Annotated in this window: 54 protein-coding genes, 1 pseudogene and 1 riboswitch (2 of these 56 running past the window's edge); of the genes and pseudogenes, 24 read left to right on the top strand and 31 right to left on the bottom strand. The window is 65.2% G+C overall.

Annotation, left to right across the window (positions count from 1 at the left end; genetic code table 11):
* The 12 genes from ACCQ08_RS02010 to ACCQ08_RS02065 form a co-directional block, all read right to left on the bottom strand.
* Positions 1 to 149 carry the 5' end (the start) of a DUF3037 domain-containing protein gene (locus ACCQ08_RS02010; protein ID WP_312410136.1) on the bottom strand. The gene continues 256 nt to the left of window position 1, outside the view, so the window shows 149 of its 405 coding nt (coding positions 1-149); the start codon lies at positions 147 to 149; the stop codon falls past the left edge of the window.
* A complete protein-coding gene (locus ACCQ08_RS02015; protein WP_373448833.1) occupies positions 136 to 921 on the bottom strand; it encodes a HipA family kinase in 786 nt (261 codons plus the stop codon). The genes ACCQ08_RS02010 and ACCQ08_RS02015 overlap by 14 nt, the downstream gene beginning before the upstream one ends.
* Before the next feature lie 58 nt (positions 922 to 979).
* Entirely contained in the window at positions 980 to 1,981 is a 1,002-nt protein-coding gene (locus tag ACCQ08_RS02020; RefSeq protein WP_373448704.1) for an aminotransferase class I/II-fold pyridoxal phosphate-dependent enzyme, read from the bottom strand.
* Positions 1,974 to 3,068, bottom strand: a complete 1,095-nt coding sequence (gene cbiB / locus ACCQ08_RS02025) for an adenosylcobinamide-phosphate synthase CbiB (protein WP_373448705.1) — start codon at positions 3,066 to 3,068, stop codon at positions 1,974 to 1,976. Before cbiB ends, ACCQ08_RS02020 begins: the two co-directional genes overlap by 8 nt.
* Entirely contained in the window at positions 3,065 to 3,757 is a 693-nt protein-coding gene (bluB, locus tag ACCQ08_RS02030) for a 5,6-dimethylbenzimidazole synthase (protein ID WP_373448706.1), read from the bottom strand. The genes cbiB and bluB overlap by 4 nt, the downstream gene beginning before the upstream one ends.
* A 22-nt stretch (positions 3,758 to 3,779) precedes the next feature.
* Complete coding sequence (cobO, locus tag ACCQ08_RS02035) at positions 3,780 to 4,349, bottom strand: cob(I)yrinic acid a,c-diamide adenosyltransferase (RefSeq protein WP_239811196.1); 570 nt, start codon at positions 4,347 to 4,349, stop codon at positions 3,780 to 3,782.
* A 62-nt stretch (positions 4,350 to 4,411) separates the two neighbouring features.
* Positions 4,412 to 5,233, bottom strand: coding sequence for an ABC transporter ATP-binding protein (locus ACCQ08_RS02040; RefSeq protein WP_373448707.1), 822 nt, complete (start codon positions 5,231 to 5,233; stop codon positions 4,412 to 4,414).
* A complete protein-coding gene (locus tag ACCQ08_RS02045; protein ID WP_373448834.1) occupies positions 5,233 to 6,210 on the bottom strand; it encodes a FecCD family ABC transporter permease in 978 nt (325 codons plus the stop codon). The genes ACCQ08_RS02040 and ACCQ08_RS02045 overlap by 1 nt, the downstream gene beginning before the upstream one ends.
* A gap of 71 nt (positions 6,211 to 6,281) precedes the next feature.
* Positions 6,282 to 7,304 carry an ABC transporter substrate-binding protein gene (locus ACCQ08_RS02050; RefSeq protein WP_373448708.1) on the bottom strand — a complete coding sequence of 341 codons (1,023 nt, stop codon included), beginning with the start codon at positions 7,302 to 7,304 and terminating at the stop codon, positions 6,282 to 6,284.
* Positions 7,304 to 7,909, bottom strand: a complete 606-nt coding sequence (locus ACCQ08_RS02055; RefSeq protein WP_239811193.1) for a bifunctional adenosylcobinamide kinase/adenosylcobinamide-phosphate guanylyltransferase — start codon at positions 7,907 to 7,909, stop codon at positions 7,304 to 7,306. Before ACCQ08_RS02055 ends, ACCQ08_RS02050 begins: the two co-directional genes overlap by 1 nt.
* A gap of 10 nt (positions 7,910 to 7,919) precedes the next feature.
* Positions 7,920 to 9,341, bottom strand: a complete 1,422-nt coding sequence (locus ACCQ08_RS02060) for a cobyrinate a,c-diamide synthase (RefSeq protein ID WP_239811192.1) — start codon at positions 9,339 to 9,341, stop codon at positions 7,920 to 7,922.
* Positions 9,342 to 9,363: 22 nt separating this feature from the next.
* Positions 9,364 to 11,265 (bottom strand): TonB-dependent receptor domain-containing protein, encoded by a 1,902-nt coding sequence (locus ACCQ08_RS02065; RefSeq protein ID WP_373448709.1) that lies wholly within the window; start codon positions 11,263 to 11,265, stop codon positions 9,364 to 9,366.
* 82 nt (positions 11,266 to 11,347) lie between these two features.
* Positions 11,348 to 11,595: riboswitch (cobalamin riboswitch) on the bottom strand.
* A 37-nt stretch (positions 11,596 to 11,632) separates the two neighbouring features.
* Here ACCQ08_RS02065 and ACCQ08_RS02070 point away from each other — a divergent pair.
* The 3 genes from ACCQ08_RS02070 to ACCQ08_RS02080 all read left to right on the top strand — a co-directional run bounded on the left by ACCQ08_RS02070 (position 11,633) and on the right by ACCQ08_RS02080 (position 13,536).
* Positions 11,633 to 11,848, top strand: coding sequence for a hypothetical protein (locus ACCQ08_RS02070; RefSeq protein ID WP_021027064.1), 216 nt, complete (start codon positions 11,633 to 11,635; stop codon positions 11,846 to 11,848).
* Positions 11,848 to 12,267, top strand: coding sequence for a cell division protein ZapA (locus ACCQ08_RS02075; protein WP_373448710.1), 420 nt, complete (start codon positions 11,848 to 11,850; stop codon positions 12,265 to 12,267). The genes ACCQ08_RS02070 and ACCQ08_RS02075 overlap by 1 nt, the downstream gene beginning before the upstream one ends.
* 447 nt (positions 12,268 to 12,714) lie before the next feature.
* The gene (locus ACCQ08_RS02080; RefSeq protein WP_239811190.1) at positions 12,715 to 13,536 is read left to right on the top strand and encodes a sulfite exporter TauE/SafE family protein; all 822 of its coding nucleotides are present in this window, start codon (positions 12,715 to 12,717) and stop codon (positions 13,534 to 13,536) included.
* Positions 13,537 to 13,552: 16 nt separating this feature from the next.
* Here ACCQ08_RS02080 and hemN read toward each other — a convergent pair whose 3' ends face one another.
* Positions 13,553 to 14,935 carry an oxygen-independent coproporphyrinogen III oxidase gene (hemN, locus tag ACCQ08_RS02085; RefSeq protein WP_312410175.1) on the bottom strand — a complete coding sequence of 461 codons (1,383 nt, stop codon included), beginning with the start codon at positions 14,933 to 14,935 and terminating at the stop codon, positions 13,553 to 13,555.
* 149 nt (positions 14,936 to 15,084) lie between these two features.
* Here hemN and fnr point away from each other — a divergent pair, with 149 nt between their 5' ends.
* Positions 15,085 to 15,807 carry a fumarate/nitrate reduction transcriptional regulator Fnr gene (gene fnr, locus ACCQ08_RS02090; protein WP_239811188.1) on the top strand — a complete coding sequence of 241 codons (723 nt, stop codon included), beginning with the start codon at positions 15,085 to 15,087 and terminating at the stop codon, positions 15,805 to 15,807.
* Between the two features lie 136 nt (positions 15,808 to 15,943).
* Positions 15,944 to 16,387, top strand: a complete 444-nt coding sequence (locus ACCQ08_RS02095; RefSeq protein ID WP_239811187.1) for a universal stress protein — start codon at positions 15,944 to 15,946, stop codon at positions 16,385 to 16,387.
* A 107-nt stretch (positions 16,388 to 16,494) separates the two neighbouring features.
* Here ACCQ08_RS02095 and ACCQ08_RS02100 read toward each other — a convergent pair whose 3' ends face one another.
* From ACCQ08_RS02100 to lgt, 7 genes are all read right to left on the bottom strand, one after another.
* Positions 16,495 to 18,051, bottom strand: a complete 1,557-nt coding sequence (locus ACCQ08_RS02100; RefSeq protein WP_239811186.1) for a malonyl-CoA synthase — start codon at positions 18,049 to 18,051, stop codon at positions 16,495 to 16,497.
* A gap of 66 nt (positions 18,052 to 18,117) precedes the next feature.
* Complete coding sequence (locus tag ACCQ08_RS02105; protein ID WP_373448711.1) at positions 18,118 to 18,909, bottom strand: enoyl-CoA hydratase/isomerase family protein; 792 nt, start codon at positions 18,907 to 18,909, stop codon at positions 18,118 to 18,120.
* Between the two features lie 16 nt (positions 18,910 to 18,925).
* Entirely contained in the window at positions 18,926 to 19,942 is a 1,017-nt protein-coding gene (locus tag ACCQ08_RS02110; RefSeq protein WP_373448712.1) for a Bug family tripartite tricarboxylate transporter substrate binding protein, read from the bottom strand.
* A 195-nt stretch (positions 19,943 to 20,137) separates the two neighbouring features.
* Positions 20,138 to 21,616, bottom strand: a complete 1,479-nt coding sequence (locus ACCQ08_RS02115; RefSeq protein ID WP_239811184.1) for a malonyl-CoA decarboxylase — start codon at positions 21,614 to 21,616, stop codon at positions 20,138 to 20,140.
* Positions 21,613 to 22,281: a GntR family transcriptional regulator gene (locus tag ACCQ08_RS02120; RefSeq protein ID WP_239811183.1), complete on the bottom strand. Its 669-nt coding sequence runs from the start codon at positions 22,279 to 22,281 to the stop codon at positions 21,613 to 21,615. The genes ACCQ08_RS02115 and ACCQ08_RS02120 overlap by 4 nt, the downstream gene beginning before the upstream one ends.
* A 251-nt stretch (positions 22,282 to 22,532) precedes the next feature.
* Positions 22,533 to 23,321 (bottom strand): transporter substrate-binding domain-containing protein, encoded by a 789-nt coding sequence (locus tag ACCQ08_RS02125; RefSeq protein WP_239811182.1) that lies wholly within the window; start codon positions 23,319 to 23,321, stop codon positions 22,533 to 22,535.
* 103 nt (positions 23,322 to 23,424) lie between these two features.
* Positions 23,425 to 24,255 (bottom strand): prolipoprotein diacylglyceryl transferase, encoded by an 831-nt coding sequence (gene lgt / locus ACCQ08_RS02130; protein ID WP_239811181.1) that lies wholly within the window; start codon positions 24,253 to 24,255, stop codon positions 23,425 to 23,427.
* Positions 24,256 to 24,529: 274 nt separating this feature from the next.
* On the opposite strand from lgt, the gene dapA reads away from it, so the two are divergent.
* On the top strand, positions 24,530 to 25,426 hold the full coding sequence (dapA, locus tag ACCQ08_RS02135; RefSeq protein ID WP_239811180.1) for a 4-hydroxy-tetrahydrodipicolinate synthase: 897 nt from the start codon (positions 24,530 to 24,532) through the stop codon (positions 25,424 to 25,426).
* Positions 25,427 to 25,465: 39 nt separating this feature from the next.
* Positions 25,466 to 26,572, top strand: coding sequence for an outer membrane protein assembly factor BamC (gene bamC, locus ACCQ08_RS02140; RefSeq protein ID WP_239811179.1), 1,107 nt, complete (start codon positions 25,466 to 25,468; stop codon positions 26,570 to 26,572).
* A 343-nt stretch (positions 26,573 to 26,915) separates the two neighbouring features.
* Here the strand turns inward: bamC and ACCQ08_RS02145 are convergent.
* The 3 genes and pseudogenes from ACCQ08_RS02145 to ACCQ08_RS02155 all read right to left on the bottom strand — a co-directional run.
* Positions 26,916 to 27,179, bottom strand: a pseudogene (locus ACCQ08_RS02145) (hypothetical protein); the annotation flags it as partial.
* A gap of 199 nt (positions 27,180 to 27,378) precedes the next feature.
* A complete protein-coding gene (locus ACCQ08_RS02150; RefSeq protein WP_373448713.1) occupies positions 27,379 to 27,942 on the bottom strand; it encodes a hypothetical protein in 564 nt (187 codons plus the stop codon).
* Positions 27,903 to 29,054, bottom strand: a complete 1,152-nt coding sequence (locus ACCQ08_RS02155) for a JmjC domain-containing protein (RefSeq protein ID WP_373448714.1) — start codon at positions 29,052 to 29,054, stop codon at positions 27,903 to 27,905. The genes ACCQ08_RS02150 and ACCQ08_RS02155 overlap by 40 nt, the downstream gene beginning before the upstream one ends.
* 53 nt (positions 29,055 to 29,107) lie before the next feature.
* Between ACCQ08_RS02155 and ACCQ08_RS02160 the strand changes: the two genes are divergently transcribed.
* The 6 genes from ACCQ08_RS02160 (at position 29,108) to ACCQ08_RS02185 (ending at position 32,759) form a co-directional block, all read left to right on the top strand.
* Positions 29,108 to 29,632, top strand: a complete 525-nt coding sequence (locus ACCQ08_RS02160) for an FKBP-type peptidyl-prolyl cis-trans isomerase (protein WP_312410203.1) — start codon at positions 29,108 to 29,110, stop codon at positions 29,630 to 29,632.
* Positions 29,633 to 29,768: 136 nt separating this feature from the next.
* Complete coding sequence (locus ACCQ08_RS02165; RefSeq protein ID WP_239811176.1) at positions 29,769 to 30,329, top strand: GbsR/MarR family transcriptional regulator; 561 nt, start codon at positions 29,769 to 29,771, stop codon at positions 30,327 to 30,329.
* Between the two features lie 86 nt (positions 30,330 to 30,415).
* Positions 30,416 to 30,907 (top strand): DUF393 domain-containing protein, encoded by a 492-nt coding sequence (locus ACCQ08_RS02170; RefSeq protein ID WP_312410207.1) that lies wholly within the window; start codon positions 30,416 to 30,418, stop codon positions 30,905 to 30,907.
* A gap of 42 nt (positions 30,908 to 30,949) precedes the next feature.
* Positions 30,950 to 31,879 carry an NAD-dependent epimerase/dehydratase family protein gene (locus ACCQ08_RS02175; protein WP_373448715.1) on the top strand — a complete coding sequence of 310 codons (930 nt, stop codon included), beginning with the start codon at positions 30,950 to 30,952 and terminating at the stop codon, positions 31,877 to 31,879.
* A complete protein-coding gene (locus ACCQ08_RS02180; protein WP_373448716.1) occupies positions 31,876 to 32,271 on the top strand; it encodes a DoxX-like family protein in 396 nt (131 codons plus the stop codon). The genes ACCQ08_RS02175 and ACCQ08_RS02180 overlap by 4 nt, the downstream gene beginning before the upstream one ends.
* An 11-nt stretch (positions 32,272 to 32,282) precedes the next feature.
* Positions 32,283 to 32,759 carry a DUF2269 family protein gene (locus ACCQ08_RS02185; protein ID WP_373448717.1) on the top strand — a complete coding sequence of 159 codons (477 nt, stop codon included), beginning with the start codon at positions 32,283 to 32,285 and terminating at the stop codon, positions 32,757 to 32,759.
* Positions 32,760 to 32,763: 4 nt separating this feature from the next.
* Here ACCQ08_RS02185 and ACCQ08_RS02190 read toward each other — a convergent pair whose 3' ends face one another.
* The gene (locus ACCQ08_RS02190) at positions 32,764 to 33,681 is read right to left on the bottom strand and encodes a Dyp-type peroxidase (protein ID WP_373448718.1); all 918 of its coding nucleotides are present in this window, start codon (positions 33,679 to 33,681) and stop codon (positions 32,764 to 32,766) included.
* Positions 33,682 to 33,886: 205 nt separating this feature from the next.
* On the opposite strand from ACCQ08_RS02190, the gene ACCQ08_RS02195 reads away from it, so the two are divergent.
* Positions 33,887 to 34,918: a GlxA family transcriptional regulator gene (locus tag ACCQ08_RS02195; RefSeq protein WP_373448719.1), complete on the top strand. Its 1,032-nt coding sequence runs from the start codon at positions 33,887 to 33,889 to the stop codon at positions 34,916 to 34,918.
* A gap of 112 nt (positions 34,919 to 35,030) precedes the next feature.
* Positions 35,031 to 36,215, top strand: coding sequence for an MFS transporter (locus ACCQ08_RS02200; protein WP_373448720.1), 1,185 nt, complete (start codon positions 35,031 to 35,033; stop codon positions 36,213 to 36,215).
* 83 nt (positions 36,216 to 36,298) lie between these two features.
* Here the strand turns inward: ACCQ08_RS02200 and fumC are convergent, their stop codons facing one another.
* Complete coding sequence (gene fumC, locus ACCQ08_RS02205) at positions 36,299 to 37,690, bottom strand: class II fumarate hydratase (protein ID WP_312410225.1); 1,392 nt, start codon at positions 37,688 to 37,690, stop codon at positions 36,299 to 36,301.
* A 352-nt stretch (positions 37,691 to 38,042) separates the two neighbouring features.
* Here fumC and ACCQ08_RS02210 point away from each other — a divergent pair, with 352 nt between their 5' ends.
* The gene (locus ACCQ08_RS02210; protein WP_239811166.1) at positions 38,043 to 39,596 is read left to right on the top strand and encodes a fumarate hydratase; all 1,554 of its coding nucleotides are present in this window, start codon (positions 38,043 to 38,045) and stop codon (positions 39,594 to 39,596) included.
* Between the two features lie 173 nt (positions 39,597 to 39,769).
* Positions 39,770 to 39,979: a hypothetical protein gene (locus ACCQ08_RS02215; protein ID WP_312525791.1), complete on the top strand. Its 210-nt coding sequence runs from the start codon at positions 39,770 to 39,772 to the stop codon at positions 39,977 to 39,979.
* A gap of 77 nt (positions 39,980 to 40,056) precedes the next feature.
* Here the strand turns inward: ACCQ08_RS02215 and ACCQ08_RS02220 are convergent, their stop codons facing one another.
* From ACCQ08_RS02220 to xdhC, 3 genes are all read right to left on the bottom strand, one after another.
* Complete coding sequence (locus ACCQ08_RS02220; RefSeq protein ID WP_373448721.1) at positions 40,057 to 41,445, bottom strand: GntP family permease; 1,389 nt, start codon at positions 41,443 to 41,445, stop codon at positions 40,057 to 40,059.
* A 157-nt stretch (positions 41,446 to 41,602) separates the two neighbouring features.
* The gene (locus ACCQ08_RS02225; protein WP_373448722.1) at positions 41,603 to 42,835 is read right to left on the bottom strand and encodes a urate hydroxylase PuuD; all 1,233 of its coding nucleotides are present in this window, start codon (positions 42,833 to 42,835) and stop codon (positions 41,603 to 41,605) included.
* Between the two features lie 340 nt (positions 42,836 to 43,175).
* On the bottom strand, positions 43,176 to 43,991 hold the full coding sequence (gene xdhC, locus ACCQ08_RS02230; protein ID WP_373448723.1) for a xanthine dehydrogenase accessory protein XdhC: 816 nt from the start codon (positions 43,989 to 43,991) through the stop codon (positions 43,176 to 43,178).
* Positions 43,992 to 44,054: 63 nt separating this feature from the next.
* On the opposite strand from xdhC, the gene ACCQ08_RS02235 reads away from it, so the two are divergent.
* On the top strand, positions 44,055 to 44,633 hold the full coding sequence (locus ACCQ08_RS02235; protein ID WP_312410237.1) for a hypothetical protein: 579 nt from the start codon (positions 44,055 to 44,057) through the stop codon (positions 44,631 to 44,633).
* An 84-nt stretch (positions 44,634 to 44,717) separates the two neighbouring features.
* Here the strand turns inward: ACCQ08_RS02235 and ACCQ08_RS02240 are convergent, their stop codons facing one another.
* A complete protein-coding gene (locus ACCQ08_RS02240) occupies positions 44,718 to 45,302 on the bottom strand; it encodes a YSC84-related protein (RefSeq protein ID WP_230771885.1) in 585 nt (194 codons plus the stop codon).
* A 194-nt stretch (positions 45,303 to 45,496) separates the two neighbouring features.
* Positions 45,497 to 45,847, bottom strand: a complete 351-nt coding sequence (uraH, locus tag ACCQ08_RS02245) for a hydroxyisourate hydrolase (protein ID WP_230771886.1) — start codon at positions 45,845 to 45,847, stop codon at positions 45,497 to 45,499.
* A 92-nt stretch (positions 45,848 to 45,939) separates the two neighbouring features.
* On the opposite strand from uraH, the gene ACCQ08_RS02250 reads away from it, so the two are divergent.
* From ACCQ08_RS02250 to ACCQ08_RS02275, 6 genes are all read left to right on the top strand, one after another.
* Positions 45,940 to 46,617: a GntR family transcriptional regulator gene (locus ACCQ08_RS02250; protein ID WP_239811161.1), complete on the top strand. Its 678-nt coding sequence runs from the start codon at positions 45,940 to 45,942 to the stop codon at positions 46,615 to 46,617.
* Positions 46,614 to 47,573 (top strand): allantoinase PuuE, encoded by a 960-nt coding sequence (gene puuE / locus ACCQ08_RS02255; protein ID WP_373448724.1) that lies wholly within the window; start codon positions 46,614 to 46,616, stop codon positions 47,571 to 47,573. The genes ACCQ08_RS02250 and puuE overlap by 4 nt, the downstream gene beginning before the upstream one ends.
* A gap of 57 nt (positions 47,574 to 47,630) precedes the next feature.
* Entirely contained in the window at positions 47,631 to 49,406 is a 1,776-nt protein-coding gene (uraD, locus tag ACCQ08_RS02260) for a 2-oxo-4-hydroxy-4-carboxy-5-ureidoimidazoline decarboxylase (protein ID WP_312451498.1), read from the top strand.
* Positions 49,403 to 50,674, top strand: a complete 1,272-nt coding sequence (locus ACCQ08_RS02265; protein WP_312451500.1) for a M20/M25/M40 family metallo-hydrolase — start codon at positions 49,403 to 49,405, stop codon at positions 50,672 to 50,674. Before uraD ends, ACCQ08_RS02265 begins: the two co-directional genes overlap by 4 nt.
* Before the next feature lie 269 nt (positions 50,675 to 50,943).
* Entirely contained in the window at positions 50,944 to 52,431 is a 1,488-nt protein-coding gene (locus tag ACCQ08_RS02270) for a nucleobase:cation symporter-2 family protein (protein WP_239811157.1), read from the top strand.
* A gap of 103 nt (positions 52,432 to 52,534) precedes the next feature.
* Positions 52,535 to 54,838: an NADP-dependent malic enzyme gene (locus ACCQ08_RS02275; protein WP_373448725.1), complete on the top strand. Its 2,304-nt coding sequence runs from the start codon at positions 52,535 to 52,537 to the stop codon at positions 54,836 to 54,838.
* A gap of 113 nt (positions 54,839 to 54,951) precedes the next feature.
* On the opposite strand, the gene ACCQ08_RS02280 is transcribed toward ACCQ08_RS02275, so the two are convergent.
* Positions 54,952 to 55,477: the 3' end of a four-carbon acid sugar kinase family protein gene (locus tag ACCQ08_RS02280; RefSeq protein WP_373448726.1), read on the bottom strand. The gene runs 830 nt beyond the window's last position; only the last 526 of its 1,356 coding nucleotides appear in the window; the start codon falls outside the window, past its right edge — the gene reads right to left on this strand; it ends in the stop codon at positions 54,952 to 54,954.

The following is a 55,477-nucleotide window of genomic DNA, read 5'->3' on the forward strand; positions in this document are numbered from 1 at the left end:
AGCAGGCGCGCCTCATCGAGCGCCATCGCTGCCTGCAGGTAGCCGCTGCGCTGGCAGGACACGATCACCCCAGCGTTGATGAACTCCTCCCGCTCGACCCGGGGCACCACGCGCACGATAGCGTAGTCATACACATCATGCGCGTGCATCGATGGCTCCTTGCAACCAGCGGCCACGCGTTTGCAGGCGGGCCAGAAAATAGTTCACATACGCGGCGCGGTGCGCCTGCGGATCGGCCAGCAGCGGGCTGTTGCGGTCCTCTGCGGCCTTGGCCAGAAAGCAGTCCGGCACCGTGGCCAGAATGGCGGTCAGCACCGGCTCGGTCAGTTGCGCAGCCAGCGCTTCGTCCACCTCGGCCAGCTGGCTGGCCTGGGCCAGCAGCACATGGTCGGCAATCGGCGCAAAGGGCTTGCCCGGGTCGGCCACCGTGCCATCCCAGGCATGGTGGAAGGTCAGGGTCGCGCCATGGTCAATCAGCCAGGGCTTGCGCTGCCACATCAGCATATTGGTGTTGCGGGCCGTGCGGTCCACATTGCTGACCAGCGCATCGAACCAGACCAGGCGCGAGGCGAAATCATCGCTGACCGCATCCACGGCCGGGTCAAAATTGACCGAGCCGGGCAGGTAATCGAGGCCCACATTGAGGCCGTCGCTCGCGCGGATCAGGTCCTGGATCTCGGGGTCGGGCTCGGTCTGCGCGAGCTTGGCGTGCAGCAGGGCCAGCACCAGCTCGGGCAACGGCAGGCCCAGCGCGCGGGCGATGCCGCCGCAGATGAGCTCACCCATCAGCGCGCGCACGCCCTGGCCAGCCTCCCGGAACTTGAGCACATACATGCCCAGATCGTCCGCCTCGACGACGGCCGGCATCGAGCCGCCCTCGCGCAGTGGCGTCACATAGCGCTCCACCAAGACGGTGCGCAGTTGCAAAGTTTGTAAATCCATACCAAATGGTAGCGGTTGCTGCATGCCCTCGCCGGGCCTAAGCATCTGCCAGCGACAGCCAGGCCCGCTCCAGCGCCGCCTGCGCCACCGGCGCCATCACCCCCAGGCGCACATGGCCGGGCAGGCCAAAGCTGCGGGCATCGCGCAGCTTGATGCCCTGGCTGCGCAGTGATGCCAGGCGCGCGGGCAGGTCCGCCGGGTCCAGCGGCAGGCGCGCGACAAAGTAATTGGCTTGGTGGCCGGGCAGCACTGCCCAGCCCAGGCGCTCGCACAGCGCCAGCTGGCGGGCCTTCCAGTGACGCAACGTATCCAGACTGCGGGCCAGCCAGGCCTGCACCTCGGGCATGACCCAGGCCTGCAGCATGGCCACACCATGGGCGCCCACCACCCACGAAGGCGCCAGTGCCCGCAGCGCATCGATTTGCGCCTGCGGGGTGCCCTCGGGCGCAATCGCATAGGCTGCGCGCACCCCCGTCATGCCCAGCGCCTTGTTGGGCGTCCACAGCTGCCAGAGCGCAGCCATGTCGCGCGGCGGCGCAGGGCCTTCCAGCCACAGCGGCCGGTAGGCGCAATCGAGCACCAGGCCATGGTGGCTGGCATCGGCGGGCAAGGCTTGCCAGATGTCCTCTTGCGCACCCAGCGGGCTGGAGGGCTCGCAGGCCCAGTGCAGGCCTTCGCCCCAGGCCGGGCTGCGGGCGCCGGTGCGCAGGCCCCATACCTGCGCCGCCTGGGCGTAGTCGCCATAGCAATGGTTGGGTAGGCTGACACGGGTGGCACCCTGGCGCAGCGCATGCTGGGTCAGCCGGTGGATCAACTCGCTGCTGCTGCCGCCGATGACCAGGCGCTCAGGGGCGACCGCATGGAAGTCCGCCAGCTGCAGGCGCAGCGCGGTGTAGTGCGGGTCGGGGTACTGCGCCAGATGCGCGGCCTGCAAGGCCGCCACGGCCTCCGGGCAGGGGCCGCAGGCATTGCGGTTGGTGGAAAAATCATGCGCCGGCACACCCAAGGCGTCGGTGCCACCATGCTCGTTATCAGCCATGGGCCAACACTCCTTGCGCCATCGAGGCGATTCCTATCTTTGCCGCCAAACCCAGGGCCAGCAACAAGGCACACAGCGCCTGCACCCACACCACGCGGCCCGCCAGGGCCAGTGCCCGCTGCACATCCGGGGCCTGCGGCGGCCGGCCTTGCGGGTGCAGCTGGTACACGCCGGGTTTGGACAGATGCACGCCCAGCGCCCGCGCCATTGCGCCCATGGGCCAGCCGCCATTGGGCGATGGCGTGACCGCCGCATCGCGCCGCAGCCCGGACCAGGACAGGCCCCCCGCCAGCAGCACCAGCCAGGCTGCGGTGATGCGGGCAGGCACCCAGTTCAGCACATCATCGGCCCGGGCTGCCCATTTGCCCGCCCATTGCCAGTGGCGGCGCTGCGCGCCCTGGCCGCGCCAGCCGGGGTAGCCCCACATCGCATCGGCCGTGTTGGCCAGCCGGTACAGTGCCGCGCCCGGCAGGCCGGCCACCGCAAACCAGAACAACGGCGCCAGCACCGAGTCGCTCAGGTTCTCGGCCAAGGTCTCGATCGCGCTCTCACGCACCGTGGCGGCATCGAGCTGTGCGGTATCGCGGCTCACCAGCCAGGACAAGCGGGCCCGGCCCGCCTGCAGTGATTCGCCGAGCGCGGCCTCGACGGCCAGCACCTCGCTGCGCAGCATGCGCCAGGACAGCAGCGGTTTGAGCAGCAACCCAGCCACAAGGCCATTCAGCCACCAAGGCACTGCCTGCAGCAGATACATGAGGGCCGCATACACCAGCCAAGCACCGCCCGCCAGCAGGCACCAGGCCAGCGCTGCCAGCACAAAGCACCCATAGGCGCGCTCGTCCGCCTGGCGCGGTGCAATCGCCTGGCCGAGCAGGCCCAGCAGCTTGCCCATATAGACAACCGGGTGCAGCCGCAGCGGCGGCTCGCCCCAGAGCCAGTCCACCAGCAACGCCACCAACACGGCCAGCAAGGCCGCCATCGGTGCCTGCCAGTGCAGCGCAGGTCCAGCATCCATCATGGCCTGAGCCAGTTGCAGCAGTGGGCTGCCACCGGCCAGCACCAGCGCCCACAGGCCGCCATCGCTCATGGCTGCGGTCCTGGGTCTGGCTGCCAGCACCCATCCATCAGCATGTCCTGCAAAGGCGCACGGCGGGCCCAGCGCTCCTGCTGCAGCATGGGTTCGGCGTAGTAGGCCTGCACGGGTCCCAGGCACAACACGGCCAGCGGGTGCGCGCCGGCAGGCATGGCCAGCAACTGCGCCAGCGCCCGGGGCTCGAACAGCGACACCCATCCCATCCCCAGACCTTCTGCGCGCGCGGCCAGCCAGAGGTTCTGGATCGCGCAGGCGGTGCTGGCCACATCCATCTCGGGCAAGGTGCGGCGGCCAAACACATGGGCTTCGCGCCCGGGCGGCATGGCCACGACCAGCACCTCGGCCGCCTGCAGCACGCCCTGCACCTTGAGCTTCATGAAGTCCGCCTCGCGCTCGCCCAATGCCTGGGCAGTGCGCAGGCGCTCGTCTTCCACCAGCGCATGGATGCGGCTGCGCATCTGTGCATCGCGCACGCGGATGAAGCGCCAGGGCTGCATAAAGCCAACGCTGGGCGCATGGTGCGCGGCCCGCAGCAGGCGCAGCAGCACCGCTTCGTCGACCTGGCCGCCGGCAAAGTGGCGCATGTCGCGCCGCTCGTGGATGGCGCGGTAGACCGCCGCGCGCTCAGCCTCGCTGAAGGCCGTGGCGGCGATGGTGGGGGCGTTGAAAGGGGTATCGCTCATGCCAGCAATCGGCTGCGGTGGCTCAGTCTTCAATGCCGCGCTGCGCCGGGATGCCGGCCTTGAACGCATGCTTGACCATCGTCATCTCGGTGACGGTATCGGCCATGTCAATGATCTCCTGCGGACAGCGCCGGCCGGTGAGGCAGACATGCACCTCCTTGGGCCGGGCGGCCAAGGTGTCCAGCACCTCCTGCAGCGGCAGCCAGCCATAGATCAGCGGGTAGGTGATCTCGTCGAGCACCACCAGAAAATACGCGCCTGACAGGATCGCCGCCCTCGCCTTTTCCCAGCCCTCGCGCGCAAGCTGGCCGCTGTGCTCGAGGTCGCGGCTCTTCCAGCTGAAGCCATCGCCCAGCCCTTCGACCGGCAGGCCCACTTGCTCGGACAGGCGGTGCTCGCCAAAACGGGCGGTCGGCACCTTCATGAACTGGTAGACCTTGACGGCCTTGCCCCGGCCGGTTGCGCGGAACGCCAGGCCAAAGGCTGCCGTGGTCTTGCCCTTGCCGTCACCGGTGTTGACGATCACCAGGCCACGGCGCTCGCCCTCGGGCTTTTCATAAGGCTTTTCGCTGGGTGGCGTTTCAATCTGCATTGCAATCTTTCCTTGTTTCGTTGTGTTGTTGGAAGCGGGGCCAGGTCCGGTTTCGCAGGGATTCAGCGCCCGCGCTGGCCGGCCTGCGCGGCAGTGGCGGTACGCGGCAAGGCCATCCACACGCCATCGATGGCGCGCACCTGGATGCGGTGGTCAAACACCGCCTCCAGCGCGGCATGGGTCGCCGGGTCATCGCAGCGGCCCTGGTGCAGCACCCGGCCCGCCTGCAGCACCAGCATATGGTCGGCCAGCAGCGCCACCGATATTTCATGGAGCACGCTGACCACCGTGGTGCCCTGGGCCGTCAAGGCCCGCATGCTGTCCACCCAGTCGGTCTGGTGCGGCGGGTCCAGGTTGGCCAGCGGCTCGTCCATCAGCAGCACGGAGGCCTGCACAGCCATCGCGCGGGCCAGCAGCACCCGCTGGCGCTCACCGCCCGAGAGCTCGGCCACCGGCCGGTGGCGCCAGTCCCAGGCATGGGCTGCGCGCAGGCATTGCTCCACCACCGCATGGTCTTCGCCGCTGGGTGCTGCAAACCAGGGCTGGTGCGGCAGGCGGCCCAGCATGGCCACGTCCATCACCGTCAGCTCCTGCGTCACTACCTCACCCTGGCCCAGCCAGGCCAGCGCCTGGGCGCGCTGCTTGCGCGGCCAGCGCTCCAGGCTTTTGCCCAGCAGTGCCACCTCGCCCTGCAGCTGTGCCGCCGGCCACAGGCCGCCCAGTACCTTGAGCAGGCTTGATTTGCCCGCGCCGTTGGGGCCGACAATGCTGGTCCAGCGGCCTTGCACAAACTGGGCGTTGACGCCTTGCAGAATCGGCCGCGCATGCACAGCGGCATGGATATTGGTGGCGCTCAGCGCAGCGGGGCTTGCAGTGCCGGGCATCACAGGCCTCCTGCCGAACGGGTGCTGCGGTGCATGCGCCACAGCAGATAGGTGCCGCCCAGTGCCGCAGTGAGCACGCCCACGGGCAGCTCTTGCGGGGCGACCAGCCAGCGCGCCAGGATATCGGCCGCCAGCAGCAGCACGCCGCCCATCGCGGCGGCCAGCACGGTGCTGCGGCCATGGCCCACCTGCACCAGGCTGCGTACCAGGTGCGGGGCGGCCAGGCCCACAAAGGCAATCAACCCGGTCTGCGCGACCGAGGTGCCGGTGGCCAGCGCCAGCACCGCCACCAGGCCATAGCGCAGCGGCGCCAGCGGCAGGCCCAGGCTGGCGGCCGTCGCCTCGCCCAGGGTCAAACCATCGAGCACCCGGGCGCAGCACCAGGTGGCCAGCACGCAGACCAGCAGCACGCCGGCCATCAGTGCGCAGCCTTCCCAGCCGACAAAGGCCGAGGTGCCCAGCGTAAAGGCCTGCATGGCCTGCAGAATATCGGGGTGGCGCAACTCCAGCAGATCGCGCATGGCGCCCAGCACCACACCGACGATCACGCCGGCCAGCAACAGGCGCAAGGTGTTTTGCACATGGCGCGCCAGCACCACCGTCAACGCCACCGCACAGGCCGCGCCGACAAAGGCCATGCCGGTCATCCCCAGGCGGTAGAGCAGGTTGAGGCTGGTGACGGACGAGCCCAGCAGCACCAGACCCAGCGCACTGCCCAGCGACGCGCCGGAAGCACTGCCCAGCAGATAGGGATCGGCCAGCGGGTTGCGGAACAGGCCCTGGGCGACGGCCCCGGCCAGGCCCAGCAGGCCACCGGCGAACCAGGCACCCAGCGAACGCGGCAGGCGGATATCGACCACGATCTGCCACGAAGTGGGGTCATCGCGCATGCGCAGCACACTCTCCCAACCGGTGCTGCCGACACTGGCGCCCACCAGCAGCAGCACGGCACTGAGCACCAGCAGCACCAGCGCCAGCCAGGCACTGCGGCGCAGGCCGGGAGCCGCTTCGCGCCGCGCTGCCGGTGCAGAGGTGGGCAGAGCAGCCATCAGCGCGCCACCGCCGCCTTGCCTGGCGCCTTGCCTGGCGCCTTGCCTGGCGCCTTGTCGGCCAGGCAGCGTGCCATCAGCGCCGCCGCCTGGGCCATGCGCGGGCCGGGCCGCACGATGGCATACGACTCTTCATCGCTGAACACGCAGACCCTGCCCGCCTTGACGGCCTGGAGGTTGTGCCAGCCCGGGTAGCTGGTAGCAGCCTGCATGCTGCGGTTGCCGAGCATGATCACCTCGGGCTGGGCGCGCAGCAAAAACTCCGGGCTCAGCCGGGGAAAGGGCCCCAGCTCGGCAGGCACGACATTGTCGGCGCCCAGCTGGGTCAGGGTCTCGCCGATAAAGGACTGGGGGCCGGCCGCATAAGGGCCCCGGCTCACCTCAAAGTAGACCCGGGTATGGCGCGTGCGCTCGGGCAGCTCGCGCACCACGGCATCAATGCCCGATTCCAGGTCACGCCAGACCCGCTCCGCGCCCTGCGCCTGCGGCACGCCCAACAGCTGGCCCAGGGTGCCCAGCACGCGGTGGATGTCGGCCTTGGACTTCACATCCAGCGCCACCACCTTCAGGCCCAGCGCCTGCAGCCGCTCGGCCGCCTTGGAGGCATTGGACAGCAGCACCACATCGGGCTTGAGCGCCACGACCGATTCAACGCTCGGGTCCAGACCGCCGCCTACCACCGGCAGCTTCTTGACCGAGGCAGGCCAGTCCGAATAGCGGTCCACCCCCACCAGGCGCTCGCACAGGCCGAGTGCGCAGGTGCTCTCGGTCAGCGATGGCAACAGGCTCACGATGCGCTGCGGCAGTTGGCCCAGCTGCACCTGGCGGCCCCGGTCATCGACGATGGCCACGGGCGTGACCAGATCCTGGTCCTTCCAGACCGGCGCATTCGCAAAGGGTTGCAGGCGCAGTTCATCGATGCTGGCAGACGGCGCCGCATACGCCATCGGCCATGCGGCCCCCAGCGCCATGCAGGCCAGCGCTTGCCGCAGACGGGGTCGGAGAGCAAAAAACAAAGCCATCATTTCATCTGCAGCGGCAAGCCGGCCGCCATCAGTTGCACGCGGTTGCAGGCCGCTGCCGCTTGCTGGTTCAGCAGACCGAGCGCATCGACAAACGCGCGCACCTCGCGGCCCATCGGAATCACGCCCAGGCCAATCTCATTGCTGACCAGAATGACGGGGCCAGTGGCGGCCTGCAACGCAGCGATGAAGGCATCGCACTGCGCCTGCCAGGCTTGCGCAGGCGCTGGCGCAGTGGCGGGCGCTGGGGTTGGCGGCTCCATCGGCATCAGCCAGTTGGTGAGCCACAGGGTCAGGCAATCGACCACCAGCAGGTGCTCTGGCCGGCTGTGGGCCTGCAGCAGCTGGGCGACGTCGCGCGGCGCTTCCAGGGTCGCCAGTTGCGGCACGCGCTCGCGGCGGTCACGCTGGTGGCGCGCAATGCGCTCGTGCATCTCGAGGTCATACGCAGTGCCGGTGGCGACCAGGCTGGCGCTGCGGCCGGCATCGGCCTGCAGCCAGGCGCGCGCCAGCAGCTCGGCCTGGCGCGATTTGCCCGATTTCTGCCCGCCCAGCAGCAGCAGCTTCAGCGGTGCTCCATCGATATGGAATATAGATTGATCCATGCCGCGCATCTTAGGCGTTCAGTGCCCCGCTGTGCCAGGCCTGCGGATCGACCACCGGCATCTCCACCCCGAGCAAGGCGGCCACCGCCTGCGGGCACGAGGGGAACCAGGCATGGAAATAGCTGGCATGGATGCTGCCCTGCTGGTAGACGGCTTCGCCCTTGCCGCTGTCGGCCGCTTGGCCCGGGCGGCTGCTGCGCGCCACTTGCTGGGCTTCGCTTTGCAGCTTCGAATAGTGAAAGGTGTGGCCGCGCAGCATGCCCCAGGGCGTCAGCAGCTGCTGCATGCCCAGCCCTGCCAGGCGCTGCTGCATCACGGCCTGCGCCGGCAGCAAGCCCCACAGGCTGTGCCAGCGGCTGTCCAGATCGGTCAGGCCTTCGGCCAGCGCCACCATGCCGCCGCATTCGGCCCAGACGGGTTTGCGCTGCTCTACGTGCGCCTGCAGATCGAGCTGCAGACCGGCATTGGCCTTGAGTGCCTGCAGGTGCAGCTCCGGGTAGCCCCCGGGCAGCCACAGCGCATCGCAGGCGGGCAGGCGCTCCCCGGCGACCGGCGAGAAAAAGGCCAGCTCGGCCCCCATGGCCTGCAGGCATTCCAGATTGGCAGTGTAGATAAAGCTGAAAGCGGCATCGCGGGCGACTGCAATGCGCCGCCCGGCCAGCCAGGCGGGCACCGGGGCGGTGGGCGCAGGCGCGGTAAAGGCCACCGTCCAGCGCTGCTGCCACTGCTGCCAGGCCAGCTGGCCCAGCGGCGTTTGCGCCAGCACATCGGCAGCAGCATCCAGGCGTTCGGCGGCGTCGTGCAGCTCATGGGCTGCCACCAGTCCCAGATGGCGCTCGGGCAGCAGGTTGGCGCGCGGCTTGGCGGCATCCAGGCTGACCTGGTTCATCGCGCCCAGCCACAGGGCCGGGTCGCGCAGGCCGCTGCGCAGCATCTCGCCATGGTGGGCGGTGGCCACCCGGTTGGCCAGCACGCCGGCCAGTTGCAGGCCCGGGTCATAGTGCTGCAAACCATGGGCAATGGCGCCAAAGGTAGCGGCCATCGCCGATGCATCGACCACCACCACGGCAGCGATGCCCAGCGACTTGGCCAGCTCGGCGGCGCTGTTGGCGCCATCGAACAGGCCCATCACGCCTTCGATCAGCAGCACATCGTTGCACTGCGCGGCCTGGAACAGGCGCGCGCGCACATCCGCTTCGCCGTTCATCCAGCGGTCCAGCGCATGCACCGGCTGGCCGCTGGCCAGGCGCAGCCACTGCGGATCGAGAAAATCCGGACCGCACTTGAACACCTGCACCCGCCGGCCCTGGCGGGCATGCAGGCGGGCCAGGGCCGCTGTCACCGTGGTTTTGCCCTGGCCGGATGCGGGCGCCGCAATCAGCAGCGCCACACAAGAGGCCGTTGGGCGGTCCTGAACCGTCATCTCTGTCATGGCTCGCTTATCCCCTCTGCGCTCAGCGCGGCATCCACTTCACACCCACATACACGCTGCGCCCTTCGGTGGCGTAGGTGCGTGCGGTCTGGTAGCGCTTGTCCGCCAGGTTGTTGATCCGGGCGATCAGGTTCACATCCTTGGCCACCTCGGTCTGCGCCGACAGGTTGAACAAGGTGTAGCCGCCCAGCACATTGGTGTTGGCGGCATTGTCGAAGCGCTTGGCGCTGGTCTGCAGGTCGGCGGCCCAGGTCCAACCTGCGGCACGCGTCTCGGCGCCCAGGGTGGCATAGCGCTTGGCGCGGCGCGCCAGCAGCTTGTCGTTTTCGGTGTCGCGCGGGTTCTGGAAATCAACCGAACCATGCAGGTTGAAGGCGCCCAGCTTGGTGGTGCCCGCCAGGGTGATACCCTCCAGGCGTGCCTTGCCCACATTGGCATAGCAGCCGAATGGGTTGTCGCAGTTGCCGGGTGACGAGAAGTTGATCAGGTCGGTCACCCGGTTGCGGTAGGCCGTGGCCGAGAAGCTGTGCGCACCTTGCGCCCAGCGCAGGCCCAGCTCGGCATTGCGGCTTTTCTCGGGCTGCAGTGAGGCATCGCCATATTCGCTGAAGCGCTGGTAGAGCGTGGGCACACGGAAGGCGGTGCCCACCGTTGCCGTGGCGCGCCAGTGGGTTGCAAACGCATAGCCGTAGGCGGCGCTGCCGGTGGTCTTGCCGCCAAACTCGCTGTCGTCATCCCGGCGCAGGTTCAGTTGCACCGTGTGCGGGCCGGTGTTCAGGCCATAGCCCAGCGCCAGCGCATTCTGGTGGCGGTCGCGGTCAATGCCGCCATTGGTCAATGCGTCGTCACGCCGCTCCAGCGCAGCTGTCAACGTGTGCACGCCCAGGCGCCATTCGTTCTGGAACAGGTAGTTCTGCAGGCGGGTGTCCGTCTGGTAGGGCGAGGGCCGGGTTTCGTAATAGTCGCGAGACTGGGTGAACTGCAGCTTGGTGCTGTATTGCGCGGTCCACTGCGCCTGCCAGTTCAGGCCCAGCGCATACATCTTGTTGAGGCTGCGGTCGTCCTCGGTCAGGCTGTTGTCATAGCCCGAGTTCACATCGCTGGCCAGCAAAGTAGCCTCCAGCCGGTGCTGGCGGTTGAGCTGGTAGCCCAGGCGGCCGCTGACCGCATTGCTGCGGTAGTCGTCCTTGTCCGGGTTGGCGGTGGCGGCCGTACGTGCATTGAAGCCATCGGTCTGCGAGCGGTTGAGGCCCAGCGCGTAATCCCAGCCGTCGGCACTGCCGGAGATACCGGCCTCGGCCGTGAACGTGCCCCGGTTGCCAAAGCCCAGGCCCACATAGGGCTGGGGCACGCCGCCCTCGCCCTTCTTCGTGAAGATCTGCACCACACCGCCCATGGCGTCCGAGCCGTAGACGGCAGCAGCCGGGCCGCGCAGTACTTCGATGCGGTCGATCAGCGCCAGCGGAATCGATTGCCAGGAGGCGCCGCCAGTCGATTGCGAATCCATGCGCACGCCGTCAACGTAGACGGCGGTGAAGCGCGAATCGGCGCCGCGCAGAAACACGCTGGTGGTCGTGCCGGGCCCGCCGTTGCGCGTGATCTGGATACCCGGCACCCGCGCCAGCACATCGGCGACACTGCCCGGGCCCTGGCGCTCGATGGTTGGCGCATCGATGATGGACATATCGGCCACCAGATCGGACAGCGGCTGCGCGATGCGGTTGGCGGTCACCACCATCTCCTGCAGGTTCTTACCCGCTGTTTCCTGGCCGGAGGGCAGCTGCTGCGCCTGCGCGGACAGCGCCACGCAAGGCAGCGCTGCGCTCACCGCCCAAGCGATGGCGGAGCGGGAGGGGAACAACCGGCAACGGGGCGTGCAGACGGGACGCGCGCAGCGGCGTGTCGTGAATGGCGAGAAAAACATGGACTGAGCTGGCGATGAACCACCCCGCGCCAGCCTCCCCGCCGGCAATGGGGAACACGGAAGCTGTGGCAGCACCTGGGCCACGCACCTCCACTATGTTGGCCGGTATCCGGGCTGGCGATGACACAGCACACGCCTTCCCAAACACTTGTTCAAGGTATTCAGTGGCATAGTGGTGGCTGTGGATGGCGCAAAAGCCAACCATCGCTTACCGTTGCGGGGGCAGCGCAGGTTGCGCAAGGCTTGTAGGGCACAAGCAGCGCTCCTGCTTCCCGTTGAACTGCCCCCATGTGAACCACTGGGGCGAGCACCAACGGGTACAATTTTAGCGTTAAACCCATTGCGCACTTAAGAAGACTGTCTCTCTATGGCCACTACGCCTTCTATGGATCTGATGCTTGAGCGGGTGGAAGCACTGCTGAGCCGTCATGAGGCTTTGCAACGCGCCCACGCCCAACTGCAAGAGCAGGTCACCACCCTCACCCAGGAGCGCGACTCCCTCCAATCGCGCCTGACTGCGGCCCGCGCCCGCGTGGACGCACTGATCGAACGCCTGCCCAAGACCTTTGACCAGGACGAATGATGAAACAGCTGGAAGTACACATCATGCAGCAAAGCTATATGCTGGGCTGCCCCGAAGGCCAGGAGGCACGCTTGCTGGCCGCCGTCAAGCATGTGGATGAGGCCATGAGCGGCATCCGCGACGCGGGCAAGATCCGTGGCCGCGAGCGCATTGCCGTGCTGGCGGCGCTCAATGTGGCCTTTGATCTGCTCGACCTGCAAGTGCAAAACAGCCAGTTGAGCCAGACGGCCGATGCATTGCAAGCGCAGGCCGCCGCCCAATCGGCTGCAATGGCCGAGGCCCAGACCCAGCCCGCCGCCGCTGCGCAGGCCAGCCTCGACTGGGATGAGCCCCGTCTGCAATCGGTGCTGCAACGGCTCGATGCGGCACTGGCTCCCGCTCCCTCCCCGGGTGTACAAACGCTGGCCGCCAGCGCCTGACAGCAGCGTGTTAGCAGCCGCTAACACCAAATACTGGCGCCATGCAATGCATTGGCTAAAAATACCGTTCCATGCGTTCTACGAGCTGTGTAGGACGCTATCTTTTTTGACCAATCTCAGCACATTGAATTGCGATTTTGGCGGGTGCAGCAGGTGCGAGCGATTACAATGGAAGCGTTCGCAGCCCTGCTGGACTTTATAGTTCCTTGAACCAATGCTCTACGAGCACGGGCTTGGTACATTACCTATTGAGCGTGATCGTCTCGCGTCAGATGAACCCAACGATAGGTTGCCCTCGCCCACCTGAACCCCCGGTTCAGGATGACGGTCCAGTGGATCCGCTGCGAACACCTGATTTTTTCGGGCAGGCTGCCCAACCTGTCTTCTCCTCTCCGCGACAGCGGGGTTTCAGGCCACCTGTTTCAGGTGGCCTTTTTACTGCGCACCATGGCTGATCCTCTCGTTCTGCTGCCGCTGTCCCTGCTGGGATTGATCGGCGGCTTTCTGGCAGGCCTGCTGGGCATCGGCGGCGGCATGGTGCTGGTGCCCTTCATCACCTATATCCTGGGCACCCAGGGCGTGGCGCCTGAGCTGGCGATCAAGATGGCGATCGCCACGTCGATGGCGACCATCGTGTTCACATCGATGTCCAGCGTCCGCGCCCACCACCAGCATGGTGCCGTGCGCTGGGATCTCGTCAAACGCCTGGCCCCTGGCATCGTGCTGGGCGGCCTGTTGGCCAGCCTGGGCATTTTTGCGGTGCTCAAGGGCAGCTACCTGGGCTTGTTCTTCGGCCTTTTCATTGGCTACTCGGCACTGCGCATGTTCCGCAGGCCCAACAGCCAAGGGACGCGCCCGATGCCTGGCACCGCCGGGCAGCTGGCGGCCGGCGGCGTGATTGGCTGCCTCTCGGGTCTCGTCGGTGCCGGGGGCGCCTTCATCAGCGTGCCCTTCATGACCTGGTGCAGCGTGCCGATGCACAACGCGGTGGCAACCAGCTCGGCGCTGGGCTTTCCGATCGCCGTCACCAATGTCGCAGGCTTCATGGTGGCCGGCCTGCACCTTCAGGGCCTGCCACCGCATTCGCTGGGCTACATCTGGCTGCCGGGCCTGGCCGCCATCGCCACCTGCAGCGTGCTGACCGCACCGCTGGGTGCCCGTGCCGCGCACCGCCTGCCGGTGGCACAGCTCAAGAAGATCTTTGGCGGCATCCTGCTGTGCCTGGCGCTGTACATGCTCTACAAGAGTCTGGCGGCTTGGCAGGTCTGAGACGGGCCACAGCAGGCTAGATGATGCGCGAGAAGCGCGCGCGGTTGCGGTCGGCCTGCAGGTTCTTGTCGAACACCATGGCCACGCCGCGCACAAAGTACCAGCCCAGCTCGGTCACGTTGATCACATCGTCTCGCACGTCCACCAGGCCCTGCGCCTGCAGCTCGCGCAGCTGGGCCAGCTCGGCGGCAAAGTACTGCGCAAAGTCGATCAGCCAGGCCTGCTCCAGCGATTCGATCGCCAGGCTGCCCTGGCACATCAGACCCATGATCACCGCGCGGCGCAGCAGGTCATCGCGCGTCAGCGCCAGCCCGCGCACCACGGGGATCTGGCCCTGGTCGATCAGGTCGTAATACTCCTCCAGCGTCTTGGCATTCTGGCTGTAGGTGGCGCCGATGCGGCCGATGGCCGAGACGCCCAGTGCCAGCAGATCGCAATCGGGCTGCGTGCTATAGCCCTGAAAATTGCGGTGCAGGCGGCCCTGGCGCTTGGCCACCGCCAACGCATCCTCGGGCAGCGCGAAATGGTCCATGCCCACATAGACATAGCCGGCACCCTCCAGCGCGGCCAGCGCTTGGGCCAGCATGGCCAGCTTGTCCGCCGGGCTGGGCAAGTCCTGCACCAGGATGCGGCGCTGGGGCTTGAAGCGCTCGGGCAGATGCGCATAGGCGTAGAGCGCAATGCGGTCAGGCCGCAGCGCATTGACCTGCTCCATCGTGCGGGCGAAGCTGGCCGGGCTTTGCAACGGCAAACCATAGATCAGATCAATATTGATGGATTCAAAGCCGATTGCGCGCGCCTGCTCGACCAGCGCAAACACCTGGTCGGCGGGCTGCTCGCGGTGCACGGCCTTTTGCACCAGCGGGTCGAAATCCTGCACGCCAAAGCTCAGGCGGTTAAAGCCCAGTTGGTAGAGGTGCAGCAGGCGCTCGCGGCTCACGGTGCGCGGGTCGATCTCGATCGAGTACTCGCCGCCCGGCTGCAGATGGAAGCGCTGCTTGACCATATCCATCAGGCGGCTGAGACCCGCATCGCTCAGGAAGGTCGGCGAGCCCCCGCCCAGGTGCAGCTGGCTGATGGTGGACCGGGTGCTGAGGTGGGCGAGCTGCAGATCCAGCTCGCGCTCCAGGTAGTCCAGGTATTCGTCGGCCCGCTCGGCATGCTTGGTGATGATCTTGTTGCAGGCGCAGTAGTAGCACAGCGAGGCACAGAACGGCACATGCACATACAACGACAGCGGCGCCAATCTCCCAGCCAGGCCGTGGCCGCGCTGCACCAGCGCCTGCTTGTACTCATTCGCAGCAAAGGCTTCAACAAATCGGTCTGCGGTAGGATACGACGTGTAACGGGGGCCGGGGACGTCAAAACGGCGCAGCAGTTCGGGGGTCAGGGAAATCATGGGCTTTATCCTTGCGGACCCCCAATGTGCCCCAAGGCTTGCCACCCGTCCTTGATATACATCAAGAACCCATTTGGCGCCTGCACGCACAATAGGCGCATACATGGAACGCCGTTCCTACACGAATATTTGTTCACGGGTATTGATACATGACATCCAACTCCATCAAAGTGGCGTGCTCCAACTGCAATCTGCGCGAGCTGTGCATGCCCGTGGGTCTGTCGGCCGAACAAATGGAGCGTATCGACGAGATCGTTGCCACCCGTCGCAAGATCAAGCGAGGCAGTGCGCTGTTCCGCAATGGCGAGACGTTCACCTCGCTGTATGCGATTCGCACCGGCTTCTTCAAGACCAGCATCGCCACAGAAGACGGGCGTGACCAGGTCACCGGTTTTCAGATGGCGGGCGAGATCATCGGCCTGGACGGCATCGTCAACGACCGCCACTCCTGCGACGCGATTGCGCTGGAAGATGCCGAGGTCTGCGTGATGCCCTACTCGACACTCGAGGACCTGTCGCGCGAAGTGACCGCCTTGCAGCACCATGTGCACAAGGTCATGAGCCGCGAGATCGTGCGCGAGCACGGCGTGATGCTGCTGCTGGGCAGCATGCGTGCCGAAGAGCGTCTGGCCGCCTTCCTGCTGAACCTGGTGCAGCGGCTGCACGCCCGGGGCTTTTCGCAGCATGAACTGATCCTGCGCATGACCCGCGAGGAAATCGGCAGCTACCTGGGCCTGAAACTCGAAACGGTGAGCCGCACCTTCTCCAAGTTTGCCGAGGAGAACATCATCGAGGTCAAGCAGCGCCATGTGCGCATTCTCGACACCGACAAGCTCCAGGGTCTGATCAACACCCAGGCCTGCTCGGCCTGAAAAGTGCAGGCCCGAGACACGAACGCGGCCTGATCCGACATCGTTCCGCGCGATAAGCGGCGATGCTTGGAGATGAAACCAGGGCAAGGCAGCAGCCTGTGGCCCTGTCCAGAGTCTGACCCGAAAGGAGCCTGTCATGTACCAACATATCCTGCTTGCCACCGATGGCTCTGAGCTGTCCGAGAAAGCGGTCCGCCATGCGCTGGCGCTGGCCAAGCTGAGCCATGCCACCGTCACCGCCGTCAATATCTCGCCGAACTACCCGCGCAGCTACTTTGAAGGCAGCACGATGCAGAACCCCGATGACATCGCACGCATCGAAGAAGGCTGGCAGCGCGCTGCGCAGAGCGTGGTGGACAAGGTCGTGGCCGAAGGGGCCGCAACGGGCGTGCCGATCAAGACCTTGGTGATCAAGTCCGACCTGATTGCCGAAGCCTTGCTGGAGACGGCCAAGAAGGAAAACTGCGATCTGATTGTGATGGCCTCGCACGGCTACCGTGGCCTGAAGCGTTTGCTGCTGGGCAGCGAAACCCAGCATGTGCTGACCCATGCGACGATACCGGTGCTGGTGCTGCGCTGACCGCCGCATAACTTCAACCCCGATAAAAAACCCTCGCTTGCGGCAGCGGATGCGCTGCAACAAGCGAGGGTTTTGTCATGGCGGCTCCAAACCGCCTCTGCAGGGCATTAGCCCTTGAACAGGCCCTGGTACTGGTCGCGCAACAGGTTCTTCTGCACCTTGCCCATGGTGTTGCGGGGCAGCTCGGCCACGACAAAGCAGCGCTTGGGAATCTTGAAGTTGGCCAGCTGCTTCTTGAGGGTCGCAATGATGGCTTCGGCGTCCAGTTGCTGGCCTGCCTTGGCTATGACCACCGCCACACCGACCTCGCCAAAATCGGGGTGGGGCACGCCAACCAGCGCGCTTTCGGCAACGCCCGGCAGCTCGTTGATGAAGCCTTCGATCTCGGCCGGGTAGACGTTGTAGCCGCCGGAGATGATCAAATCCTTGCTGCGGCCCACAATGGTCACATAGCCACGCGCATCGATCTTGCCGACATCGCCGGTCTTGAACCAGCCGTCAGCGGTGAACTCCTGGGCGGTCTTCTCGGGCATGCGCCAGTAACCGCTGAACACATTGGGGCCTTGTACCTGGATATGGCCGATCTCGTCGGCGCCCAGTGCCTGGCCATCATCGCCCTGCACCCGCACGCCCACACCCGGCAGCGCAAAGCCCACCGTGCCGCCCCGGCGCTCATCCTGGCCGCCATGGCGGGCATCGGCCTGGTAGGGGTTGGAGACCAGCATGATGGTCTCGCTCATGCCATAACGCTCCAGGATGGTGTGGCCGGTGCGGGTCTGCCATTCGCGGAAGGTCTCGATCAGCAACGGCGCCGACCCCGAGATGAACAGGCGCATATGCCGGGTGGCCTCCTTGGTCAGGCCGGGCTCGGCCAGCAGGCGAACATACAGGGTCGGCACGCCCATGAAGACCGTTGCCCGTGCCATCGCGGCAATCACCGCCTTGGGCTCGAACTTGGCAAACCAGATCATCTTGCTGCCGTTGAGCAGCGCCGCATGGATCGCGACAAACAGGCCGTGCACATGGAAAATCGGCAGCGCATGGATCAGCACATCGCCCTTCTTCCAGCCCCAGTAGTCCTTGAGCATCACCGCATTGCTCAGCAGGTTGCCGTGGCTCAGCATCGCGCCCTTGCTGCGGCCCGTGGTGCCGCTGGTGTAGAGGATGGCGGCCATGTCGCCGGCGGATTTCTGCGCGGGCGTGTGGGTATCGGCGCAGTGCACCGCGCGCTCCAGCAAGGTACCGCTGCGGTCATCACCCAAGGTGAACACGCTTTGCGTGCCGCACTGGAAGGCGATCTTGGACACCCAGCCAAAGTTGGCGGGCGAGCAGACCACGACTGCCGGTTCCGCATTGGTGATGAAGTACTCGATCTCGGCACTTTGGTAGGCGGTGTTCAGCGGCAGAAAGACATGGCCTGCGCGCAAGGTGGCCAGGTACAGCGCCATCGCCTCGACCGATTTTTCCACCTGCACCGCGACCCGGCTGCCGGAAGGAATGTTCAGCGAATCGAGCAGGTTGGCGATGCGCGCACTCATGCGATCGAGGTCACGCCAGCTGTAGTGCAGCGGCGCGCCGCTGGCCGAGGTGGTCTCCACCGCGATGGCATCGAGGTCGTCAGGAAAGGCTGCGCGCAGCGCGCAGAACAGGTTGTCGTTGGTCATGTTGGTCTACGTGGTTGGTGGTTTCCTTGGCGCCTGCAGCCGGGCCGCTGGCCCGCGCAGGCAGCGTCAAAACTGGGGACTTCTCTTGGCTACAAAGGCGGCAATGCCTTCGCGGTGCTCTGCAGAATCGGCATAGGCATAGGGCTGCTGCAGCACCCGCGCCTGGGCATCGCCGTCGGCCAGCGCACGCAGCAGTTGCTTGGTCATGCGGGCGGCCTGGGGGGCCAGGCCACAGATGCGGGAAACCGTGCGCGCCAGCTCGGCCTGCAGCTGGGCGGCCGGGAGGACCTGGCTCAAAAAGCCCGAGGCCTGCATCTGGTCGGCACCAAAGACCGCCGCCTCCAGCAGCATCTGCCGCGTCTTCGCAGGCCCCACCTGGCTCAGCACCAGCGCCGCCTCCCTGGGCGCCATCGGAAAGCCGAGCTTGGCAATCGGCGCGCCAAACTGGGCCGTGTCTGCCGCCAGGCGGCTGTCGCAGCAGCTGGCCAGCTCCACGCCCGCGCCCATGCAGGCCCCTTCAATGGCGGCGACCAGGGGCACATCGCATTGCAGCATGGCACGCAGTGCAGGCCATACCTCGCCTTCATGAAAGGCGGCCAGGCTCTCGGGGTGAAAGCGAAAGTCCGCGTATTCCGAGATATCGCCGCCAGCGCAAAAGGCCTCGCCCTCGCCCTGGAGCACGATGCAGCGCAGGCCTGGCCGGAGCTGCAATTCCTCGAACACGCGGCGCAGCTGCCGCCACATCGCCCGCGACATCGCATTGCGCTTGCCCGGATGGGCCAGCACCACGCGCACCGCCTGTGCGCCGGCTGCGTCCTCGCCCGCCGTCCACGATTCCACACGAACCTGCCCCGCCATCACATCGCTCCTGCTGTCATTCAATCTTCGCGCCCGAGACCTTGACCACCTCGGCCCAGCGCTTGACCTCATCGGCCACAAAGGCCGCAAACTGCGGCTGCGTCATGCTGCCATATTCCGCGCCGTTCTTGGCCCAGATGGCCTTGATCTCTTCCGAGGTGCCCATGCGCTTGACCTCTTCGAACATGCGCGCCTGCAGCTCGGGCGACGTGCCCTTGATGGCCCAGAGGCCGTACCAGGTGGTCACGTTGTAATCGGGCAAGCCCACCTCCGCGGCGCAGGGCACATCGGGCAACGAGGGGTTGCGCTGGCTGCCCGAGACCATCAGGCACTTGATGCGCCCGGCAGCAATATGCGCGGCGGACGAGCCCAGTCCATCGAACAGCATGTCCACATTGCCGGCAATCAGGTCCTGCAGCGCCGGGCCGGCGCCCTTGTAGGGCACATGCAGGATGTCGGTCTGGCTCTGGATCTTGAACAGCTCGCCGGCCAGGTGGTGGCTGGTGCCGGCGCCGGCCGAGGCAAAGCTCATCTTGCCGGGGTTGGCCTTGAGCTGGGCCAGCAGCTGCTGCATATTGGCCGCCGTCACCCGCTTGGGGTTGACGACCAGCACCTGCGGCACCGTGGCCAGCAAGGCCAGCGGCACCAGGTCCTTCTGGATGTCGTAGTCGAGCTTGGGATAGACCGAGGGCGCAATCACATGGTGGGTGCCGCCCATGAAGAAGTGGTAGCCATCGGCGGGCTGGCGCGCCGCAAAGCTGGCCCCCAGGGTGCCGCCGGCGCCGCCTTTGTTGTCGATCACCAGGGTCTTGCCCGACAACTTCGAGAATTGCGAGGACAGCGGCCGCGCGAAGGCATCGGTGCCGCCCCCTGCAGGAAATGGCACGACCCAGGTTACCGGCTTGACCGGCCAGTCGCGTGCCGCAGCTGCACTGGCCCAGCTCCAGGCGGGCAGCGCCGTGCCCGCCATGCCGGCAGCCAGGCCCAGCAAGGTTCGTCTTCTGGACGGGAAAGGTGTTTTGCTCTTGGTCATCTTGTCTCCTAACGTTTGTTTTTTAAGATCCACGCACACCCGCCTGCGCGCGCCGACAGCAACGCGCAGTCCCTGAATGGTCAGCAAAGCCTGCCCACCACCCAGGCTGCGGCCCTTATGGGGGGCCTGCAGTTCTCTCCAGGGCAGCGCGGCACCCGGGGGCGCCATGCTGGCCTGCCATCCATCAAAACAGGTTCAGACCTTGGCCAGCGCCTCGATGCCCGAAGACACCGGAATCTTGCCCTGTGCCAGCAGGTTGCGGTGCTTGTCCAGGCGCTTGAGGTCGTACAGGTAGTTCACCATCAGGCCGTAGGACTGCTTGATGCCCTTGGTCGAGGTGTCCCCCGCCCAGTTCAGGCGCTCGACCCGCGAGCCGTTGCCCAGGTGGAAGCGGGCGACCGGATCCACCGGCTTGTCCTTGACCAGGCTCTTGCCCAGGTAGCGGGCAGCGGCATGCATCAGCAGCTTGGCAGCCGGGTCGCCCGGTTGCCATTGACCGGGTTGCTCCAGCGCTGCGATCCAGTCGTCCGCCGTGGGGTCGGCCTTGTCCAGCGCCTTGCCCAGCTCGGCGCGCAGGCGCTTGTCGGCGCTCTCCCAGACATCGGCTGCGTTCTTGCCCAGCCAGCTGCGAAAGCCAGGGATCGGCGACAGCGTGGCAAACTGGCGCAGCTTCGGAAACTCCTGCAGCAGCTGCTCCACCACGGTCTTGATCAGCGAATCCCCAAAGCTCACGCCGCGCAAGCCGGTCTGGGTGTTGCTGATCGAGTAGAAGATGGCCGTACTGGCCTTGTTCACGTCGGCTGCGGCAGCGGCCTCGTCCAGCAGCGGCGCAATGCTGTCCGACATCTTGTCGACCAGCGCCACCTCGACAAAGATCAGCGGCTCATTGGGCAGGCGCGGGTGGAAGAAGCCGTAGCAGCGGCGGTCGCTGTCGAGGCGGTTTTTCAGGTCGGTCCAGCTGCGGATGTCATGCACCGCCTCGTACTTGATGAGTTTTTCCAGCAGGGATGCGGGCGAATCCCAGCTGAGGCTGCGCAGCTCCAGGAAGGCGATATCGAACCAGGTGGAGAACAGGTACTCCAGATCGGCATCGACCGCGACCAGCCATTCATGGCTTTTGATCTGCGGCAGCATCTGCGCACGCAGATCCAGCAAAAAGCGCATGCCCTGCGCCGGCACCGCAAAACGCTGGAACAGCCGCATGCGCGGCGTCTGCAAGGCCTTGCGCAACTGGCGCTCGGCAGCGGCCATGCTTGCAGTGCCGATGGCGTCTTCATAGCGCTGGCGGGCCTGGCCGATCTTGGCCACGTCGGGCACAAACTGCTCGCACAGCAGGCGCCAACAGTCCAGGCGCTGCTCGGGCTGGGCAGCGGCATACCACTGCATCACCGGCTCGGCCAGGCGCCCGCCTTCGGCATCGCTCACTTCACTGGCCGCCACCGCCTGCAGGTCGGCCAGCAGGCGGCGCAACTCGCGCGGCGACAGCGCTTCATTGCCGCGGCGCAGGGTCGCCTTCAGGCGCTCGGTCGTGTCACGCTCGCCATCGGCAGCGCTGCTGCTGCCCAGCTCGGTAGGAATGCCGACCGAGCGCAGCCAGGCCGCACTTTTTTGCAGCCAGCTGTTGGCAGCGCTGTCCACCCCGGCAGCGGGCGAAGTTTCAGTAGCGGTGGTCATAAAGCAATCCTCGACGGTGATAGTGGAGTGGTGCGCAGCAGCGCCTTGCGCTGCTGCAGCAAATGGTTGCGCATGGTCTGCTCGGCGGCATCGGCGTCGCCGGTCAGCATCACGGCGTAGATATCCAGGTGCTCCTGCAAGCTGGCCTGCAGGCGGCCCGGCGCGCGCAACTGGTGCAGCCGCGCCAGGCGCAGAATGCGACGCAGATCGGCAATCGCCTGGGCCAGCCAGCGGTTGTCGGCCAAGGTAATGAAGGCCTCGTGGATCTGGTGGTTCATGCGGTAGTAGGCGGCAATGTCGCCCGCCTCGGCGTAATCGACCAGCTGCTCGTGCATCACATCGAGCACCGCACGGTCGGCGCTGCTGAGTTTTTTGGTGGCCTCGTAGGCGGCACGCCCCTCCAGCAAGGCGATGACCGGAAAGATATCGTCCAGGTCACGCTCGGTCACGGTCTCGACGAAGCAGCCGCGCCGGGGCTCATGGCGCAGCAGGCCTTCGGAGACCAGCAACTTCAGGGCTTCACGCAACGGCGTGCGCGACACGCAGAGTTGGTCGCACAGCGCCTTTTCGTCCAGCAGTTCGCCCGCCGCCAACGTGCCGGCAAAGATCAGATCCCGTACCTGGATCGCCACCGTGTCGTGCAAAGGCTGTCCGGCAACTGCCATCCGCTTGCTCCTTTATTAAGGCCATCGTTCTGCACGGGCCAGCGGTCCCATCTGCAGTGCGTGCCTGTAATTATGAGAAATTACAGCGCATTTTGGCACCCGTGTTAATACCCGGTTCGTAGTCCGCAATCACTGTTACCGGTGCAAACGCTCACCTCAGGCATCTTGGGTAAAAAAAAGCAGGCACCGGTTCCACCGGGCCTGCCTGCTCCTGCGCTGAGGCCATGGGCCCGCAGCATGTGACGAGGTTCTCAGTCCTTGCCGTAGGGGTCAAAGTCAAAGTACTTGTCGGCAATCTTCTTGTAGCGGCCATCGGCGCGGATGGCGGCAATCGCATCATTGAGCGACTTCTTCAGCTCAGGCTGGCCCTTGCGCATCGCAATGCTGGCGCCTTCGCCAAAGATCTTCTTGTCCACCAGGGTGTCGCTGACAAATTCAAAGTTCTGGCCTTCGGGCTTCTTCAAAAAGCCATAGGCAATCTCGACGCTGTCAGCCACCGAGCCATCGAGACGGCCGGAGTTGATATCCAGGTACACCGGGTCACGGCCCGGGTAGGACACCACATCGACGCCGGCAGGCTTGAGGTAGGTCAGCGCCCATTTTTCCTGGATGCTGGCCTTGAGCACGCCGATTTTCTTGCCCTTCAGCGATTCGGGACCGGTGTATTTAAAGCCTTTGGGCATCACGATGCGCGCACCGGTGTGGTAGTACTTGTTCGTGAAGTCCACGACACGGGCGCGGTCCTCGTTCTTGGCCATCGAGCTGATGATGACGTCGTATTTCTTGGCCTGCAGACCGGGGATCATGCCGTCCCAGACCTGCTCGACGAAGACGCACTTGCGCTTGATCTCGGCGCACAGCGCATTGGCGATATCCACGTCGAACCCGGCAGGCTGGCCTGTAGGCAGCTTGTAGGTAAAGGGCTCATAGCTCAGGTCCACGGCCACTTTCAGATCGGGCAAGGCCTGCTGCGCGGACACCGCCGCACCGCCCAGCATGCACACACCGGCCACCAGGCCCAGCACCCATTTTCTTGTCATATCGTCCTATCTCCGCTCAGGCAAAAAACAAAGCCGCTGGGCCAGATAAACCCGGCACAGCGGCTGATCAGTATAGCCCTATAAAACCAGGGATATAAGCGGTTTACGGCGTGGCCAGCACCGGTTGGCTGCGGCCCCGGTTCCACAGGTAGATACCCAGCAGCACCATCGGCAGGCTGAGCCACTGGCCCATGCTGAGGTTCAGCGACAGCAGGCCCAGGAAGTCATCGGGCTCGCGGAAGTACTCGGCAATGAAGCGCAGCAGGCCGTATCCGATCAGGAAGACGCCGGCCACCTGGCCCTCACCACGCTGCTTGCGCGAGTAGAGCCACATGATGACAAAGAGCAGCACGCCTTCGAGCAGGAACTGGTAGATCTGCGAGGGGTGGCGCGGCAGCATCGAGCCGCTTTGCGGAAACACCATGCCCCAGGGCAGATCGGGGCTGGAGAAGCGGCCCCAGAGCTCGCCATTGATGAAGTTGCCCACGCGCCCCGATGCCAGGCCCAGCGGAATGCAGGGCGCGACGAAGTCGGCCACCTGCAGCCAGGGCCGGCCCTTCAACCTGGCAAACAGCACCATCGACAGGATCACGCCGACCAGACCACCATGGAAGCTCATGCCCCCTTGCCAGACCGCCAGTATCTCCAGCGGATGGCTGAGGTAGTACCCGGGTTTGTAGAACAGGCAGTAGCCCAGACGGCCACCGACGATGACCCCGAGCACGCCGTAGAACAGAATGTCCTCGACATCCTTGCGTTGCCAGCGGGTGGGCGTGGTAACCGAGGCAAAAGGCTGGTCCTTGAGGCGGCGAATGCCCAGGAACAGAAACAGGCCAAAGGCGACCAGATAGGTCAGTCCATACCAGTGCACGGCCAGCGGGCCGAGCTTGATGGCAATCGGGTCAAATTGGGGATACATCAGCATGGCAGGCATTGTGCCGCAGTTCGCAGCGGGCAGCGCCAACCGGGGTGGTGGCACAGGACTTACCCGCGCCCATGCGCATTCGATTACACAATCGATATCATCGCGTTCAACAAAAATTTACGTCAAATTAACCAAATAACCAAGACAAAACATTCAATATGACCAAAGCAAAAAGGAATTTGCGATCAATATGACAGCAATCGCCTTGGGTCACGCTATACTGCCAGCGGCGGCAGCAGTCCAGCCACCGCTAGAATCTTCCATCCAGCTTTCAATCCACGCTATGACTTCCACCAGTGTTCCATTGACCGGTAGTATTGTTGCCCTGATCACCCCCTTGCATGCCGATGGCAGCGTGGACTATGCAAGCCTGCGAAAACTGATCGACTGGCATATCGCCGAGGGCACCAACTGCATCGGCGTGGTGGGCACCACCGGCGAGTCGCCCACAGTCACCGTCGAAGAACACATGGAGATCATCCGTGTTGCCGTCGAACAGGCCAACAAGCGCGTGCCCATCATGGCTGGCTGTGGTGCCAACTCCACCCACGAGGCCATCACCCTGGCCAAGTACGCCAGGAGCGTGGGTGCCGACAGCCAGTTGCAGGTCGTGCCCTACTACAACAAGCCAACCCAGGAAGGCCAGTTCCAGCACTTCAAGGCGATTGCCGAAGCGGTGGGCGACCTGCCGATCTTCCTCTACAACGTGCCCGGCCGCAGCGTGGCCGACATGCAGCACGACACCGTCCTGCGTCTGGCCGAAGTGCCCGGCATCGTCGGCATCAAGGAAGCCACCGGCAACATCGAGCGCGCCCAGTGGCTGATCAAGGATGCACCGGCCGGCTTTGGCATCTACTCGGGCGATGATCCCACCGCAGTGGCGCTGATGCTGTGCGGCGGACACGGCAACGTCAGCGTCACCGCCAACATCGCGCCGCGCCTGATGAGCCAGCTATGCCAGGCAGCAATTGCCAAGGATGTTGGTCGGGCTATGGAAATTCAGAATAAACTGCTGCCGCTGCATAAAGCCCTCTTCTTGGAGGCCAACCCCATTCCGGTAAAGTGGGCGGCCAACAAGATGGGCCTGTGTGGCCCAACCCTGCGCCTGCCGATGACCGAGCTTTCCGCCGGTCTGCATGGCACGGTGGAAGCTGCCATGCGCGGAGCCTCCTTGCTCTAAAGCAATCATCCGCGCGTTGCCTCTGTTAAGGATTTGAACGTGAATTCCCTCGCAAAACTCAGCGTGCTGAGCCTGTCTGTCACTTTGGCCGCTTGCGGTACCGGCAATATTCTCGAAGGCGACAAGATCGACTACAAGAGCGCCTCCAAAGGACCAACGCTGGAAGTCCCTCCGGACCTCACCCAGCTGTCCAAGGACTCGCGCTATGTCGTGCCTGGCGGCACCGTTTCGGCTGCTGCCTACCAGGTGCAAAAGGATGCTGCGCCCAAGGGCACGGCCAACACGGCTGCCTCGCAGATTGGCGACGTGCAGATCGAGCGCGATGGCAACCAGCGCTGGCTGGTGATAGACCGCCCCGCAGACAAGATCTGGGAGCCGGTCAAGGATTTCTGGCAGGAAAATGGCTTTGCACTGACCATCGAGCGCCCCGATATCGGCATCATGGAAACCGACTGGGCCGAAAACCGCGCCAAGCTGCCACAGGATTTCATCCGCCGCTCCATTGGCAAGGTGTTCGACTCGATCTACTCGACCGGCGAGCAGGACAAGTTCCGCACCCGCATCGAGCGCCGCCCTGATGGCAAGACCGAAGTCTATGTCAGCCACCGCGGCATGGAGGAGGTCTACTCCAACAAGGAAAAGGACAGCACCATCTGGCAGCCCCGCAAGGCCGATCCCGAGCTGGAGACCGAATTCCTGCGCCGCATCATGGTCAAGCTGGGCGTGAGCGAAGAGCAGTCCAAGGCGATTGCGGCCGCACCGCTGGCCCCTGTCAGCACCTCCAAGATCGCCACCGCAGCCGACGGCTCGCCGCTGCTGCAGGTCAGCGATCCGTTTGACCGCACCTGGCGCCGCGTGGGCCTGGCGCTGGACCGCACCGGCTTCACCGTCGAGGACCGCGACCGCAGCCAAGGCGTGTACTTCGTGCGCTACATCGACCCGACCGATCTGAACAAGAAGCCCGACGGTTTCTTTGCGAAGATCTTCAACCGCAACCCGGATGCACCGGACCCGATCAAGTACCGCATCCAGGTCAAGAGCGAGGCCAATACCAGCAACGTCACCGTGCTCAACGAGAGCGGCAAGGCAGATACCTCGGCGAATGCACAGCGCATTCTCAAGGTACTGGCAGACGACATGAAGTGATGCCCTGCCCGGCCCGTTGGGCCGTGTACAGCCTCCCAAGCCACTGCGCATGCGCAGTGGCTTTTTTTATTGGCGCCGCCGGCCGCTGAAGGGCCTCAGCAGCAGGCCCCTCAGCCCCGCGCCCCCACAAAAAAAGCCCGTGCAAAGCACGGGCTCGTTCAGGCGGATCAGCAGCGCCGGCCCGGTGGTCACCAGGCCCGCGGCTCAGCGCTTACTTGCTCACCGATTCCTTGGCAGCGGTAGCAGCGTTGGAAGCAGCATCAGCAGCGGCCTTGGCAGCATCCGCAGCAGCAGCGCCCGCATCCTTGGCAGCGTCAGCCGCGTTGTGGGCAGCGTCCTTGGTCGCATCAGCAGCATTGCCGGCGGCTTCCTTGGTGGCATCTGCAGCCTTCGAAGCAGCAGCGCTGGCATCGGCAGCAGCATCCTTGGCAGCGTCAGCAGCAGCGTTGGCGGCGTCCTTGGCAGCTTCAACAGCGGGGGCAGGTGCCGGTGCTGGCGCTTCCACGGGCGCAGGTGCTGGTGCTGGCACAGCAGCTTCTTCCTTCTTGCCGCAAGCAGCCAGAGCAACAGCAGCCATCAACGATGCGATAACAAGGGATTTCTTCATTTCGGTATTCCTAACGACGGTGGATTCTTGTGGAACGGGCCGGAGCAAGCAAAGCGCTCCGGCCAAGGGTGCGTAGCACAAAGTAATAACGCCTCAGCGTCTGGAATGAATTATAGGGATTACCCGGGCCGCATGCCTATGCTAACAGCCCCTGCAACGTTGCCGGCCAGCAACGAAAGACACGGTTGTCAACAATGGCCTACAAACCCAGTACGGTCGCCGCAAAATCCGGCGTGCTGGCGGAGCGAATCCACTCCTGCAAACGCTCGCCCAGCGGCACGATGGCACTGCGCTCGGCGCTGGCCACACCCACACAGCGCGCCACATCCAGGCGCTGCACCGCCCACTGCGGCGACCACAGCGCACTGGGGACTTGCGCCACATCGCGGCTCAGCAGCCGCCGGCACTGCAGGCGGTGGTCCCAGGTCCTGCGCCATTGCACCCAGCGCGGGTGGCGCTGCACCAGCCGGTCAAAGCGGTGGGCCAGCACCGTCATCTGCCCGCCCTGCCGCGCCCACTGGTGCAGCAGCTCCACTGCATCGGCGCTGCCCCAGGCCCAGTCGGCAAAATCCGCATCGGCCACGATGATCTGGCGCCAGCCCTGCGCGGCCGCATTCTGCAGAAAGTACTGCAGCTGCGCATCAAAGGCTGCCCGGCCCTCAAAGCGGCCGCTCAGGCCTTCGGCGGGCTGCCACGCCGCAGGTGCAGGGCCGCCGCTGCCCATCACTGCGGCACCGCGTGGGCCCAGCCGTCCTCGCACCATTGCGACAGCAGCTGCAAGGCATCGTCACTGGCACCGCTGATATCGCGGCGGTCCAGGTGGCGGCCATCGGCCAGCTTCTTCATCAGGCTGAAGTCACGGCCAGCGGCGCGGTAGCTTTCGCCATTGATGAACACATGGTGCTCGTCGTACATCATGCGGGTCTTGCGGTCCAGGGCCACGGCTTCAAGCATCGCCGGCGAGTCCTCGGGCTCGAACCAGACGTTGGCCTTGGGCTCGGTCAGTGACTCGCCCAGCGCGCGGGCCAGCGCCAGCGGCTCGGCCAGGCGCTTTTCGATGGCCGCGCGGGCAAAGTCCAGCATTGCTGGCGGAATGGCGCCCGGTGCCTGCACCGCCGTCTGCTTGGGATCCTGGTAGATCGGCGAGGCGGCCTTGGCATTGACCTCGCCATCCATCTCGTCACCCTCGGACATGCGCATCAGCAGCTCGCCGGCCAGCTCCTGCTGCGCGGGGGAGCGAAAGCCGATCGAGTAGGTCATGCACTCGCCTTCGGCCACGCCGTCATGCGCGTAGCGCGGCGGCAGGTAAAGCATGTCGCCGGGCTCAAGCACATACTCCTCCTGGGCTTCGAACTCGGCCAGGATCTTGAGCGGTATGCCTTCCTTGAGCGCCAGATTCTTTTGCTTGCCGATGCGCCAGCGGCGCTTGCCATGGGCCTGCAGCAGGAACACGTCATAGCTGTCGAAATGCGGGCCCACGCCGCCGCCATCGCTGGCATAGCTCACCATCAGGTCGTCCAGGCGCGCGGCCGGCACAAAGGCAAAACGCTGCAGCAGCGCATGGGCGGCGTCGCTGTGCAAATCGAGGCCTTGCAGCAGCAAGGTCCACTCCGGCGTCTTGAGCGAGGGGATGGCGCGGCGGCTGAACGGGCCGTGCTTGACACTCCAGGCGCCCGCCTTGTGCTGGATCAGGCGCGACTCCACACCCTCCTCGCCGGCCAGCTCAAACAGCCGGGCGCGCGGCAGCGGCAACTGCAGGTCTTTCCAGTCGCTGACGGCACCGCGCACCAGCAGCGGCTTTTTCTGCCAGTAACGGCGCATGAACTGGGCCGGAGAGATGCCCCCCAGCAGAGGCAGTGCTTGTTCGATTTGCATGGCTTTCTCGGTGATCCTCTGGGCACCCGGGCCCAAACTGCGACAATTGTCCTATGGAAATCACTGATCAATGCGTGGTCGCACTGACCTGGACGCTGAAAGACACCTTGGGCGAAACCCTGGACGTGCTCGACGAGCCCGTGGAGTTCCTCGTCGGAGGCCAGGATTTGCTGGCCCGCGTGGAGCAGGCGCTGCAAGGCCATACCGTCGGTAGCCGCGTGCAGTTGCACCTGGAGCCCGAAGACGCCTTTGGCGATTACGACGAGGAAAAGGTCTTCCTCGAATCGCGCTCGCTGTTCCCGCCGGATCTGGAAGAAGGCATGACCATCGAAGGCCATGCGCTGCCCCAGGGCACCAACCCCGATGCCCCGCGCGACATGATCTACACCGTCACCGAGCTCTACCCCGAGCATGTGGTGCTGGACGGCAACCATCCGCTGGCCGGCATCGCCATTCGCCTGGACATCCAGGTGGCCGGCGTGCGCGAGGCGACCGAAGAAGAGATTGGCACAGGCACCTGCGGCACCGGCTTCTTCCGCGTGCAGCCCCAGGCCCCCGGCAACAACCTGCTGCACTGACGACGGCGCTGGCTCCGCCTGCGGCCAAGCCGCCAGCCAAGCACCCCAGAGCAAGGCCATCCCACCGAGATGGCCTTTTTCATGGCCTGTTTATTTCTGTCTTGACAGAAATAAATGAAACCCTAGAATCCACACCATGCAAATGACCGACATCCAACAACAATTTGTGCTGCACTGGGGCGAGATGGGATCGATGTGGGGCGTCAACCGCACGGTCTCGCAGATCCATGCGCTGCTGTTTGTGCTGGGCAAGCCGCTCAATGCCGAGCAGCTGAGCGAGACCTTGAACGTGGCGCGCTCCAATGTCAGCAACAGCTTGAAGGAGCTGCAATCCTGGCAGCTGGTGCGGGTCACGCATGTGCTGGGCGACCGGCGCGATTATTTCGAAACCAGTGTCGATGTCTGGGAGCTTTTTCGCACCATCGTGCGGGAGCGCAAGGAGCGGGAGTTCGACCCTACCACCCGCCTGCTGCAGTCCCTCGTCAACAGCCCCGACTTTGCCCGCGAGAGCGCCGATGGCCAGGACCGCATCATGGCAACCCTGGAGCTGATGCAAAAGCTGGGCGCCTGGAGCGACGAAATGCTGCGCCTCTCACCTGCGACGCTGGACAAGATTTTGACCCTGGGCGCCACCGTGCAGCGTTTTGTGCGCGGCAGCCCTGCGGCGCACGAGCCCGAAGCGCTGCACAAGTCCTGAGAACACAGCGGCTGTACTCTGAACGAGAACGGCCTTTTTTGGGCACCATTATTTCTGTTGTGACAGAAACATCGAAAGGAATGCATATGCTGAGCCGTGACACTGCCGATACCCGCTTCCCGCTGACCATTTACTACGACGCCAGCTGCCGCATGTGCAACGCCGAGATGCGCCACCTGATGCTGCGCAACCAGGCGGGCAAGCTGATCTTTATTGACGCCAGCACCGCCGACCTGAGCGAGGCCCCGGCCGACAAGGCCGCGCTGATGCAGGCCATCCACGGCGTGGGCGCCGACGGCAAGGTCTACACCGGCGTCGATTGCCTGACCCGCGCCTACCTGGGCGTGGGCTGGGCCTGGGTGCCCCGGCTGGCCGGGCTGCCGCTGGTGGCGGATGCACTCGACAAGCTCTACCCGCTGCTGGCCCGCAACCGCTACCGCCTGCCACTGGCCCCGATGGCCTGGGTGCTGGAGCAAGGCCTGCAATGCACGGTACGGCGCCAGGCGCGGCAGGCTGCAGCGCGCAGTGCGGCCTGCGCACGCGGCAGCGATGCCTGCGACATCGACCGCACGCGCTGAAAGCGCTGCAAGCACCCACGCCCTTGCCTACCAGGAGAGACCATGCACAACCCCAACGCTCCCCAACCCACCGTCTTGCTCTGCGGCGGCCAGGGCTTTATCGGCCAGGCGCTGGCGCGCCAGTTGCGCGCCCAGGGCATGCGCGTGATAGCGGCCAGCAGGCGCTCGCAGCCGCCACTGCAATTTGCCAGAATGCAGCAGCCCGCCGACTGGCTGCCCCATCTGCAAGGCGTGGACCTGGTCATCAATGCCGTGGGCAGCCTGCGCGACCAGCCGGGGCCCAATGGTGCCAGCCTGGAGGCTCTGCACCAGACCAGCCCGCAAGCACTGTTCGAGGCCTGCGCCCAGGCGGGTGTGCGGCGCGTGATGCAGCTCTCGGCCCTGGGGGTGGACGACAACGACACCGCCTATGCGCGCACCAAGCGCACAGCAGATGCCCGTTTGCTGGCATTGACTGCGCAAGGCCAGCTCGACGGCATCGTCGTGCGGCCCAGCATTGTCATTGGCGCACAGGGCGCCAGCACCCAGCTGTTCATGCGCCTGGCACTGCTGCCGGTGCTGGTGCTGCCGGCGGTGATGCAGCAGCGCCTGATGCAGCCGGTCGCGGTCGACGAGCTGGCCGAGGTGATGGTGCGGCTGCTGCAGTCCCCCACCACCGGCATCGTGCCGCTCGGCGGGCCGCGGCGCCTCAGCATGGCGCAGATGATTCTGAGCCTGCGCCAGCAGGCCGGCCGCAGCAGGGCCCTGCAGCTGCGCCTGCCCGGCTGGGCCACCCAGGCCAGTGCGCGGCTGGGCGATGCGGTGCCCAGCAGCCCCTGGTGCAGCGCCTCGTTGCAGCTGGCATCGCTGGACAACTGCTGCGATCCGGCGCCGATGGCGCAGTGGTTGGGCCGTGCGCCCACCGACCCTGGGCAGATGCTGGCGCTGATCCGCAACCCGGCAGCTCCCCCCTCACCCGAAAGCCGCGCATGAGCACCACGCCACGCGCACAGCCCACGCAGCAGCCTTTGCAGCTGCTGCGGCTGAGCCTGGTTGCCGTCTGGTTGTGGACGGGCATCGCCAGCCTGCTGCAGTGGCAGCGCGAAAGCACTGCGTTGCTGGTGGCGGGCGGCATTCAGACACCCGGCATCCACGCCTGGCTGATAGGCGGCGGTGCGGCGCTGGATCTGCTGCTGGGCCTGTGGCTGCTGTGCCGGCCCGGGCGCGCGGCCTATGGCACGTCGTTGGCCGCCATGCTGGTGATGACCCTGGCCGCCACCGCCTTGTTGCCTGGCCTGTGGCTGCACCCGCTGGGCCCCTTGTCCAAAAACCTGCCGATTGCTGCTGCCCTGTGGCTGCTGTGGCACAGCAGTACCCGCGACTGACGGAGTGGATGATGAACACCTATCTGCTGCTCAAAACCCTGCACATCCTGTCGAGCGTGCTGATGGTCGGCACCGGCTTTGGCTCGGCGTTCTATATGTTCTTTGCCAACCGCAGCGGCAATGTGGCGGCACAGGCGGTGGTCAGCCGCCTGGTGGTGCGGGCTGACTGGTGGTTCACAACGCCGGCGGTCATCATCCAGCCGCTGAGCGGCTGGGCGCTGATGACAATGGCGGGCTGGCCCTGGCATACGCCGTGGCTGCTGCTGTCGATGGCGCTGTATGTGCTGGCGGGGCTGTGCTGGTTGCCGGTGGTGGCCATGCAAATCCGCATGGCCCATATGGCCGCCCAGGCCGATGCCCAGGGCCAGCCGCTGCCCGACGCGTACCGGCGCCTTGCCAAGCGCTGGGAGGCACTGGGCTACCCGGCCTTTGTAGCGATGCTGGGCGTGTACTACCTGATGGTCAACAAGCCCTCACTCTGGAACTAGTGTTTTACAAACCCAACGCGCGCAGATCAACACGGCCGTTCAGCATCGGCGGGCACCAGTAGTAGGCGTTGGTAACGGGGTTGGACATCTGGAACAGGCCATCGGCAATGCCGTCTTCCTCGCCCGCCATGCGGCGCATCTGCGCTTCAAAGGCGTCAAAGCTGCGGCCAAAACCGGCAAAGATGGCGCCCACGGCGTCGCTGCCATCGGGCTGCACCTTCCACCAGGGCATATTGCGGCGCAGGATAAAGGCTTCGGGGCTGAAGCTCTCCTGCGCGGTGCGCTTGACGTGGGCCGACGCAGGCGCATCGTCCAGCTCTTCGTTGTCGCTCAGGCGGCGGCCAATCATGTGGTCCTTTTGCAGCGCGCTCATGCGGGCAAAGGCATCCATGTCATGCTGCCACTGCTGTACGGCAAAGTAGCTGCCGCCGTCCAGCCCCGCGCCCATGCCATCGGCAATGGCGGCATGCACGGCGTCGTCATCCTTGGGGTTTTCGGTGCCGTCTTCGTAGCCGGTCAGATCGCGCACCGCATCCTTGCCGTTCCAGCCGTGGCGGAAGCAGTCCACCACCTTCTCGCGGCTGAAGGCCGGCGCCAGCAGCGCTGCGGCCTCGCGCGACAGGCGCAGCACATCGCCCCGGTCATTGCCGCGCAGCCACAGGCACAGCGCATGGGGCGTCAGCGCCAGCGGCCCCTGTGGGCCGGTGATGGCCGGAAAATTGCGCAATCCCGGCACCTGCACGCCCAGCAGATCGGCCACCGGCTGGCCGATGCAGACGACCACCTGCTCGCCATCGGCCCATTGCTGCAAGCGCGCCAGCGCGGCGCGCACAGCCGGTGCATCGCCTGCGAGTTTCCACAGTTGGTAGCGGCTGGCGGCGGGTAGCGCCAGCAGGATTCCTGGTTGGTTCAAAGCGGTCATCGTGTTCGGGACGCGCAGCTGTGCCGCTGCGTCTTGGCTGTTGGATTGCAATCAGCTATTGTCGCGCAGCTGTCCTACAAACAAAGTCCTTGGCCATTCGCATTCCCCAATCATGGCCATAGGTGTTGCGCTTTCACTGCAGCTTGGCAGAATCTGTGCGATCAATGTCATTGCTGCCAGATTGCCGTGCGTGCACACTGGGCGCATGCCTCCATCCCGCCCCACCGCCGCCCACAGCGCCCAGCCCGGCCACCACGTCATCTGCATTGCCTACCCGCGTGCGATGAGCCTGGACATCACCGGGCCCATGCAGGTGTTTGCCACGGCCAACGATGTGCGCGAGCGCCAGGGCCTGCCCGCCTTCTACCAGCTGGTCTTTGCCGGGCTGGAAGCCGGGCCGGTGAACTTGTCCTGCGGACTGCAGATGGTGGCCACCCAGGGTTTGACCCAGCTGCGCCCGCCCCCCAACAGCACCGTGCTGGTGCCCGGCGGCGACGGCGTGGTCGAGGTGCAGCACCACAGCGGCCTGCGCCAGTGGCTGCAGCGCACGGCGCCCAAGGTGTTGCGCCTGGGCTCGGTCTGCTCGGGTGCGCTGATCCTGGCACGCGCCGGCCTGCTCGACGGCCTGTCTGCCACCACCCACTGGTGCCGCCTGGCCGAACTGGCGGGTATGGAGCGCCCCATCCAGGTCGATGGCGACCGGCTGCACACCTTTGATGCCAGCCATCCGCAGCAGCGCCATATCTTCACATCGGCCGGGGTAACCTCGGGCATCGACCTGGCGCTGAGTTTGATCGAGGCCGACCTGGGCCGCAGCATGGCGCTGGCCGTCGCCCGGCACCTGGTGATGTTTGTGCGCCGGCCCGGCGGCCAGGCGCAGTTCAGCCCGCTGCTGGCGGCAGAGACCACGCAGGCGCCACGCCTGGCCGGGCTGCTGGAATGGATTCCCGGCCACCTGGGCGAACGCCTCAGTGTGGAGCAACTCGCAGCGCAGGCCTGCCTGCCGCCGCGCACCCTGGCGCGCGTGTTCCAGCAGGAGCTGCGCACCACGCCGGGCCGCTATGTGGAGCGCGTGCGGCTGCAGGCCGCCACCACCTTGCTGAGCCAGCGCCAGGCCTCTGTCTCCACCGTGGCACGGCTGTGCGGCTTTGGCCACCCGGAAAACCTGCGCCGCAGCTTTCACAAGACCTTGTCTATCAGCCCGCAGGCCTTTGCCGAGCGCTTTGGCGCCGGATAGCGAAGGCCAGCCGCACAGAGGCTGACCCGCTCAACCAGATACCCCACGCGATCCGGACAGCCTGTGCTGCCCGGCGGCACCCACACGTCCCACCATTCCCTGATCCCCGCCCATGCTGCTCCAACACCACCCCCAACTGCTCACCCTCAGCATCGCGCAGGCGCTGTACTGGTCCTGCTCCATCATCGGCATCGCCCTCACCGGCCTGGTGGGCCGGCAACTGGCGCCCTGGCCGGTGCTCGCCACCGTGCCGCTGACCTTGCTGGTGGCAGGCAACCTGCTGTCGATTGGCCCCCTGGCCCGCTGGATGCAGCAGCATGGCCGCGCCCGGGGCCTGCAATGCGGCGCGCTGCTGGGGGTAGCCGCCGGCCTGCTGGCCGCATGGGCGGTGGTGCATGCGAGCTTTGGCTTGTTCTGCCTGGCGATGCTGCTGCTGGGCGGCTACCAGGCATCGGCCGGTTTTTACCGCTTTACCGCGCTGGATGGCATGCCGGCCGAGCACAGTGGCCGTGCCGCAGCCTGGGTGCTGGCCGGTGGCATCGCCGCGGCCCTGCTCGCGCCCAGCCTGGCCATCCATGCGGCCAGCGCCCTGACCATTCCGCTGGCAGGCGCCTACCTGGCGATTGCCGTGCTGGCCTTGCTGGCCTGCGCGCTGCTGCAATGCCTGCCAGCGCGCCTGCACCTGCCGATGCAGGCCAGGTCAGCCGCCACGCCGGTGGTATCGCGGCGCCAGCTTTGGCAGCGTCCCGCGCTGCGCCAGGCGATCATGCTGAGCGCCTGCGGCCATGGCTTGATGGTGCTGGTGATGAATGCCACCCCGCTGGCCATGCATGGTGCGGGCCACTCGCTGGCCAGCTCCACCCAGGTCATCCAGTGGCATGTGCTGGGCATGTTTGCGCCCTCGCTGTTTGCGGGCCGCGCGGTAGACCGTTTTGGCGCGCGGCGCCTGGCCTGGCTGGGTGCCGCCCTGCTGGCCGCCAGCGCGGCGGTGGCGCTGAGCGGCCCGCAGTTCCTGCCCTTCTTGATCAGCTCCTTGCTGCTGGGCGCCGGCTGGAACCTGATGATCCTGGCAGGCACCAGCCTGCTGAACCAGGCCAGCGCCCCGGAAGAACGCGCCCAGGCCCAGCCGATGATGGAATGGACCAACAACGGCAGCGCCGCGCTGATGTCGCTGAGCTGCGGCGTGCTGATCCAGACCCTGGGTTGGCAGGCGGTGAATGTCGCAATGCTGCTGACCCTGGCGCTGCTGGCCTGGCAAGGCGGCCGCGCGGCCTGGGCAGCGCGGGCACAGGCCTGAGCGCAGCACTTCTGCTGGCTCGGCGGACCCACAAAAAAGGCCCGCAGCGATGCGGGCCCTGGCATAGGCTAGCGGGCAGACGCTTACAGATTGCCCACCATGTGCTCGGGCACGACCCACTGGTCAAACTGCTCGGCGGTCACATGGCCGCTGGCTACAGCGGCATCGCGCAGGCTGCTGCCTTCCTTGTGCGCCTTCTTGGCGATATAGGCCGCCTTGTCGTAGCCGATATGGGTGTTCAGCGCGGTCACCAGCATCAGCGAGCGGCTCACCAGCTCGGTGATGCGCTCGCGGTTGGGCTCGATGCCCACGGCGCAGTGGTCGTTGAAGCTCACCATGCCATCGGCCAGCAGGCGCACGCTCTGCAGGAAGTTGTGCGCCACCATCGGGCGGAACACATTCAGCTCGAAGTTGCCGGAGGCGCCACCCACGTTGATCGCAGCATCATTGCCGAACACCTGGGCGCAAAGCATGGTCATCGCCTCGCACTGCGTGGGGTTGACCTTGCCCGGCATGATCGACGAGCCCGGCTCGTTCTCGGGGATGGATATCTCACCCAGGCCGCTGCGCGGGCCCGACGCCAGCCAGCGCACATCGTTGGCGATCTTCATCAGGCTGGCGGCCAGGGTCTTGAGGGCGCCATGGCCGAACACCAGCGCATCGCAGGAGCCCAGCGATTCGAACTTGTTGGGCGAGGTCACAAAGGGGTAGCCGGTCAGCTTGGCCAGCTCTTGCGCCACCCCTTCGGCATAGCCCTTGGGGGCATTCAGGCCCGTGCCCACGGCGGTGCCGCCCAGCGCCAGCTCATACAGATGGGGCAGTGCCGACTTGAGGTGCTTGGCGCCATGCTCCAGCTGGGCCACCCAGCCGGAGATCTCCTGGCCCAGGGTCAGCGGCGTGGCATCTTGCAGGTGGGTGCGGCCGATCTTGACGATGTCGTTGAACGCTTCGCTCTTGGCCTGCAAGGTGCGGCGCAGCTTTTCCAGCGCCGGCAGCAGCTTGCGCTCGATGGCGGTCACGGCAGCCACATGCATCGCGGTGGGGTAGACGTCGTTGCTGGACTGGCTTTTGTTCACATCGTCGTTGGGGTGTACCAGGCGCGACTCGCCGCGCTCGCCGCCCAGCAGCTCACTGGCGCGGTTGGCCAGCACTTCGTTGACGTTCATGTTCGTCTGCGTGCCCGAGCCGGTCTGCCAGACCACCAGCGGGAACTCATCGGGGTGCTGGCCGGCAATCACCTCGTCGGCGGCCGCATTGATGGCCTTGGCCTTCTTCTCGTCGAGCAGGCCCAGCGCGTGGTTGACGGTGGCACTGGCCTTTTTCACCTGCGCCAGCGCATGGATGATCTCGCCGGGCTGCTTCTCGCCGCTGATGTCGAAGTTCTGCAGCGAACGCTGCGTCTGGGCACCCCAGAGTTTGTCGGCGGGCACATCGATCAGGCCGAAGGTGTCTTTTTCCTGGCGGGTAGCTGTCATGTCTGGATCACTCCTTGTATCTCAACAATTGCAACGCGGCTCGTCTGGCTGGTAAGCGTATGGCTGGTGGGCCGCAGGATTCGTCAACAGGGCGCCGCCCGCCTTGCGGCAAAGCGGGCGCGGCACCGCATCCTAACGCAGTCAATGACAGCCGTTCTCATCTGCGCCGAGCAGCCATGCTGCGCGCATGCTCATAGCGCAGGCCGACACCTGAGCGACACCTGAGTCTTCTAGAAGACTTATCAGGCATTTGCCACCACCGGCCTGGCGAAAGGCCGATAATCGCTGCCGTGATACCGAGCGCCAACGGCACCATAGCCTTGCGCAATCCAAAACCCACCCCACAAGCACGATGACCACCTCCATCCGTCAGCAGGACCTGATCGACTCGATCGCGGGCGCCCTGCAGTACATCAGCTACTACCACACACCGGATTTCATCCAGCACCTGGCACGGGCCTACGAGCGCGAGCAAAGCCCGGCGGCCAAGGATGCGATGGCCCAGATCCTGACCAACTCCAAGATGAGCGCGACCGGCCAGCGTCCCATCTGCCAGGACACCGGCATCGTCAACGTGTTCCTGAAGGTGGGCATGGATGTGAAGTGGGAAGACTTCACGATGGGCCTGGAAGACGCCATCAACGAAGGCGTGCGCCGTGGCTACAACCACCCCGACAACACCTTGCGTGCCTCGGTGGTGGCCGACCCTCAGTTCGCCCGCAAGAACACCAAGGACAACACGCCTGCCGTCATCAATGTGCAGATCGTGCCGGGCGACAAGCTGGATGTGACCGTGGCTGCCAAGGGCGGCGGCTCGGAGAACAAGTCCAAGATGATCATGATGAACCCCAGCGACAACATCGTCGACTGGGTGCTCAAGACCGTGCCGACCATGGGTGCGGGCTGGTGCCCACCGGGCATGCTGGGCATCGGCATTGGCGGCACCGCTGAAAAAGCCGTGCTGCTGGCCAAGGAAAGCCTGATGGAAGACCTCGACATGTACGAGCTGCAGCAAAAGGCTGCCAGCGGTGCCGAGCTCGATGAGGTGGAAAAGCTGCGCCTGGAACTGTTCGAGAAGGTCAATGCGCTGGGCATCGGCGCCCAGGGCCTGGGTGGCCTGACCACCGTGCTGGACGTGAAGATCAACATGTACCCCACGCACGCGGCCTCCAAGCCTGTGGCGATGATCCCCAACTGCGCAGCTACCCGCCACGCCCATTTCGTGATGGACGGCTCCGGCCCCGTGTACCTGGACCCGCCATCGCTGGACACCTGGCCCAAGATCGACTGGGCTCCCGACTACAACAAGTCCAAGCGCGTGGACCTGAACACCCTGACCAAGGAAGAAGTGGCCAGCTGGAAGCCCGGCGACACGATCCTGCTCAACGGCAAGATGCTGACCGGCCGCGATGCTGCGCACAAGCGCATCCAGGACATGCTGGCCAAGGGCGAGCCGCTGCCCGTCGACTTCACCAACCGCGTGATCTACTACGTGGGCCCGGTGGACCCGGTGCGTGACGAAGTCGTAGGCCCTGCCGGCCCGACCACCGCCACCCGCATGGACAAGTTCACCGACATGATGCTGTCGCAGACCGGCCTGATCGCGATGATCGGCAAGTCCGAGCGCGGCCCGGTCGCCATCGAAGCCATCAAGAACCACAAGTCGGCCTACCTGATGGCCGTGGGCGGCGCCGCGTACCTGGTCTCCAAGGCCATCAAGCATGCCAAGGTGGTCGGTTTTGCCGATCTGGGCATGGAAGCCATCTATGAATTCGATGTGGTGGACATGCCGGTGACCGTGGCCGTGGATGCCGGCGGCACCAGCGCCCACATCACCGGCCCGGCGATCTGGAAGGAAAAGATCGCCACCGGCCAATTCAAGGGCATTGAAGTCGCAGGCGCCTGATTTGCTCCCCGCCCTGCCCCAGGGCGAGCGACCCACGAAACCGCCTGCGGGCGGTTTTTTGCTGCGCTGGAGGCCAGCTTTACCCTTCCCAGCCCTCAAACATGACTATGCTTGGCCCCCAGGTACGGCGCATGCTGTATCGTGGAGGCTGAACACCGCTAAGGAACAAAAACATGGCCAAGCCGAATTACCAGTACGAAAAGCGCCAGCGCGAGCTGGAAAAGAAGAAGAAAAAGGAAGAAAAAGCCCAGCGCAAGGCCAGCGGACACTCTGCGTCCGACACCCCCGACCACACCGAAGACGGTGCGCCCTCGCAGCCAGATGCAGACAGCAGCGCTGACGCAGGCGACGCAGCAGCCGACCAAGCCAAGCCTGCCGACTGAGCACGGCGCGCCTTCAATGGCAAAAAAACGGGCCGCCAGCATTGCTGCTGCGGCCCATTTGCATTTCTGGAGCGCTGCTATCCGCCCAGCGCCGGCAAGGTGTTGAACAGCAGCACCATCAACAGGCCCACGAACGAGACGATGGACTGCACCACGGTAATGGTGCGGGTCGCCTCGCCCATCGTCATGCCAAAGGACTCCTTGACCATCCAGAAGCCGGCATGGTTGGCATAGTTGAAGAACAGCGAGCCGCAGCCAATCGACAGCGCCAGCAAAGGCAGGTTCAGGCTCGGGTCGGCAGCGGCGAGCGGGGCCAGCAAGCCGGCTGCGCCCACAATGCCCACGGTGGCCGAACCGGTCGACACCGACAGCAGCATCGCAATGAGCCAGCCCAGCACCAGCGGCGGGAACGCAAACTGGTGCGTCAGATGCACGATGGCATCGCCCACCTTGGCGCTGGTCAGCACTTGCTGGAAAGCGCCACCGCCGGCAATGATCATGATGATGCCGGCAATCGGCTTGAGGCTGGCACCCAGGGTGTCACGCAGCTTTTCGGCATCGCCGCCACGCAGGTAGACCATCGTGAAGGCCGCAAACAGCACACCCAGCAGCATCGCAATCAGCGGGTTGCCCAGGAAGCTGGCGACCTGCAGCAGCGCCGAACCCTTGGGCAAGGCCATCTCGGCCAGCGCATGGGCCAGCATCAGCAGCGCAGGCAGCAAGGCCGACAGCACGCCCATTGCAATGCCGGGCTGGTTCTTGCCGCTGTCGGTCTTGGTCTCGGTAAATTGGTCCAGCAGCGCCTGTTCTGGCCGGGTCGTCATGCGTGGGGTGATGAAGGCGCCGTACAACGGACCGCCCAGCACCATCGCGGGCAACGCAGCCAGGAAGCCGTAGAGCATCGTCGAGCCGACGGTGGTCTTCAAGGTCGCAATGGCGGTCAGCGGGCCCGGATGGGGCGGCACCATGCCATGCATCGCCGCAAGCGCCGCAATCACCGGCACGCCGACATAGACATAGGCCGAGCCCTTGAAGTTCTCGCGGCTTTCGAGCTTGCGCGCGACGCTGAAGATCAGCGGCAGCATCACCACCAGACCCACCTCGAAGAACATCGGAATCCCGATGATGAACGCCACCAGGGTCATCGCCCAGGGAATCATGCGGTCCGAGGTATGGCGCAGAATGGCGCTGGCCAGGCGCTCGGTGGTGCCCGAATCGGCCAGGATCTTGCCGAGCATCGCACCCAGCGCAATCACCACGCCGACGGCACCCAGGGTCTTGCCTGCGCCGTTGGTGATGTTCTTGGCAATGTCGCCGGGCGCCATGCCGGTGGCAAAACCAACGCCGATACAGACGATCAGCAGGGCCAGCAACGGGTGCATGCGGATGCGCGAAACAATCAGCGCCACCAGCACCAGCACACTCACCAAGGCGGTCAGCAGCAATTGGATATCGAAATTTGACATGCGAGAAGATGTGGATTTGTGACACGCATCCCCAGCCGCCACCGCAAGCAGGGGCTTGGGCATGCCCCAACCCTCCCATCCTACGCCGATCAGCCACCCCAGGCTGTAGTCGGATTTCTCCGGGCCGGGCGCCGGCCCAGCCCGCCGGCGCTGGCCATCACGGCGCCGTCGATGCCCCGGACTCGAACCAGCGCTTGACCAGATCGCGCTCGTCGGCGCTCAGCCCCTCGGGGTTGCCAAAGGGCATCTTGCGCAGCACGACGACCTGCTGGTAGATCTGCTGCGTGTGCTGAGCCACTTCCTGCGGGCTGTCGAGTTTCACATTCTTTTGCGCCAGGCCGGTGGCGCTGTGGCACACCACGCAATGCTGGGCAAACACCTTGGCTACTTCGCCGTACGGTACGGCGCCGGCAGCGGGCTGGCTGGCAGGGGCAGGTGTTGCCGCCACCGCAGGCTGGGGGCCGGGGCGCAGCCAGGCAATCACGCCCAGAATCACCAGCACACCGATCAGCGCATAAGGCCAGGGGTGCTTGTTGCGGCCGAGCTTGTGGCCATGGCGCAGCACAAAGAACTGGCGAATGGCCGCGCCGGCGAACATCATGCCGATGAGCACCAGCCAGTTGTACTTCTGGTTGTAGAGCCAGCCGTAGTGGTTGGACAGCATCGCAAACAGCACCGGCAACGTGAAATAGGTGTTGTGCACGCTGCGCTGCTTGCCGCGCTTGCCGTAGACGGGGTCCACCGGGTCACCATTCTTCAAGGCCCGCACCACGGTGCGCTGGCCAGGAATGATCCAGAAGAACACGTTGGCGCTCATCGACGTGGCCAGCATCGCGCCCATGAGCAGGAAAGCCGCCTGGCCGGGGAAGATATGGCAGGCCAGGTAGGCGGCGATGCAGACCAGCACCAGCACCATCGCGCCCACGATCGCATCGCCATGCTTTTTGAAGCCGAACACGCGGCAGATGCCGTCGTACAGCAGCCAGAACACCGCCAGAAAGCTCAGCGCCGTGAACACCGCCAGCGGGGCGCTCATCGCGTTGGGATCGGCCGGGTTGACCAGGTAGATGTTGGCGTTCCACAGGTAGGACACCGTCAGCAGCGCAAAGCCCGACAGCCAGGTGGTGTAGCTCTCCCAGTAGAACCAATGCAGGTGGTCCGGCAGCTTGGGCGGCGAGACATTGAACTTGACCGGGTGGTAGAAGCCGCCGCCATGCACGGCCCACAGCTCGCCGCTGACGCCCTGCTTTTTCAGGTCTTCGTCCTCCGGCGGGGTCAGACTGCTGTCGAGAAACACAAAATAGAACGAGGAACCCACCCAGGCAATGGCCGTGATCACATGCAGCCAGCGCAACAACAGGTTCGCCCAATCGAGGATATAGCCTTCCATTGCTCTCATCCTTGGCAGCGTGGGGGCTGCCAGTGCGAGGGAGGGGTGATGCCCCGCTCTCCTCCTCAAGCCGCCAGTGTGGAGGCACCGGCCACTTGTTGAACCTGCTCACCACGGCGGGCGATCTGAGCAGCAGACAGGCCGCAATCCACAGCCATCATCGACATGACCGGGGCACCGCTGCGACCTTTTGTAGACTTAAAGTGTATGCAATTTCTGCCGCCCAAAGGTCGGCAAAAAGCTGCACAGCCCCTAGATAAAACCCTGATGCAACGCAGCAAAACCGCTGCAGGCCGCCTCCGCACCGCCTGCGCCGTGCCTGCCCGCTGTGAAAAACGCATCAGGCATGCTGCGCGCGTTGCAGGTGCTGCAGCAGCTGCGCGGCCACCGCAATCGCAATCACCTCGGGCTCCTTGCCATGGATGCCCGGCAGCCCGATCGGACAGGTGATGCGGGCAAACTCCTCATCGGCAAAACCCCGCTCGGCCAGCCGGTGCGCAAAACTGGCACGCTTGGTAGCGCTGCCAATCAAACCGATCAGGTCCAGATCGCCGTGCTGGCGCTGGCGCTGCAGGCAGGCCTGGGTGATCTGCAGGTCCTGCTGGTGGTCGTGGGTGAGGATGAACACACTGCTGCCCGGCGCCAGGTCTGCCACCGCCATCTCGATCGGGTCGGAATACTCGGTCTGCACCTGGGCCGGCAGCCCGGGCGGAAACAGCTGCTCGCGGCTGTCGACCCAGGTGATGTGCAGCGGCAGCGTGCCCAGCAGCTGCACCAGGGCTGTGCCCACATGGCCGGCACCAAACACCGCTACCGGGCTGCACACCGGGGCCAGGGACTGCGCCAGCCGTGCGCTGTCGGCCTGGGCAATCCGCTCAAAACGCAGCTGCACCACGCCGCCGCAGCACTGGCCGAGGCGCGGGCCCAGCGCAAAACGCTCACTCAACGGCGCGCCGCCACGGGCCAGCAGATCGCGCGCCTTGCTGGCAGCCTGCCACTCCAGGTGGCCGCCGCCAATCGTACCGAGCTGGTCCTGGGCAAACACGGCCATCCAGGCCCCGGTATCGCGCGGCGCCGATCCCTGTGTAGACTCCACCTGAACCAGACAGGCATCCTGCGTCGCCAGGCGAGCCAATAATTGCTGCAGTACGGGCATGCCTTGTTCCATGATGAAAAGCGGCCTGCGATACTGCAGGGCCGCTGTAGACGGATTTGTACCATGAGTGATCGACCCTCTCCCTCCCTGCTGTCACGACTTTGGCATACGCTTTTTCGTATACCGCGCAAGGCGCCAGCGCCGGCCAACGCAGCGGCGGGCCGCTCTACGAACGCAGCCCGCCCCGCCGAGCAGGATGACGACCAGGACAGCTACCTCTCGGTGCTCACTGAATTGCCAGGCATGCGCATGCCCGCCTGGTCCCCGCAAGCCGATGGCCAGGACTCGGTGCTCAACCCGGTTGCCGATGAGGCCTACCGCAAGCGCTGCGCACAGCACCTGTATGACCGCTATGCCGAACGCATCTACCCCGGCATGCTGCCGCCCATGCTCTACGCCATCGGCGTGCTGGAGCTGCTGCTGGATGAAGACGGCCATATCCAGGACATGAACTGGATGCGCGAGCCCGCGCAGGCCCAGGAGGTGCCGCCACAGATCGAGGCGCTGGTGCAGGCCGCTGCCCCCTTCCCTGCCCCGCAGCATTTGCGCCATGGCGAGGTCATGGTCTCCTATACCGAGACCTGGCTCTGGGATGCCTCCGGCAAGTTCCAGCTGCACACCTTGAGCGAAGGCCAGCAATAAGCCGCTCGCACAAGGCGCAGGCGCAAAAAAACCGGCCAGTTAAAGCTGGCCGGTTTATGCTGAGCAGCCGCTGTGGGCGCTGCTTTATTCCTTGATCTTGGTGATCTTGGCGCCTTGCAGCGACACGCCCGCTTCCAGGCCTGCGTTGTTCAGCACAAAGCTGGTCACAGGGGCCTGGGCCGAGGTGGTGTCGATGCTGCCGTTGGCGCCGATGCGGCCGGCGGCCACGGTGGCGTCTGCACCCACCGACCAGCCATTGCTATCGCGGAACTTCGCCAGCGCTTCAGGCGTGTTGAACACATAGATGACGGCCTTGGACTGGCCACCGGCCTGCCAGCCGATCGACGCGCCGGTGGTGCTGTAGTAGCTGTCGCTGCGGTTACCCACGCGCAGCACGCCACGGCCATGCTCCACACCGATCACAAAGCTGCCGCCAATGACGGATGGGAACACCAGCACGCCCTTGGAGCGCGCGACCAGGTCCTTGGAGCCAGGAGCGGTCTGGTACAGGCGCTCCAGCGCAGCGTTGGCGCGGGCATCGACGGATGTTTCGTCTGCGCGCGGCGCATTGCTGGTCTCAGGCTTGGTGACCGTGCAGGCCGCCATCGACAGAGCGCCGGCAACCACAGCCGCCGCCACACCCAGGGTGCGCATGGAAAAACGTTGCATACCTACTCCTTTGAAATTTGCTGTTATGGCAATCAGGTCTGCACCGCCGTCTATTCGGCGGTACCCCTAGGAGAGAATGGTAGCCACACCCCGTGACGCTGGAAGCCTGCAGATACAACTTGCGGCGTCGGCCTACAGGCTGGGTGATGCGTGCCTGAGACAGGTCAAACGCGGCCGCGTGCATGCGCCCCGCCTCACGACCCCCGGTAGGTCGAATAGCTCCAGGGGCTGACCAGCAGCGGCACGTGGTAATGCTGGTCGGCATGGGCCACGCCAAAGTCCAGGTTCACCTGGTTCAGAAAGTTGGGGCTGGGCAGCTCCACGCCCTTGGCGGCAAAGTAGGCCGCCACCTCAAAGCTCAGGCGGTAGGTGCCGGGGCGCAGCGATGCATTGTCAAACAATGGGGTCTGGGTGCGTCCGTCGTGGTTCAGCGTGTCACGCCGGATCAGGCGCAGCTCGCCGCCATCGGTGGCATACAGTGCAATGTCCATGCCCGCTGCGGGGCAGCCGTGCATCGTATCGAGAACGTGGGTGCTCAGGCCCATAGGTAAATCTCCTGATGATTCTGGGTAAGATCGGACTGGTGATGTGCACTAAAAGTGTATACACTTTTTGTCATTCGGCCTACTATCCTGACATGGAAACCACCTCAACGTCCACCATTGCCCAATCCCTGACCCGTGCCATCGTCGAGCACCGGTTGTTGCCGGGCACCAAGCTGGCCGAGCAGAAACTCGCGGACCACTTTGGCGTGTCGCGCACCCTGGTGCGCCAGGCGCTGTTCCAGCTCTCGCAGAACCACCTGGTCACGCTGGAGCCGGCACGCGGCGCCTTTGTGTCGACCCCGTCCGTCACCGAAGCGCGCCAGGTCTTTGCCGTGCGCAAGATGCTCGAAGCGCAGATGACCCGCAGCTTTGTCGAGACCGTCACGCCCAAGCAGATCAAGGTCTTGCGCGAGCATGTGCGGCAAGAGGCCGCCGCCGTGCACCGCGCCGATGTCACCGAGCGCACCGAGCTGCTGGGCGACTTCCATGTGCGCATGGCCGAGCTGATGGGCAACGATGTACTGGCCCAGCTGCTGGGTGATCTGATCTCACGCTGCGCGCTGATCACCCTGATGTACCAGTCGGCCAGCGCTGCCGCCCATTCGCACGAGGAGCACGAAGAGATCGTGCAGGCCCTCGCCCGCAAGGATGCAGAAGGCGCTGTGCGGCTGATGATCGCGCACCTGGAGCATGTCGAGCAAGGCCTGCAGTTCGAACGCGAGATTCCCAGCAACGATTTATCCATGGCTCTGTCCTCGATCACGCTATGACCTACGACGCTACCACCCCCTACCCCCGCGACCTCATCGGCTACGGCCGCGATGTGCCCCACGCCCAGTGGCCCCAGGGCGCGCGCATTGCCGTGCAGTTTGTGCTGAACTACGAGGAAGGCGGCGAAAACCATGTGCTGCACGGTGACCCGGGCAGCGAGCAGTTCCTGTCGGAAATGTTCAACCCGGCCTCCTACCCGGACCGCCACATGAGCATGGATGGCATCTATGAATATGGCTCGCGCGCCGGCGTATGGCGCCTGCTGCGCGAGTTTGAGAAGCGCGGTCTGCCGCTGACGGTGTTTGGCGTCGCCTCGGCACTGCAACGCCACCGCGAACTGGCCCAGGCGTTTTCCGATCTGGGCCATGAGGTGGCCTGCCACGGCCTCAAATGGGTGCACTACCAGAACACGCCCGAAGACGTGGAGCGCGCCCACATGCAGCAGGCAATGGATATCTTCCACAGCCTCTACGGCAGCCGCAGCACCCACGGCCTGGGCTGGTACACCGGCCGCGACAGCCCCAACACCCACCGCCTGGTGGCCGATTTTGGCGGCTTTGCCTATGACAGCGACTACTACGGCGACGACGTGCCGTTCTGGATGAAGGTCGGCAAGAGCGATGGCAGCGCTGCCCACCAGCTGATCCTGCCCTACACGCTGGACTGCAACGATATGCGCTTTGCGCTGCCCCAGGGCTATTCGCATGCCGATCCCTTCTTCCAGTACCTCAAGGACAGCTTCGATGTGCTGTACGCCGAAGGCGATCCCGCCGGTGAGAACCGCCCCAAGATGATGAGCATCGGCATGCACTGCCGCCTGCTGGGCCGCCCGGGCCGCATCACCGCACTGCAGCGCTTTTTGGACCATATCCAGCAGCACCAGAACGTCTGGGTCTGCCGCCGCATCGACATCGCCCGCCACTGGGCCGAGCGCTTTCCCGCGCCCTCGCTCTGAAAGACGACACCACCGCGCGCGTGCGCAAACGGCACCCATCCATTCGATAGGAAACACATGGCCCTGACCCTGGAACAACTCAACCAAGCCACGCCCGATGCGGCCCTGGCCATGCTCGATGGGCTGTACGAGCACTCGCCCTGGATTGCCCAGGCCGCGCTGGCCCAGCGGCCCTTTGCCTCTCTCGCCCAGCTCAAGCACGCGATGGTGCGCGTACTGGCGCAGGCCCCGGTCGATGCGCAGCTCGCCTTGATCCGCGCCCACCCCGAGTTGGCAGGCAAGGCCATGGTGGCCAACACCTTGACGGCAGAGTCCACCTCGGAGCAAAACCGCGCGGGTCTCACCCAGTGCACGCCCGAGGAGTTTGCGCAGATCCAGCAGCTCAATGCAGACTACAACGCGCGCTTTGGCTTTCCGTTCATCCTGGCGGTGCGCGGGCCCCGGGGCCTAGGCCTGCCCAAGCAGGAGATCATCGCCACCTTTGCGCGGCGCCTGAACCACCACCCCGATTTCGAGCGCGAGGAGGCGCTGCGCAACATCCACCGCATCGCCGAGATCCGCCTGAACGACAAGTTCGGCTACGAGCCGGTGCTGGGCAACGACGTCTGGGACTGGCAGGAGCGCCTGGCCCAGCACAGCGACGAGGGCTTTGCCGAAAAAGGCCAGCTCACCGTCACCTACCTGACCGATGCCCACCGCGCCTGTGCCCAGCGCATCAGCCACTGGATGCGCGACAGCGGCTTTGACGAGGTCGAAATCGATGCGGTCGGCAATGTCGTGGGCCGCTACCGCCCTGCGCAAGAAGGCGGCAAGTACCTGCTGACCGGCAGCCATTACGACACCGTGCGCAACGGTGGCAAGTACGACGGGCGCCTGGGCATCTTTGTGCCGATGGCCTGTGTGCGCGAGCTGCACCGCGCCGGCAAACGCCTGCCCTTCGGCATCGAGGTGGTAGCCTTTGCCGAGGAGGAAGGCCAGCGCTACAAGGCCACCTTCCTGGGCTCGGGCGCGCTGATCGGCCACTTCAACCCGCAGTGGCTGGACCAGGCGGACGCCGCCGGCATCACGATGCGCGAGGCCATGCAGCACGCCGGCCTGTGCATCGACGATATCCCCAAGATCCAGCGCGATGCCTCGCAGTACCTGGGCTTTATCGAGGTGCACATCGAGCAGGGCCCGGTGCTGACCGAGCTGGATATTCCGCTGGGCATCGTCACCTCGATCAATGGCAGCTCGCGCTTTGTCTGCGAGATGCAGGGCATGGCCAGCCATGCCGGCACCACACCGATGGACCGCCGCCGCGATGCCGCCTGCGGCGTGGCCGAGCTGATGCTGTACGCCGAGCAGCGCGCGGCGCAAGATGGCGACTCGGTCGCCACCGTCGGCATGCTGGAGGTGCCCAGCGGCTCGATCAACGTCGTACCCGGCCTGTGCAAGTTCAGCATCGACATGCGCGCCCCCACCGATCCGCAGCGCGATGCGCTGGTGCGCGACGTGATGGGCCAGCTGGAGGCGATTGCGCAAAAGCGTGGCCTGCGCTACCGCGCCGAGCAAACCATGCAGGCCGCAGCGGCCCCCAGCGCTCCGGCCTGGCAGCAGCGCTGGGAAAAGGCCGTGGCCGCCCAGGGCGTGCCCTTGTTCCGCATGCCCAGCGGCGCCGGCCATGATGCGATGAAGCTGCACGAGATCATGCCCCAAGCCATGCTCTTTGTGCGCGGCATCAACAGTGGCATCAGCCACAACCCGCTGGAATCCTCGACCGCCGATGACATGCAGCTGGCGATCGACAGCTTCAGCCACGTCCTTCAACAACTAGAAAACGAAACCGTATGACCACGAACAACGCCACCTACGCCGCCCTGGACCAGTGGATCGACCAGCACTTTGACGAGCAGGTGCAGTTCTTCCAGAAGCTGGTGCAAGTCCCCACGGACACGCCGCCGGGCGACAACACGCCGCATGCCGAGCGCACTGCCGAGCTGCTGCAGGCCATGGGCTACACCGCTGAAAAGCATGAGGTACCCCAGGCCGATGTTGAAGCCTATGGCATGACCTCGATCACCAACCTGATCGTGCGCCGCCCCTTTGGCGCAGCCGGCTCGGGCCGCACCATTGCACTCAATGCCCATGGCGATGTGGTGCCGCCTGGTGAGGGCTGGAGCCATGACCCCTATGGCGCCCGAATTGTCGACGGCAAGCTCTATGGCCGGGCTGCCGCCGTGAGCAAGTGCGATTTCTCCACCTTCACCTACGCGCTGCGCGCACTGGAGGCCGTGGCCAAGCCCAGCAAGGGCGCGGTCGAGCTGCACTTTACCTATGACGAAGAGTTTGGCGGCCTGCTGGGCCCCGGCTGGCTGCTGGAAAAAGGCCTGACCAAGCCCGACCTGATGGTCGCCGCTGGATTCAGCTATGAAGTGGTGGTCGCCCACAATGGCTGCCTGCAGATGGAGATCACCGTGCACGGCAAGATGGCCCATGCCGCCGTGCCCCACACCGGTGTGGATGCGCTGCAGGCCACCGTCGCGATCATGAACGACCTGTATGCGGAAAACACCGCCTACCAAAAGGTCTGCTCTAAAGTCGAAGGCATCAAGCACCCCTACCTGAACATTGGCCGCATCGAAGGCGGCACCAACACCAATGTGATCCCCGGCAAGGTGCTGCTCAAGATCGACCGCCGCATGATCCCCGAGGAGAACCCGGTCGAGGTCGAAGCCCATATCCGCCAGGTGATTGCCAAGGCGGTGGAGCGCTTCAACAGCGAGCGCGGCTACCAGGGCGATGACGCCGTGCGCATCGACATCAAGCGCCTGCTGCTGGCCAATGCAATGACGCCGCTGGCTGGCAACCAGCCGCTGGTCGATGCCATCCAGACCCATGGCGAAGCGCTGTTTGGCGAGAAGCCTCCGGCCGTCGGCACGCCGCTGTACACCGATGTGCGCCTGTATGTCGAGCGCGGCATTCCGGGCGTTATCTACGGCGCAGGCCCGCGCACCGTGCTGGAAAGCCATGCCAAGCGCGCCGACGAGCGCCTCGACCTGGAAGACCTGCGCCGCGCCACCAAGGTCATCGCCCGCTCGCTGGTCGATCTGTTGGCCTGATCCAACGCGGCGCTCCAGCACGCCGCCGAAAACATCCTTTTACCAACTGCCCCCTGGCCCGGCGCCCGGGGGCAGTTTTGCTTGTGTCTGCAAGCTTTGCGGGGGGCGGGCCGCTCATCGGCCACGGGGTTTGAAGCCGCAGCAACGGCGCTGCTTGAGGGTAATCAGGGGGGTGCTGTTGCAGTGCATGTGTATACACTTTTTGTATGGATTCCTAAGCAATAACACTGGCTTATTCAGTCAAATTCCCCGCATGAGGAGTGATAAAGATGCAATCTGACAAACACCCCGTTGACCAGGTGCTGCCCCTGGGGCGCCTCACCACCTTGGGCTTGCAGCATGTACTGGTCATGTACGCGGGGGCCGTGGCGGTGCCGCTGATCGTGGGCCGCGCACTCAACCTCGATTCCCACCAGATAGCCAAGCTGATCTCGGCCGATCTGTTCGTCTGCGGTCTGGTCACCTTGATTCAGGCCTGGGGCGCGACCCGCTGGTTTGGCATCAAGCTGCCGGTGATGATGGGCGTGACCTTTGCCAGCGTGGCGCCGATGATCTCGATGGCGCAGACCAATGGCGGCGTCTATGGCGCAGGCCTGATCTTTGGCTCGGTCATCGGGGCGGGGGTCATCTCGATACTGATCTCACCGCTGGTCAGCCGCATGCTGCGGTTCTTCCCGCCGGTCGTCACCGGCACCATCATCACCGTCATCGGCATCAGCCTGATGCGCGTGGGCATCAACTGGATCTTTGGCAACCCCGCCGGCCCCACCGCGCCTTCGGTGCCCAATCCCGAGCATGTCAAATGGCTGCAGAGTGCGCAGGTGGCCGCTGGCGCGCCCGGCTCGGCGCTGCCCCCCATCCCCCATGGGCTGGCGATTCTGCCGTCGGTCCCCAACCCCCGCTATGCGGACCTGAGCGGGGTGGGCATCTCTGCGTTGGTGCTGGTCTCCATCCTGCTGATCACCAAGTTCGCCAAGGGCTTCATGGCCAATATCGCGGTGCTGGCCGGCATTGTCATTGGCGCCATCGTCGCCTCGGCGATGGGCTTGATGACCTATGAAAAAGTGGCGCATGCCGAATGGTTTGATTTTGTGATGCCGTTCGAGATTGCGATGCCGGTGTTCGACCCCATCCTGATCCTGACGATGACCCTGGTGATGATCGTCGTGATGATCGAATCGGTCGGCATGTTCCTGGCGCTGGGCGACATGACGAACAAGGAGGTGACCCCGGCCGACCTGACCCGGGGCCTGCGCACCGATGGCCTGGGCACCTTGCTGGGCGGCATCTTCAACACCTTCCCCTATACCAGCTTCTCGCAAAACGTGGGCCTGGTGGCAGTCACCGGCATCCAGAGCCGCTTTGTCTGCGTGGCTGGCGGCTTCATCCTGATCATTCTGGGCGTGCTGCCCAAGCTGGGCGCGCTGGTCGAATCGCTGCCGACGATGGTGCTCGGCGGTGCGGGTCTGGTCATGTTCGGCATGGTCGCTGCCACCGGCATCCGCATCCTGTCGAATGTGGACTTCCGCCATAACCGCTACAACGCCATGGTGGTGGCGGTGTCCATCGGCGTCGGCATGATTCCGCTGATTGCACCGCAATTCCGCCAGTGGATGCCCCACGCCATCCACCCGCTGATCGAATCGGGCATCCTGCTGGCCTCCATCTGTGCGGTGGCGTTGAACCTGTTTTTCAACGGCGCCAAACTTGACCAGGCCCAGATCATCAAGGCTGCGCAGCAAGCAGATGCCCACTGACAAGATTGCTGCGGTGCAGCATCAAAACTTAGGCCCACTGCCCCATAGGGGTGGGCCTGCGCCTTTATCATCAGCTGGGTTCACACTGGATTGATTCACTCTTATGGCACAACAACTGTCCGCCGCCGAACAGGCACTGCGCGAAGCCGCACTCGAATACCATCGCAGCCCCAGCAAGGGCAAGATCTCCGTCACCCCCACCAAGCCGCTGTCCAACCAGCGTGACCTGTCGCTGGCCTATTCGCCAGGCGTGGCCTACCCTTGCCTGGACATCGAAGCCGATCCCAGCCTGGCAGCCGACTACACCTCGCGCGGCAACCTGGTCGGTGTGATCACCAACGGCACCGCCGTGCTGGGCCTGGGCGATATCGGCCCGCTGGCCAGCAAGCCGGTGATGGAAGGCAAGGGCTGCCTGTTCAAGAAGTTCGCCGGCGTCGATGTGTTCGACATCGAGCTGGCCGAGCGCGATCCAGACAAGCTGATCGACATCATCGCCAGCCTCGAGCCCACGCTGGGCGGCATCAACCTCGAAGACATCAAGGCACCCGAGTGCTTCTACATCGAGCAAGAGCTGTCCAAGCGCATGAACATTCCGGTGTTCCATGACGACCAGCACGGCACGGCCATCATCTCCAGCGCTGCGCTGCTCAACGGCCTGGAACTGGTCGACAAGCAAATCGGCAACGTGAAGATCGCCGTCTCCGGCGCGGGCGCTGCAGCCATTGCCTGCGTCGATGTGATGGTGGGCCTCGGCGTCAAGCGCGAGAACATCTTCATGGTCGACTCCAAGGGCGTGATCTACGAAGGCCGCCCTGGCAACCTCGATGCCTCCAAGGCGCGCTACGCGCAAAAGACCGAAGCCCGTACCCTGGCCGACGTGGTCAACGGCGCTGACGTGTTCCTGGGCTGCTCCGCCCCCGGCGTGCTGACAGCCGACATGGTCAAGACCATGGCCGACAAGCCCATCATCCTGGCGCTGGCCAACCCCGAGCCGGAAATCCGCCCTGAGCTGGCCAAGGCCGTTCGTCCCGATTGCATCATCGCCACCGGCCGTTCGGACTACCCGAACCAGGTCAACAACGTGCTGTGCTTCCCCTACATCTTCCGTGGCGCGCTCGATTGCGGCGCCAGCAAGATCACCGAGGCGATGAAGCTGGCCTGCGTGCGCGAAATCGCCGCGCTGGCCAAGCAGGACGTCAGCGACGAAGTGGCTGCCGCCTACCAGGGCAAGGAGCTGAAGTTCGGCCCCGACTACCTGATCCCCACCCCGTTCGACACGCGCCTGATCCTGCGCATTGCGCCCGCCGTGGCCAAGGCTGCGCAAGAGTCCGGCGTGGCTGCACGCCCGATCGAAGACATCAACGCCTACCGTGAGAACCTCACCCGCTTCGTCTACCAGACCAGCATGTTCATGCGCCCGGTGTTTGCTGCGGCCAAGAGCCATGTGCAACGCGTGGCCTACGCCGAAGGCGAAGACGAGCGCGTGCTGCGCGCTGTGCAGGTCGCCGTGGACGACGGCCTGGCCAAGCCTATCCTGATCGGCCGCCCGGCCGTCATCGAAGCCCGCATCGCCAAGGCCGGTCTGCGCCTGCAACTGGGCAAGGATGTGGACATCGTCGATCCGGAAGATGACCCCCGCTTCCGCCAGTACTGGGAGGCCTACCACGCCCTGATGGGCCGCAATGGCGTGACCCCCGAGGTCGCCAAGTCTGCCGTGCGCCGCTCCAACACCGTGATCGCCGCGCTGATGGTGCACCTGGGCGATGCCGATGCGATGCTGTGTGGCGTGATGGGCCGCTTCGACAAGCACCTGGGCCATATCGAAGACGTGCTGGGCCACCAGACCGATGCCAACCGCCTGGCCACCGTGAACGCGCTGATGTTGGAAAACCGCACGCTGTTCATCGCCGACACCTACATCAACGAAGACCCGACCGCCGAAGAGCTGGCCCAGATCGCCAAGCTTGCCGCGCAAGAGGTGCAGCGCTTTGGTCTGCCACCCAAGGTGGCCTTCCTGTCGCACAGCAACTACGGCTCGTCCACCCGCAAGTCGGCGCTCAAGATGCGCGCTGCCCGCGACCTGTTTGCCGCTGCCAACCCCGACATCGAATGCGATGGCGAGATGCATGGCGACGCCGCGCTGGACGAACACGTGCGCGAGCGCACCCTCATCGAGTCGAGCCTGACCGGTGAAGCCAATGTGCTGATCTGCCCGAACCTGGACGCAGCGAACATTCTGTTCAATGTGCTCAAGACCACGGCATCGCACGGCACCACCATCGGCCCGATCCTGCTGGGCAGCGAGGCACCCGCCCATGTGCTGACCCCATCGTCCACCGTGCGCCGCGTGGTCAACATGACCGCCCTGGTCGCCGCCCAGGCCCAGGCCCGCAAGGAAGGCAAGTAAGCGCTGGCGCGGCACCCGCCGCGCCTTGGCTTGATTTGCACGGATAACCCCAAGATAGCCCCAGGCACCGCGCCTGGGGCTTTTTTACGTCTGCCACTCAGCCACGGCGGCTTTCAGCACGCCCCCGTCACCAGCCGGTCAAACAGCTGCGCATCGCCCATCTGCCCGCCTTTGAGCATCAGCTCCAGCCCATCGATGCGCGCTTCATCGCTGCGCGCCACACTCATGGTCACGCCAGGCGCCAAGGTGCTGTGGAAGGCCAGCCCCCACAGCCCCAAAGCCTGCGTTGCCAGGCTGGAGGTATCGCCGCCTGCAATGCCCAGGCGCCGCAAGGGCTGGCCCTGTGCGGCCAGCAGACGCAAGGTCTCTGCCACCAGCTGCGCGCTGCGCTGTGCCACTGCTGCCGTCGTGGCCGCATCCACCGCTTGGCTGGGCCGGCTGGTGTGCGCCAGCATAGGGCGCCCCTCGTGCAGGCCCTGGGCCAGCTGGGCCGCACAGGCGCTCAGATAGCCCTCCTCGGCCAGCAGCCGGCCCACCTCCACCTCCCGCTTGTCAAACTGCTGGCTGGCCGCGATCTGCTGGCGGGAGACCGGCGACAAGCTGCCGACCAGCACCAGCACCGGGCCCTGCGCGGGCGCC

It is taken from the genome of Comamonas sp. SY3 (assembly GCF_041730275.1).
Taxonomy (GTDB): Bacteria; Pseudomonadota; Gammaproteobacteria; order Burkholderiales; family Burkholderiaceae_C; genus Comamonas; species Comamonas sediminis.

Bases quoted from the DNA above. Each gene is read 5' to 3' on its own strand.
- ACCQ08_RS02020 (WP_373448704.1), bottom strand. From the start codon at position 1,981: ATGGCTGATAACGAGCATGGTGGCACCGACGCCTTGGGTGTGCCGGCG.
- cbiB (WP_373448705.1), bottom strand. From the start codon at position 3,068: ATGAGCGATGGCGGCCTGTGGGCGCTGGTGCTGGCCGGTGGCAGCCCA.
- bluB (WP_373448706.1), bottom strand. From the start codon at position 3,757: ATGAGCGATACCCCTTTCAACGCCCCCACCATCGCCGCCACGGCCTTC.
- cobO (WP_239811196.1), bottom strand. From the start codon at position 4,349: ATGCAGATTGAAACGCCACCCAGCGAAAAGCCTTATGAAAAGCCCGAG.
- ACCQ08_RS02040 (WP_373448707.1), bottom strand. From the start codon at position 5,233: ATGCCCGGCACTGCAAGCCCCGCTGCGCTGAGCGCCACCAATATCCAT.
- ACCQ08_RS02050 (WP_373448708.1), bottom strand. From the start codon at position 7,304: ATGGCTTTGTTTTTTGCTCTCCGACCCCGTCTGCGGCAAGCGCTGGCC.
- ACCQ08_RS02055 (WP_239811193.1), bottom strand. From the start codon at position 7,909: ATGGATCAATCTATATTCCATATCGATGGAGCACCGCTGAAGCTGCTG.
- ACCQ08_RS02060 (WP_239811192.1), bottom strand. From the start codon at position 9,341: ATGACAGAGATGACGGTTCAGGACCGCCCAACGGCCTCTTGTGTGGCG.
- ACCQ08_RS02065 (WP_373448709.1), bottom strand. From the start codon at position 11,265: ATGTTTTTCTCGCCATTCACGACACGCCGCTGCGCGCGTCCCGTCTGC.
- ACCQ08_RS02070 (WP_021027064.1), top strand. From the start codon at position 11,633: ATGGCCACTACGCCTTCTATGGATCTGATGCTTGAGCGGGTGGAAGCA.
- ACCQ08_RS02075 (WP_373448710.1), top strand. From the start codon at position 11,848: ATGAAACAGCTGGAAGTACACATCATGCAGCAAAGCTATATGCTGGGC.
- ACCQ08_RS02080 (WP_239811190.1), top strand. From the start codon at position 12,715: ATGGCTGATCCTCTCGTTCTGCTGCCGCTGTCCCTGCTGGGATTGATC.
- hemN (WP_312410175.1), bottom strand. From the start codon at position 14,935: ATGATTTCCCTGACCCCCGAACTGCTGCGCCGTTTTGACGTCCCCGGC.
- fnr (WP_239811188.1), top strand. From the start codon at position 15,085: ATGACATCCAACTCCATCAAAGTGGCGTGCTCCAACTGCAATCTGCGC.
- ACCQ08_RS02095 (WP_239811187.1), top strand. From the start codon at position 15,944: ATGTACCAACATATCCTGCTTGCCACCGATGGCTCTGAGCTGTCCGAG.
- ACCQ08_RS02100 (WP_239811186.1), bottom strand. From the start codon at position 18,051: ATGACCAACGACAACCTGTTCTGCGCGCTGCGCGCAGCCTTTCCTGAC.
- ACCQ08_RS02105 (WP_373448711.1), bottom strand. From the start codon at position 18,909: ATGGCGGGGCAGGTTCGTGTGGAATCGTGGACGGCGGGCGAGGACGCA.
- ACCQ08_RS02110 (WP_373448712.1), bottom strand. From the start codon at position 19,942: ATGACCAAGAGCAAAACACCTTTCCCGTCCAGAAGACGAACCTTGCTG.
- ACCQ08_RS02115 (WP_239811184.1), bottom strand. From the start codon at position 21,616: ATGACCACCGCTACTGAAACTTCGCCCGCTGCCGGGGTGGACAGCGCT.
- ACCQ08_RS02120 (WP_239811183.1), bottom strand. From the start codon at position 22,281: ATGGCAGTTGCCGGACAGCCTTTGCACGACACGGTGGCGATCCAGGTA.
- ACCQ08_RS02125 (WP_239811182.1), bottom strand. From the start codon at position 23,321: ATGACAAGAAAATGGGTGCTGGGCCTGGTGGCCGGTGTGTGCATGCTG.
- lgt (WP_239811181.1), bottom strand. From the start codon at position 24,255: ATGCCTGCCATGCTGATGTATCCCCAATTTGACCCGATTGCCATCAAG.
- dapA (WP_239811180.1), top strand. From the start codon at position 24,530: ATGACTTCCACCAGTGTTCCATTGACCGGTAGTATTGTTGCCCTGATC.
- ACCQ08_RS02150 (WP_373448713.1), bottom strand. From the start codon at position 27,942: ATGGTGCGAGGACGGCTGGGCCCACGCGGTGCCGCAGTGATGGGCAGC.
- ACCQ08_RS02155 (WP_373448714.1), bottom strand. From the start codon at position 29,054: ATGCAAATCGAACAAGCACTGCCTCTGCTGGGGGGCATCTCTCCGGCC.
- ACCQ08_RS02160 (WP_312410203.1), top strand. From the start codon at position 29,108: ATGGAAATCACTGATCAATGCGTGGTCGCACTGACCTGGACGCTGAAA.
- ACCQ08_RS02165 (WP_239811176.1), top strand. From the start codon at position 29,769: ATGCAAATGACCGACATCCAACAACAATTTGTGCTGCACTGGGGCGAG.
- ACCQ08_RS02170 (WP_312410207.1), top strand. From the start codon at position 30,416: ATGCTGAGCCGTGACACTGCCGATACCCGCTTCCCGCTGACCATTTAC.
- ACCQ08_RS02175 (WP_373448715.1), top strand. From the start codon at position 30,950: ATGCACAACCCCAACGCTCCCCAACCCACCGTCTTGCTCTGCGGCGGC.
- ACCQ08_RS02180 (WP_373448716.1), top strand. From the start codon at position 31,876: ATGAGCACCACGCCACGCGCACAGCCCACGCAGCAGCCTTTGCAGCTG.
- ACCQ08_RS02185 (WP_373448717.1), top strand. From the start codon at position 32,283: ATGAACACCTATCTGCTGCTCAAAACCCTGCACATCCTGTCGAGCGTG.
- ACCQ08_RS02190 (WP_373448718.1), bottom strand. From the start codon at position 33,681: ATGACCGCTTTGAACCAACCAGGAATCCTGCTGGCGCTACCCGCCGCC.
- ACCQ08_RS02195 (WP_373448719.1), top strand. From the start codon at position 33,887: ATGCCTCCATCCCGCCCCACCGCCGCCCACAGCGCCCAGCCCGGCCAC.
- ACCQ08_RS02200 (WP_373448720.1), top strand. From the start codon at position 35,031: ATGCTGCTCCAACACCACCCCCAACTGCTCACCCTCAGCATCGCGCAG.
- fumC (WP_312410225.1), bottom strand. From the start codon at position 37,690: ATGACAGCTACCCGCCAGGAAAAAGACACCTTCGGCCTGATCGATGTG.
- ACCQ08_RS02210 (WP_239811166.1), top strand. From the start codon at position 38,043: ATGACCACCTCCATCCGTCAGCAGGACCTGATCGACTCGATCGCGGGC.
- ACCQ08_RS02215 (WP_312525791.1), top strand. From the start codon at position 39,770: ATGGCCAAGCCGAATTACCAGTACGAAAAGCGCCAGCGCGAGCTGGAA.
- ACCQ08_RS02220 (WP_373448721.1), bottom strand. From the start codon at position 41,445: ATGTCAAATTTCGATATCCAATTGCTGCTGACCGCCTTGGTGAGTGTG.
- ACCQ08_RS02225 (WP_373448722.1), bottom strand. From the start codon at position 42,835: ATGGAAGGCTATATCCTCGATTGGGCGAACCTGTTGTTGCGCTGGCTG.
- xdhC (WP_373448723.1), bottom strand. From the start codon at position 43,991: ATGCCCGTACTGCAGCAATTATTGGCTCGCCTGGCGACGCAGGATGCC.
- ACCQ08_RS02235 (WP_312410237.1), top strand. From the start codon at position 44,055: ATGAGTGATCGACCCTCTCCCTCCCTGCTGTCACGACTTTGGCATACG.
- ACCQ08_RS02240 (WP_230771885.1), bottom strand. From the start codon at position 45,302: ATGCAACGTTTTTCCATGCGCACCCTGGGTGTGGCGGCGGCTGTGGTT.
- uraH (WP_230771886.1), bottom strand. From the start codon at position 45,847: ATGGGCCTGAGCACCCACGTTCTCGATACGATGCACGGCTGCCCCGCA.
- ACCQ08_RS02250 (WP_239811161.1), top strand. From the start codon at position 45,940: ATGGAAACCACCTCAACGTCCACCATTGCCCAATCCCTGACCCGTGCC.
- puuE (WP_373448724.1), top strand. From the start codon at position 46,614: ATGACCTACGACGCTACCACCCCCTACCCCCGCGACCTCATCGGCTAC.
- uraD (WP_312451498.1), top strand. From the start codon at position 47,631: ATGGCCCTGACCCTGGAACAACTCAACCAAGCCACGCCCGATGCGGCC.
- ACCQ08_RS02265 (WP_312451500.1), top strand. From the start codon at position 49,403: ATGACCACGAACAACGCCACCTACGCCGCCCTGGACCAGTGGATCGAC.
- ACCQ08_RS02270 (WP_239811157.1), top strand. From the start codon at position 50,944: ATGCAATCTGACAAACACCCCGTTGACCAGGTGCTGCCCCTGGGGCGC.
- ACCQ08_RS02275 (WP_373448725.1), top strand. From the start codon at position 52,535: ATGGCACAACAACTGTCCGCCGCCGAACAGGCACTGCGCGAAGCCGCA.